Origin of the sequence: Pseudomonas sp. HAR-UPW-AIA-41, assembly GCF_002304225.1 — a bacterium.
Classification (GTDB): domain Bacteria; phylum Pseudomonadota; class Gammaproteobacteria; order Pseudomonadales; family Pseudomonadaceae; genus Aquipseudomonas.
Genome location: NZ_NSLB01000004.1, coordinates 111,925 through 169,595, shown reverse-complemented (window position 1 = coordinate 169,595; position 57,671 = coordinate 111,925). Strand labels below are relative to the sequence as shown.

Here is a 57,671-nt window from a genome sequence, read left to right as displayed (position 1 = left end):
CCCCGAAACGCCTGGAACCTCTGCTTGAAGATGGCTTGATTGACGAGGTGGTGCGCCCGCTGATGAGCGGCAAGGAAGCCTCGGTGTACGTGGTGCGCTGTGGCAAGGAGCTGCGTTGCGCCAAGGTCTACAAGGAAGCCAATAAGCGTGGTTTCCGTCAGGCCGCCGAATATCAGGAAGGCCGCAAGACCCGCAACAGCCGCGACGCGCGGGCCATGGCCAAAGGCAGCAAATACGGGCGCAAGGAACAGGAGGAGGCCTGGCAGAACGCCGAGGTATCGGCCCTGTTCCGTCTGGCCAATGCCGGGGTTCGCGTGCCCAAGCCATACGACTACCAGGACGGCGTGCTGCTCATGGAAATGGTCGACGACGGCTACGGTGATGCTGCGCCGCGCCTCAATGATGTCGACCTGTTGCCCGAGGATGCCCGCGAGTTCCACGCCTTCATGATCCGCGAGATCGTCAAGATGCTCTGCGCCGGCCTGGTCCATGGCGATCTGTCGGAGTTCAACGTACTGCTCGATCCCCACGGCCCGGTGATCATCGACCTGCCCCAGGCGGTGGATGCGGCGGCCAACAACCATGCCTTCAGCATGCTGGAGCGCGACGTGCGCAACATGGCCGAGTACTTCGGCCAGTTCGCCCCGGAACTGCTCAGGACCCGCTACGCCAAGGAAATGTGGGCGCTGTTCGAGGAAGGCAAGCTGACCCCGGACAGCCAGCTGACCGGCGAATTCGAGGAGCCGGAGGAAGAGGCCGACGTCGATGCGGTGATGCGTGAGATCCGCGCCGCGCTCGCCGAGCAGGCCCGCCGCGAGGCCGCCCTGAAGGCCGAGGATGCGCCGAGCGACGAGCCGCCACCGCCGCCCTGGCTGCAGTAAAACCCCGTCTCAGAGTGCCCCGGTCAGGCGCAGTGACCCGCTTCCAGTTCCCTGAGGATCGGGCAGTCCGGCCGGTGATCGCCCTGGCAGCTGCCGGCCAGCTCGCTGAGGGTGTCGCGCAGGCTGGTCAGTTCGGCGATCTTGCGGTCGAGTTGATCGATATGGGCCTGCGCCAGTGCCTTGACCTCGGCACTGGCACGCTGACGGTCCTGCCACAGGCCCAGCAACTTGCCGACCTCCTCCAGTGAAAAGCCCAGATCCCGTGCGCGGCGGATGAAGCCGAGACGGTGCAGGTCCTGCTGGTTGTAGCGGCGGTAGCCGCTGTCGCTGCGACCGGCCGCCGGCAGCAGGTCGATGCTTTCGTAGTAGCGGATCATCTTGGCGGTGAGCCCGCTCTCGCGGGCGGCCTGGCCGATATTCATGGCTTCTCTCCCGGCGTTTGGCTACCCGCGGGCAGGCGTGGTTTCCAGCGGTTGAGCAACAGGGCGTTGGCCAGCACGCTGACGCTGGAAAGCGCCATGGCGGCTCCGGCCAGCACCGGACTGAGCAGGCCGAGAGCGGCCAGCGGAATGCCGATCAGGTTGTAGATAAAGGCCCAGAACAGATTCTGCCGGATCTTGCGCCAGGTGCGCCGGCTGATGTCCAGCGCGGCCGGTACCAGGCGCGGATCGCCGTACATCAGGGTGATACCGGCTGCATGCATGGCCACGTCGGTGCCGCTGCCCATGGCCAGGCCGACGTCGGCGGCAGCCAGGGCCGGGGCGTCGTTGAGACCGTCACCGACCATCGCCACCTGACGCCCGGCGCGCTTGAGTTCGGCCACGCGGGCGGCCTTGTCGGCCGGCAGTACCTCGGCCTGGACTTGATCGATGCCCAGCTGCGCCGCCACCGCATTGGCGCTGCCGCGGTTGTCGCCACTGATCAGGTGGCAGCTCAGTCCCAGCCTGTGCAGCTCGGTCACGGCTTCGGCGGCGCCGCTCTTGAGTTCGTCGCCAAAGGCCAGCAGACCCAGCAGGCGCGGCTTTTCGCCAGTTTCGATCAGCCAGGAGAGGGTGCGGCCCTCGGCCTGCCAGGCATCGGCCTGTGCCTGCAGAGTGCCGGCCTGCGTACCCAGTTCAGCGAGCAGGCGGGTATTGCCCAGTGCCAGTTCGCGACCTTCGACCAGGCCACGGGTACCCCGGCCGGGCAGGCTGCGACTGTTGGTGAGCGCCGGCATTGTCAGGCTGCGCTCGCCGGCAGCGGCCAGCAGGGCCTTGCCCAGCGGGTGCTCGCTGCCCTGCTGGAGGGCGGCGGCCAGGCGCAGCAGCTCGCCTTCGTCCACGCCGGCAGGCTGCAGGTGCAGCAGGCGCGGATGGCCGGAGGTGAGGGTGCCGGTCTTGTCGAAGGCGACATCGGTGACCCGGTGGGCAATCTCCAGCGCTTCGGCATCCTTGATCAGAATGCCGTGACGGGCCGCCACCCCGGTGCCGGCCATGATTGCCGCCGGCGTTGCCAGCCCCAGCGCGCAGGGGCAGGCGATCACCAGCACGGCCACGGCGTTGATCAGTGCGGTTTCCAGTGCGGCACCGGCGAGCAGCCAGCCAGCAAGGGTGGCAAGCGCGATCAGCAGTACCGCGGGCACAAATACCGCGCTGACCCGGTCGACCAGTTTCTGGATCGGAGCCTTGGCGGACTGGGCGTTTTCCACCTGGCGGATGATGCGTGCCAGCACACTCTCGGCACCGAGCGCGGTGACTTCGACCAGCAACTGGCCCTCACCATTGATGGCTCCGCCGGTCACCGCGTCGCCGGGTGCCTTGGGCACCGGCAGGCTTTCGCCACTGATCAGTGCTTCGTCGGCCTGACTTTGCCCCTCAGACACACGGCCGTCGGCCGGGAAGCGTTCGCCGGGGCGAACCCGCAGCAGGTCGCCGATGCGCAGGGCCTCTACCGCGACATCTTCGTCACCTTGCGGCGTGATGCGCAGGGCCCGCTGCGGGCGCAGGGCTTGCAGGGCGCGGATGGCCTCGCCTGTGCGGCGCTTGCCGCGGCTTTCCAGGTATTTGCCCAGCAGCACTAGGGTGATCACCACGGCGGCGCTCTCGAAATACAGATGTGGCATGTGGCCGGGATGGGCCTGCCACCAGAGGTAGAGACTCAGGCCGAAGGCCGCGCTGGTGCCGATGGCCACCAACTGGTCCATGTTGCCGCTGCGGGCTTTCAGCGCCGCCCAGCCGGCACGGTAGAAACGCGCGCCACAGTAAAACTGCACCGGCGTGGCCAGGGTGAACTGCAGCCAGGCCGGCAGCATCCAGTGACCGCCGAACAAGTCAGCCAGCATCGGCACCACCAGAGGCAGGCTGAGAACCGCAGCCAGCAGCAGGAGTCGCTGCTCGTGGCGCAGTCTGTTGGCCTGGCTGTCTGCTTCACCGGGAGCTGCAACCGGGCTGGCCTGGTAGCCGGCCGCCTGCACGGCGGCGATCAGCGCTGCCGGCTCGGTGCCGAAGAGGACCAGCAGGCTGGCGCGTTCGCTGGCCAGATTGACGCTGACCGTGACGACACCGGGCTGTTTGCTGAGTGCGCGCTCGATGCGGCCGGCACAGCTGGCGCAGGTCATTCCGCCCAGCTGCAGTTCCAGCTGTTGCTGCGGCACCTGATAGCCGGCGCTCGTGATGGTCTGAATCAGGCTGGTCAGGCTGCCGGCAGGAGCGCTGACACTGGCGCGTTCGCTGGCCAGATTGACGCTGGCCGTGACGACGCCGGGCTGCTTGCTAAGGGCACGTTCGATGCGTCCGGCACAGCTGGCGCAGGTCATGCCGGCGATGGGCAGGTCGTAGGCTACGGGCAAGGGGGCATTCATGGGCGGGTCTCCTGATCACGCCGACAGGATCAACCCTGACCTTATGGCAAGGTCAAGCGCGTTGCACGCAGATTCTTATAGAGGGCTCATGGAGCGATTTCGCGCAGGCCCAGGCCGTTCTCGAGCAGCATGACCCGGTATCTGTGTATGGCGCCGGCGCGGATCTGCACCTGGTCGCTGCGGATCTGCTCGAAGCTGGGCTGGCAGCCGGTATCGCCCATGATGCCCAGACGAACCGATACTGTGCCCGGTGGCAGGTTGTAGGAGGCCGACTGGCCCTGGAACAGCCGGCTGACCAGCTGATCCTGCAGGTAAACGCCGATATCACAGGCAGTGGCGATTTCCAGGCGCTCACGGGAAATGATCAGCACACCATAGTCGGGCGTGCGACTACTCAGTTCGACGGCGCCGAGCCAGGGACTGAGCAGGCTAGCGCCGTACAGAACAAATATGGGTAGCAAGCGCATGGTGAGCTCCGCAAAGGCTGGTTCACGGAATTATCGGCCAGCTCAGCGATTGCTTGACCAGATCGGGCTTGACCTTGCCTCTGAGGTAAGTCGCAGGCTAGAACCTCTGATCGATACAAGGAGATACGTTATGCGTGTATTTGAGGTTAAGGGTATGAGTTGTGCCCACTGTGTGAAGGCTATTACCCAGGCTCTGCTGGCTGCAGATAACGAAGCGGTGGTCGATGTTGACTTGGCTGCAAGCGAGGTGCGGGTCGGTAGTGCACTCAGCAGTGAGCAGATTATGGCTTTGATTGCGGATGAGGGTTATGAGGTAAAGGCTCGCGCCTGAGCGCTGCGGTGGCGGGGTAGGGGTATTTGCAGCTACAGTGCCGGCAGGACATAAATTGAAAATAATCGGTGCCGAGCGGTTGTCTCGGTGCTGATTGCTGGCAGGAGACCCTTTGTATGCCGCTGGATCGTGGTTTGCCCTTCGCCCTGGCCGTTCTGGCCGCCTTCACCTGTTCTTCCGCCCTGGCCAATCCTGCCGCGCAGGCCATGCCACCGGCCGAAGTGGTTGTTGCTGTCGCCAAGAGCGAGGACGTCAGCTTCTTTCTGGAGTACCCAGGTCGTACCGCAGGCTACCGTGAGGTACAGGTCAGGGCTCAGGTCAGTGGCATCCTGCAGCAGCGTAATTACCAGGAAGGCTCTCAGGTGAAGCAGGGGCAGGTGCTGTTCAGCATTGACCCGCGCACCTACCAAGCGGCCCTGGCTCGTGCCAAAGGCGCTCTGGCCCAGGAGCAGGCACGTTACCGCCAGACCGAACGCGACCTGCGACGTATTCGCGAATTGCAGAAGAAGGGCTTTGCCAGCGAAAGCGAGCTGGATAATGCCATTTCCAACTTTGAGCAGAGCAAGGCCAATATCGAGGCGGCCAAGGCCGAGGTGCAGTCCAAGCAGATTGACCTCGACTACACCACGGTAGAAGCGCCGATTTCCGGTATCACCAGCAAGGAAGCGGTGTCCGAAGGCAGCCTGATCGTCGCCAACGACCCCAATTCCAGCCTGCTGACCCAGATCACCCAGCTCGACCCGATCTACGTCAACTATGCCTACGCCGACCGTGAGGCTGCGCGTCTGCGTGAGGCCGTGCAAAGCGGTGTGGTGCGTTTGCCGGCAGACAACCAACTGACCGCCGAGATCATCTTCGGCGACGGCAGCCTGTATGCCCAGAAGGGCAAGGTCGACTTCACCGACAGCCTGATCGACAAGGGCACCGGCACAGTCAGCGCGCGCGCCATCGTGCCTAACCCCGAGCAGGCTCTGCTGCCAGGACAGTTTGTCCGTATCCGCATCTCCGGCATGGTCCGGCCGAACTCCATCACCGTGCCGGAAAAGGCCCTGGCTCAGGGGCCTGCAGGCAACTTCGTCTATGTGGTGGATGAACAGGGCGTAGCCCGTGCTCGCCCGGTGGATACGGACTACACCCTGAATGGTCGCTGGATCATTCGTTCCGGTCTGAGTTCGGGTGAGCGGGTCATCGTCGATGGACTGATTCGAGTGCGTCCGGATCAGCCGGTCAAGGTTGTCGAGCCCACTGCCGCCACGAAGCCGTAAGGAGTCGCCCCAGTGATCTCACGTTTCTTTATTGATCGGCCGATCTTCGCCACGGTCATCTCAATCGTCATCCTGCTGGCCGGTCTGGCCGCCATTCAGAGCCTCCCGGTGGCGCAGTATCCGCAGATCCTGCCACCTCAGGTGCAGGTCAGCGCCAACTACCCCGGTGCTAGTGCCCAGGTCATTGCTGAAACCGTTGCCGCGCCGTTGGAACAGCAGATCAACGGCGTTGAGGGCATGATCTACCAGCAGTCGACCTCGGCTGGCAGCGGCAGCATGAGCCTTTCGGTCTACTTCGAAGTGGGGCGTGATCCCGATCAGGCCACGATCGACGTCAACAACCGGGTACAGGCTGCTCTGGCCAAACTGCCGGAGGAAGTTCGTCGTCAGGGTGTGACGGTGGTGAAAAAATCGTCGGACATCCTGCAGGTGGTGTCGATGTTTTCCCCGGATGACTCGGAAAATCCGGTAGCCATCAGTAACTATGCGCTGATCAACGTGATCGACGAACTCAAACGTCTGCCCGGTGTGGGCGACGTGACCCAGTTCGGCGCCAAGGACTATTCGATGCGCATCTGGCTGCGCCCGGACAAACTGGCGCAGTACAACCTCACCTCCAGCGATGTGGTCAATGCCATTCGCGAACAGAACTCGCAGTTCGCAGCCGGTAGTTTTGGTCAGGAGCCGCTCAACGAGCCGCAAGCCTTTACCTACACGGTGACGACCCAGGGCCGGTTGGTCGACCCCAAGCAGTTTGAGCAGATCATTCTGCGCAGCGACGCCAGCGGTGCCAGTCTGACTCTGGGTGATGTCGCCCGTGTTGAGCTGGGCGCTCAGGATTACTCGCTGGTGACCTCGCTCAACGGCAAGCGCAACGCGTCCTTCGGCATCTATCTGCAACCGGGTGCCAATGCTCTGGATACTGCTCAGGCTGTGCGTGACACCATGAGCCGTTTGTCTGAGCGTTTCCCTCCGGGCATCGATTACAAGATCCCCTATGACACCACGGTGTTCGTCAAGGTCTCCATCGAGGAGGTGATGCATACCTTCGCAGAGGCTTTGGTGCTGGTGGTGCTGGTGGTCTTTATCTTCCTGCAGAACTGGCGCGCTACCCTGATTCCGGTCCTGGCTATTCCGGTGTCGTTGGTTGGTACCTTCGCCGGGATGTACCTGCTGGGCTTTTCGATCAACCTGCTGACGCTGTTCGGTCTGGTGCTGGCCATCGGTATCGTGGTGGACGACGCCATTGTGGTCATCGAGAACGTCGAACGGGTGATGCGTACCGAGAAGCTCAATGCCCGTGATGCGGCAGTCAAGGCCATGGAGGAGGTGACCGGGCCGATCATCGCCATTGTTCTTGTGCTGTGCGCTGTATTCGTACCGGTTGGCTTCCTGGGCGGCCTGACGGGAGAGATGTACAAGCAGTTCGCGATTACCATCGCGGTGTCTGTGGTGATCTCCGGCGTTGTTGCCCTGACCCTGTCACCGGCACTGTGCGCACTGTTGTTGAAGAATGAACACAAGGAGCCGATTGCGCCGTTCCGTGCGTTCAACCGCGTCTTCGACAAGATGACCGAGGCCTATGGCGCAGGGGTGAGCTTTTTCCTCAAGCGCTCGCTGGTTGGCCTTGTGCTCTTCTGCGGCATGATTGCCTTGACCGTAGGCTTGTTCTCCCGCGTACCGACCGCGTTGGTCCCTGATGAAGATCAGGGGTATGTGCTTAATGCCTATTTCCTGCCACCTGCGGCCTCGCTATCGCGTACTGAGGCTTTGACCAGCGATTTTGACAAGAAATTGATGGCACACCCGGCCACTCGCGATGTGTTGACCTTCGCCGGCATGGACATTCTCTCCAATAGCAACCGCACCAGCTCGGCAGTAACCTTTGTGCCGCTCAAGGACTGGGAAGAGCGCACCACGCCTGAGCTGGATGCCCGCAACCTGACCCGTACCTTCATGGGGATGGGGCTTTCGGAGAAGGATGGTGTGGTGATGTCCTTCAACCCTCCGCCTATCACCGGCATGAGCACCACGGGAGGCTTCGAGGGCTACATTCAGAATCGCGGCGGCGCAAGCATTGCCGATATGGCGGCAAAGGTGCAGGCCTTCCTGGCAGCGGCCAGCAAACGACCGGAACTGGCCGGAATGCAGACCACCTTTAGCGCCAATATTCCCCAGTACTACATGGATCTGGACCGTACCAAGGCCAGGGCCTTGGGGGTGGCGATCAATGATGTGTTCGTGGCTATGCAGTCCACGTTCGGTAGTTACTACGTCAACGATTTCAACCTGTACGGGCGCACCTGGAAGGTCAGCCTGCAGTCCGAGGCCGAGTTCCGTCGCAAGCCACAGGACCTGGCTCAGGTCTATGTGCGTTCCAATACCGGCGAGCTGGTACCGCTTTCCTCGCTGCTCAAGGTTGAGCGTATTCTCGGCCCGGAAACTTTCTCTCGCTTCAACGTGTACCCGGCAGCGAAGATCCTTGGTGGTCCGGCGCCTGGTTACAGCTCCGGTCAGGCCTTGCAGGCGATGCAGGAAGTGGCCGATGAAGTACTGGGTAGCGAGTACAGTCTGGGCTGGGTTGGTTCGGCCTATCAGGAGTTGGCCAGTCAGGGCTCGGGCAGTATTGCCTTCGTCTTCGGTCTGATCATGGTGTTCCTCATCCTGGCTGCCCAGTATGAGCGCTGGAGCCTGCCGCTGGCGGTGGTCACGGCGGTGCCCTTTGCTGTGTTCGGTGCGATTCTGGCCGTTTGGCTGCGCGGTATTCAGAACGATCTGTACTTCCAGGTCGGTCTGATCACCCTGATCGGTCTGGCGGCGAAGAACGCCATCCTGATCATCGAGTTCGCCGTGCTGCTACGCGAGGAAGGCAAGGGCATCTTCGAGTCGGCGCTGGAAGCGGCCAAGCTGCGCTTCCGGCCAATCGTGATGACGTCGCTGGCTTTCATCCTGGGTTGTGTGCCACTGGCCATCAGTACCGGGGCGGGTTCGGCCAGCCGTCACTCCATCGGTACCGGGGTGATCGGCGGCATGCTGGCTGCGACCCTGTTGGCGATCTTCCTGATCCCGATGTTCTACCTGTGGGTCGAAAGCTTCAGCGCCAAGCTGGATAAACTGGGCAAGAAACCGGCAGCGAACGGTGACAGCCCGCATTGAGTCAATAGCGATTTGCCAACAACGCCACCTCCGGGTGGCGTTGTTGTCTGCCGAGAACGCATGACGTGAATCTGCCGATTCTGTTGATACTGGGGGCGCTGAGTGCCTTCGGTCCGCTGGCTATCGATTTCTACCTGCCGAGCTTCCCGACCCTGGCGCGTGAATTCGCCAGTGATGTTGATCATGTGCAGTTGAGCTTGTCGGCCTACTTTGTGGGTGTCGCTCTCGGCCAACTGGTTTACGGGCCGCTGGCCGATCGTTTCGGCCGGCGACAGCCACTTTTGGCTGGCATTGCCTTGTTCACCCTGGCGTCGCTGGCCTGTGCCATGGCCGGTAGTCTCGACCAGTTGATCGCGGCCCGATTTGTTCAGGCCTTAGGCGGTTGTGCTGGTATGGTGATTGCCCGTGCGGTGGTGCGCGACCTGTGCGACCCGCTGGCTTCGGCCAAGGTGTTCTCGCAGCTGATGCTGGTCATGGGGCTGGCGCCGATCCTGGCGCCGCTGGCTGGTGGTTGGTTGCTGGAACATGCCAGCTGGCGCTGGATTTTTATCACCCTAACTCTGCTCAGCGGCCTGTCGGCGCTGGCGGTGACACTTTGGTTGCCGGAAACCCACCGGCCTCAAGCGCCGCATATCCCCCTCCGGCATGCTGGTAAGCAGTATCTGCGGCTGCTGGGCAACCGGTTGTTCGTCAGCTACGCCCTCAGCGGTGGCTTGGTGATGGCCGGTATGTTCGCCTACATCGCCGGTTCGCCCTATGTGTTCATCGAACTCTACGGGGTGCCCCCAGAACATTTTGGCTGGGTCTTTGGTGCCAATGCAGCTGGTTTCATCATTGCTGCTCAGATCAATGCGTGGCTGATGCGTTACGCCGGGCCGCAGGTATGGCTCAGTCGCATCATGATCCTGCATCTGGTGGCTAGCCTTGTGTTGCTCGCCGTATCGGCTTGGCAGCCGCAGCAGCTATGGCCATTACTGGTACCGCTGTTTGTCGCTATTGCCAGCTTGGGGTGTCTGCTGCCCAACGCATCCGCCTGCGCGATGTCGGGGCAGGCGGCGCATGCAGGCAGTGCCTCGGCTTTGTTGGGCTTCATTCAGTTTGCGATTGCCGGAGTCAGCTCCGCACTGGTCGGCGTTCTACACGATGGCAGCGTCTGGCCGATGGCCCTGGTGATCAGCAGCTGCGCCGCAATGGCTCTGGTTAGCAGCCTGTTGGCGCGTTACTGGCAAGCGGGTCGGCCGCTGCGTTGATCAACTGGCCAGGCGTTGGCTCTTTGACTCGCGAGGTAACACGTGAGGTGCCTGCAGGCGAGCTTCCAGAGTGGCAACAAAGGCGCGGGCTTCGGCTTCGCTGCGGAAGGTCACACTGTGCTGATCGAGGCAGACTTGCCAGGCGCGGCCTTGTGGTTTGCTCAGGGCATTCAGCTCTATTCTCATGATGGTCCCTCCGGATAACTGAGGTGACCAGTCTAGGTCTGCAGGCTTCATTCAGGATGATCTGAGTCAAGGCTCGGGCTAGTGGTCGCCTGTAGCTGTCGTGGCGTTTTGTCGCGGGTCTAGGTCGTTGAATAGCAGGATGTACTGCGTCTCTTCGTCCCTTTCGTTAAGGGGGCTGGTGCGGCTGGCGCTGAGCCATAGGCGATATTTCCTGTCTCTGAATTGGGCTTGTATCTCTCCGCTCCAATGACCGTGTTCGTGCAGTTGTTGCCATACATGGCGCAACTGTCGGCGTCCGGCACCATGGCGATCTGGTGGTGGTAAACGGCGGCCGAGCAGTTGCTCCAGAGGAAGCCCTGTGAGACGGGTAAAAGCCGGGTTGGCGGTTACAACCTGACGCTGAGTGTCGATCAGCACCATGGCTTCATGGCTGCTGTGAAACACCGTGGCGGCCAGTTGGAGCTCCTGCTCCTGCTGTTTGCGCCAGCCAATGTCCTGCACGCTGGATATGTAGAATTGCGGCTCGCCCTGAGCGCTGCGATGCAGTGAAACATCAAGCCGGCCCCACAGTAGGCTCCCGTCTTTACGTTTGTAGCGTTTGTCGCGGCTGTAGCGGGAAATCTCACCATCGCGTAGCAGGCGGGTTTGCTGAAGGTCACTGTCGATGTCGGCGGGATAGGTGACCTCCTGGAAGGTCATTTGCAGCAGTTCATCTTCGCTGTAGCCCAGAAGTAAGCACATGTGCTGGTTGACCCTGAGGAAGCGGCCCTGGGTGCTGACCAGTGCCAGGCCGCTTGCGGCCTGCTCGAAGGTTGCCCGGAAAAGCTGCTCGCTATTTTCACGCTCGTCTTCGCGCCGCGATTGCTCAAGGGTAAGCACGATCAGACGGGTAAAGTCGGCTACCAGGCGGATATCGCTGGCGCTGGGTTGAGTTGGCTCGTCGTAATACACGCCAAAGGTGCCCAGTACCTCCCCGCGCTCATTCTTGAAGGGCAATGACCAACAGGCCCGCAGACCAAAGCTGGCAACCAGTTGGCGATAGTTGGCCCAATTGGGATGTTGCTGCAGGTCTGCGGCTATCGTTAGCTCGCCCGTGGCAGTGGCGTGCCCGCAGGAGCCAACGCCGGGAAGAGCTTCGATACCCTCGATGGCTTGAAGATAGGCTTCCGGCAGTGTGGGCGCAGCAGCGGTGTGCAGGCGATTATCGGCATCCTTGAGCATGATCGAGGTGCGCATGCTTGGGTTGATCTGCTCCAGTCGACGGGTGATGTCGAGCAGAATTTCCTGAGGCCTGCGATGGCTGAGCAGTGCATCCAGAGTAGCGTTCCGAGCCTCCTGCAACTGGCGGTTGTGGTGTTGCAACTGGGTGTCGGTGAGGCTGCCACGTAGGCCGCCGTCCAGGGCGTCACGGGCGATCTCAAGGCGCACCCAGTGGGTTTGGTGGTCATTGCTGCGCAGGCGAAGTTCGCGACTCCAGTGCTGCTCCTGACCATTGATAATGGCCGCTGCGCGTTCGCGCAGTAGCGTCGCATCTTCAGGATGGAAAAACTGCCACAGCGGTTGTCCCAGACATTCGGCTTCTGAGCGTTTATGCAGGCGGAGCCAGGCCGGATTGATGAAACGCAGGAATAGTTGGGTGTCGCAGAGGAAGATGGCTTCTCCCAATTGTTCGACCAACTGACGGAAGCGCAGCTCGCTGTTGTGTAGCGCCATGCTGGTCTGCTTGAGCTCGCTCAGGTCAATGTCCAGACAATACATCTCTGGCTGATTTTGCCGGTTTCGCAGCAACAGGTGAGATGAGTAGACCCAGACCAGGCTGCCATCCTTACGTTTTAGCGCCAGTTCGCTGGGCGGGAGAGGAGCGCCGCCATTCATCCAGCGCTGAATATCTCCGATGACCTTGGACTGCATCGGCTCCGGGATGATCAGCTCTTCGAGGTGCCGCCCCAGTGCTTCTGTCAGGCTGTAGCCGTAGAGGCGCTCGCTGGAGCTGTTCCAGAAAATCACCCGGCGCTCTCGGTCATAGGCCTGAACGGCGATGCGTGGGGTCTGCTCAAGCAGTCGGCGAAAGCGCTGCTCGCTTTCGCGCAGGGCTTCCTGGTCGTGGCGCTGGCTGGTGATATCGCGCAGGGTGCCGTGCAACTGGCTGTCTGTGCCACTGCGCTGGGCACAGATTTGCAGCCACTGGCTGGTATGGGGGGTAGGCGCACGATTGAGCTGCAGATTCAGCGTGAAGCCATCCTGTTGCTCGTCCAGGCAGGCGATCAGTGAGCGCTGCAGGCCCCCTCGGTCTGCCGGGCAGATCAGGATCAGCAGTTCCTCCAGTGAGCAATCGGTCGAGCAGCCTAGCAGACGTGTTGCCTGGAGTGACCAGTGGAACTGGCCGTCATAGTGCCAACTTCCTATGTGGCCATGCTCTTCGATTTCATCGCGCTCAGCGGTACGGCGTTGCAGCAGTGTCTCATTGCGCGCCAGTCGTTCACCGAGCGACATGGCCAGCAGACCAATAGCAAGGCTGCTGAGCACGACAAACAGCAGCCCTTTGCTGGTCTGCAGCAGGGCGATCTGCTCAGCATCGCTGAACAGAAAACTCAGCAAACTGTCGCTGAGGAATATCCACAGCATGCTGAAGAACAGATAGGCTGCGGCCAGTTTGCCGGCCAAGGCCATGTAAGGGCGCATGCGAAACCTCTGTCAGCGGGGATTCAACCCTGATCTGACAGAAGTCTAGATTCAATCCACCTGTTTGCCGCTGCCCTGGCTCAATGTCTGCAGTGCCTGTATGGCGCCTTCATGTAATGGAACGCTCAGGCCGCGGCGTGCATTGGCCACCGACAGCTGGGCGCCCTGCACACTGCCCGCCGCCAGCCACTGGTGGTTGCCGGCAAAAAGGCTGGTGACCAGCTGTTTGGCTTCGTTGGTACTCAGGCTGGCGTCACACAGCAGCACGCTGCTGACGGCCAGTGTGGCCAGTGGCTGTTGCTGACGCGGGTAGGTGCCGCTGGGTAGTTGCAGGGCAAAGGTGCCGGGGACTTGCTCCAGCACCTGACGCACGGCATCGGCCTTGAGAGGCAGCAGGCGCAGCTCGAGATCTTCGCTGGCGGCACGGATGGCATCAGCGGGGGCGCCGATGACCTGCACGATGGCATCCACCTCGCCATCGCGCAGAGCCTTCAGGGATTCCGGCAAATCCAGTTCACGGGCCATCGCCAGCTGTTCACGGAGAATGCCGTGAGCGGCCAGTACGGCCAGCGCGGTGCTCTGACTTGCCGAGCCCGCCGGGCCGATATTGACCCGCTTGCCAGCCAGTTCGCTGATGCTCTTGGGGCCACCCTTGAGTACCAGCACATGCAGTGGCTCAGGGTAGAGGCTGGCCAGGGCGCGCAACTGGGTGAACGGCGTGTCCCCAGTAAACGGGCCGCTACCGACCAGTGCCTGGTGGCTTAGGTCGCTCTGCGACAGGGCCAGGGTGGTTTCTCCGTTACGCAACAGCTCCAGATTCTCCAGTCCGCCTTCGGTGGTCAGCGGAGTCATGTTTATGCCCTGCTCGCGAAGCTGGCTGCTGAAAGCCTTGGCAAACCGACTGTATTGGCCACTGGTGCTGCCGCTGGCGATGCCAAAGCCATTTTCCTGACGACTGATGCGCCCCTGGATACTGGCCAGGGTACGAGTCATTTCATCGCGGATGATTTCTATCTGCCGTGGGTTGCTGCCTTGTGGTGCCAGGTTGAGGGCTGTACTGATGGCACTGATCAGCATCTCGCGGCGCTTCTGTGGTGTGTCTTCGCCCAACTCAGGCGCTTTGCTTGGGCTGAATCCCTGGGGTAGCAGTACGTCCCAATCGTCGCCATTACGGCGGTAGATGAGGCTGCCGTGCACGCTGAGTTGATCGCCAAGGGCATTGCCCTGACTGTTGATGCCCTTGATGCCGCGGGGGCCTGCTCCGGTTGCGCTGATCAAGGTGGCAATGCCGGGTGAGTCCCAGGAACTGAAGTTTCGGGCACTGGTCAGCTTGAGCTGGGCATCGAAGTAAACAATACGCTGCACGTTGTTCCCGTCGGCATGGGCGTCGCTGGCAGACCCGCGCCGTTGCAGCTCGCTGATGTTCACGCTGCCGGCCCCGAAGACCTGATCCAGTCGTTCCTGCAGATCACGTTGCAGCCGGTCGCTGTCGGGACCTTGGGAGCAGGCCGCCAGCAGAAGACAGAGGCTCAGTAACAGATAACGCAGCATGATCAGCTCCCCATCCCTGGCAGCGAAAGAAATCCTGTCAACACCAGAGCATTGAGCAGGTCGATGAGGAAGGCACCGACCAGCGGCACCACCACAAAGGCCTGGGGCGAGGGGCCGTAACGCTGGGTGATGGCCTGCATGTTGGCGATGGCCGTGGCGGTAGCGCCCATGGCGAAGCCGCAGAAAGCCGCGGACATCACCGCGCTCTCGTAGTCACGGCCGGTCCAGCGGTAGGTCACCAGCGCGCCGTAAATCAGCACCAGCAGCAACTGGCCAAGCAGAATCAGCATCAGCGGGCCGGCCAGGCTGAACACGCTGGCCAGGCTCAGGGCCATCATGGTGATGGCGAGAAACAGCGACAGGTTGACCGACGACACCAGTTCGATGGCGTCGTCGTTCAGGCGCAGGCCGACGAAGTGGCCGAGGTTGCGGATCAGCACCCCATACAGCAGACACCAGAGGAAACTGGGCAGGGTGATGGTGCCTTCGCCGATCCATTCGGCAGTGGCCTGACCGGCCAGCACGGCCAGCAGGGTGGCGGCCAGTACCGGGACGAAGTTGGCGGCACGAACCGAGTCAGCATCGCCGTCACTGCTGTGCGCCACTTCAGCGGCTTTGCCATCGGCACCGGCGAGCTGGTGGCGCTTGATCAGCCATTGCGCCAGCGGGCCGCCGGCAATGCCGCCGAGGACCAGACCGAGGGTGGCGGCGGTCATCGCCAGCTCCATGATCGACTGGATGTTGTTCACCTCGGCAAAGCGTTCGGCATAAGCCGCGCCGGTGCCGTGACCGCCGACCAGGGTGATGCTGCCGCCGACCAGCCCCATCAGCGGGTGCAGGTCCAGGCCCCAGGCCAGCAGCAGGCCGAGCGTGTTCTGCAGGAAGAGAAAAGGGATCAGCACCAGCACGAACAGCAGCAGGCGCTTGCCGCCCTGGCGCAGCAGGCCAAGATTGGCTGACAGTCCGACGGCGGCGAAGAAGGTCAGTAGCAGTATAGGCTTGAGGGTCACATCGAAGCTGATCTGCCAGCCCAGGCTGGCACCCAGCACGGCCATCATGCTCGCAAACAGCAAGCCTCCGGTAATCGGCTCGGGGATGTTGTAGCGGCCCAGCAGTGGTACCAGACGATTGACGCCGCGCCCCAGCAGCAGAACCAGCAGGGCTGCCAGGAGGGTTTCTACGGGTTGTAGGGTCACTCGTTCACTCCTTGAATGATGGCGGCCAGCGCGCTTCGGGGCTCAGGCTAGCTTAGTCGGCCAACGATGTGAAAACGATTTTGGTACGCGCTTTCAGCCAGTGAGCTCAGACTCCTCCCGACGCTGTAACAGGCTGCGGCCTCGGCTGATATCGCTGAGCAGGCGCTGCAGGGCGTCCAGCTGCGCGGGCGCGACGGCCAGCTCCAGACGCGCGCCCTGGGCATCGTAGGTTTCGTTCAGAAGCAGGGTGGCGCAACTGTCCAGGCGTGCCTTGAACAGCGCCAGTTCGCTGAAGTTGAGGTGGCAACTGACGTTCAGGCGCGGGACATGGGCAATGCGCTCGGCCTGTTGCAGGCACTGGTTGGCACAGCCGCCGTAAGCCCGCGCCAGGCCGCCGGTGCCCAGCTGGATGCCGCCGTACCAGCGGGTGACCACGACAATCAGCTGGTCCATCTCCTGCGCTTCAATAGCGCTGAGAATCGGCCTGCCAGCCGTGCCGCCGGGTTCGCCATCGTCGCTGAAGCGGTACTGGGTGCCGAACTTCCAGGCCCAGCAGTTGTGCGAGGCACCGGCATCACGCAGGCCGGCCAGCAGCTGGCCGGCCTGACTGGCGTCGTTCAGGGGGTGGGCCTGAGCAAGGAAGCGGCTCTTGCGTATTTCCTCGCTGAACTGGGCAGGGCCGCCCAGCAGGAAGCTCATGCGGCCGGCGGGGTGAGGCCAAGGCCCTTGAGGATGATGTGCACCAGCACGTCGCCGGCCTGTTCGAAGTCCGTTTTTAGCAAGCGCGGGCGTTCGGTCAGGTTGCACACTTGCCAGGCAAAGTCGGCGTAATGCTGGGTGCTGCCCCAGAGCAGAAAGATCAGATGCGCCGGGTCGATCGGGTCGATCTTGCCGGCATCCATCCAGGCCTGGAACACGGCGGCGCGGCCCCGGAACCAGTCGCGGTAGTCCTGGTTGAAGTGGTTGGTCAGACAGTCGCCACCGCGGATCACTTCCATGGCGAAGATGCGTGAGGCCAGCGGGTTCTTGCGCGAGAACTCCAGCTTGCTGCGGATGTAGGCGGCGAGGGCTGTGGCCGGGTCGTCGTCCACGCTCAGGTGATTGAAGGTGTCTTCCCACAGATCAAGAATGTTATCCAGCACCGCGACGTACAGGCCCTGCTTATTACCGAAGTAGTAGTGCAGGTTGGCCTTGGGCAGTCCCACGCGCTGGGCGATGGTATTCATGCTGGTGCCTTTGAACCCGTGCAGGGCGAATTCTTCTTCGGCGGCGGCAAGAATCGCTGCTTCGTTCTTCTGACGGACACGGCCTGCTGGCTTGGCGGATTGTTCGGGTGCGGGAGCGAGTTTTTTCATAGGCCTCGGCGCGGAGTGACGGGCGGAGCGTGAATGCGTGTGCACTGATACCCGAATGCGGCGCGTGATACAACCCTGAAAGGCACTGCCAGCGTGCCGTGTCACAGGCAGCAGGCATAAAAAAAACCGGCCATTGCTGGCCGGGGCTTGCGCAAGGTGGGCCGGGGATAGCCGCCCACAGGGAAGTCGGCCAGACGCGCCATTCAATGCCGCGTCTGGCGGGTTGCGACAATCAGGCGCGGGCCACCTGCGCCGCAGCAGGTTGGTAACGTACATTGGCTTGCTGCAGGGCGCTGATGCCGCTTCTGGCGTTGGCCTGCATGGCCAGCAGGCGCTCTTCGTCGGTGGCGTAGCGTTGATCCCAGTCCAGTACCTTGGGCGTCATCAGCTTGTGCCACAGCGGCGGAATCATGGCGACGATGATGGTGGTCAGGTAGCCGCCGATCATCATCGGCGCATCCGGGAAGGGCTTGAGGTCCTGGTAGGGCACTTCGCCCTGAGCGTGGTGGTGCGAGTGACGGGTCAGGTTGAACATGGCCCAGGAGCTGATGCGCTTGTTGGTATTCCACGAGTGGCGCGGCTGCACCGGGGTGGCCGGGTTGCGCACCATGCCGTAGTGCTCCATGTAGTTGACGATCTCCAGCAGGGCCTTGCCCCACAGGGCGCAGGCGGTGAAGAACAGCGCGGTCTGCCAGCCGCCGATGACATAGGCGGCTACCACCAGCAGCACGCTCATCAGATGGCCGCGCAGCACCGCGTTATGCCAGCCGAACAGGCTGTGGCCTTTGCGCTTGAGGCGCTTCTGCTCGATTTTCCAGGCGCTGACGTTGCCCTTGAGGGTCGAGGCCAGGATGTGAAAGTACACATTGCGGCCACGCGGCGCGGTGGCTGGATCTTCCGTGGTCGACACATAGCGGTGGTGGCCGTAGACGTGTTCGATGGAAAAGATGGTGTCGAAGCTGAAGGCCAGCAGCCAGCGTCCGACCAGCATGGAGATCGGGTCCCAGGTTCGGTGGGTCAGCTCGTGGGCCGGGATGGTGCCGACCATGCCGATCATCAGGCCGGTGATCAGTACGGTGGACACGTAATGCCCGGCAAAGGTGGCATCGCGTGCGGCGATCAGGTCATAGCCCGTCAGTTGGGTCAGGGCCGCGCCGAAACCGAGGAAGTCGCCGCTGCTGAAACTCCACAGCGCGGAGAAGACGATGAATGCCAGCAGCGGCAGGGCCAGCCACAGCTGAAAGGTGAGGATGCCGGGGTGCTTGAACTGCGGCGTACTGGTGTCGTCGCCGCAGATGGCGTCACCGACCATGTAGATCACCAGCACCGCGATCAGGCCGAAGGTGATCCAGGCGCCGCCGGCCAGAATGGCGAGCGCTGCCATCAGGCCGACGCCGTGGAACAGGAAGTACTTCAAATAGTGCAGAAGGTTCATGGTGGTTTCTCTTGTTATGGGCAGGTGGTACCGCGTTGATGAGGGCTCAGGCCGACGCCGCGAGGGCGTCCTGCCGGGTGGTGAATCGGTCGGCGTGGATGTGTTCGCGTGGCACGCCGTGGTCGCGCAGAAGGGCTACCGCGCTGTCGATCATGGCGGGCGGGCCGCACAGGTAGGCGTGTGCGCCGGGAGTCACCAGTGCGGGCAGCTGGCTGGTGACCAGGCCGCGCGCGCCGCTCCAGGTGGCATCAGAGCTGGCGTTGGACAACACCGGCAGGAAGCGGAACGGGGCGCGCCACTGCGCGGCAATTGCACTGATGCTGTCCAGGGCATACAGGTCGCGCTCCTCACGGGCGCCGAACAACAGGCTGACCGGGCGCTGCACGCCATGGGCGAGGGCGTCTTCAAGCAGGGCGATGATCGGTGCCAGACCACTGCCACCGGCAATCAGCAGCAGTGGCGCATCAGCCTGTCGCAGGTAAAAATCGCCCAACGGCCCCTGTACCTGAATGCCCTGGCCGAGCAGATCGCGCTGTTGCACGAACGAGGAGAACAGGCCGCCGGGCACGTGGCGGATGAAGAAGCTGACCTTGGCGTCGGCCTGCACGGCACTGGCAAAGGAGTAGCTGCGCTGGATATCGGGCAGCGCATCCAGGCACAGCTCGGCGAACTGCCCGGCCTTGTACGGCAGGCTCTGTTCCAGCTGCACGACCAGACGAGTGATGTCGTGGGTGAGTTTTTCCTGGTCGACGATGCGCCCTTTCACCATGCGGCGTGCTTGCTGCTGGCTGAGGTCGACGCTGACGCGGATATCGCTTTTCGGCACGCTCTGGCAGGCGAGGATGTAACCCTGATCGAGCTCCTCATCCGTGAGCAGGTAGCCGGTTTCGGTCAGTTCCCTGACCTGGCCGGCGACCAGCTGGCATTTGCAGGCGGCACAACCGCCCACGCGGCAGCTGTGAGGGAAGTCGATGCCGGCGCGCAGGGCCGCCTGCAACAGGGTTTCCTTGGGTTCGACGGGGATCGCCTGACCATTGATGGTGGCCGTGGTCGGACCCTTCTTGGCAAACAGTGAAAACATGCGTCCTCCGGTTGTACTTGTTCGCGGGAGAGGCTTGGGACGGTGACAGGCTAAGTCCCTGGCGCCCGGCGCTGGAGGTTCGCGATTGACATTCTATGGGTCATTTATTGACAATTTTCCCGGAGCTGACTTTTCCTCCGGAGGCCCGTGTCGTGCAGGACTTCACCCTTCCCGTGCAATACCTGCGGCAGGTCGCCGAGCAACTGACCGCCATGGGCGCCGATGTTCCGGCCTGGCTGGCGCGTAGCCGGCTGAGCGAGGCGCAGCTCAACGACGCGGCTTTTCAGCCGGACTTCGGCAGCTTCTGTCAGTTGATTCAGGATGCACTGGACAGCACCGGCGAGGGCGCCTTCGGCCTGCTGGTGGGCGAGCGTCTGGTGGTCAATACCCACGGCATCCTCGGCTATGCCGCCATGCAGAGCGGCTCGGTGCGCCAGGCCCTGCAACTGGTGGAGCGCTACTTGGGGCTGCGTACCAGCCTGGTGTCCGTCAGCCTGCGTCAGGATGAAACGTCAGCGCATATCCTTTTCACCCCCAGCTATGCGCTGGGCGATATCCAGCGACCGGTGCTGGAAGCCATCGTGCTGGCGATCAAGAACGTGTTCGATGCCATCACGCTGGGCAGTTATGCGCTCACCCGGGTCAGCTTCCCGTTTGCCCGCCCGGCCTATGCCGAGCTGGCCGAGGAAATGTTCCGCTGCGAGGTGGCCTACGACGCGCAGTGGGCCGGCTTCACCCTGCCGCTCGCGCTGCTCGACCTGCCGCTGAAAATGGCCGACCCGGCCTCGTTCCGCGAGGCCGAGCTGATCTGTCAGCGTGAACTGGACAAGCTGCAGCAGGCCGTGTCGATGAGTGCACGGGTGCGGCGGGTGATGCTGGAGAAGCAGAACGGCTTTCCCAGTCTCAACGTGACGGCGCGCCTGTTCCACCTGACGCCGCGCACCCTGCACAGGCGTCTGCTGGAGGAGGGCACCTCGTTCAAGACGATTCTCGAAGAAGTGCGCCACACCCTGGCGGTAGCGCATCTTCAGGCCGGGCACCTGAGCATCGAAGAGATCGCCTACACCCTCGGCTACACCGATATCGCCAACTTCCGCCGGGCGTTCAAACGCTGGGAAGGCATGCCGCCTGCGCAGTATCGGGAACAGCGGGGAGGCTAAGTTCCACCCTCATTGCCATTGCAGGGTGGCGGTAACCTGATTGCCGACGCCGCCGAATTGCAAGTCTGCGCATAGTTGGCGCAGCAGATATAAGCCACGGCCGTGAAACTGTTCTTCACTCGCCGTCGCTTTGTAGTTCTGGAAGTCGAAACCAGGACCACTGTCGGTAACTGTTACTGATAAACGCTTAATACCCTCCAGGCTCGCTTGTTGGATATCCACCTGCAGTTCTCCGTGCTCCAGTGCTTGCAGGCTGCTCTGACGTAATTGTAGGTAGCGTTCGAACCCGTCAGATAGATGTTTGATGCTGGTATCAAGTCGCAAAAGACCATGCTCGATGGCATTGGCTAGCAACTCTCGCAGTACCAGGCTGAAAATGCCGTGCTGTGCCGGTTCAAGCCCAAGGCTTTGGCAGAAACTGCTGATCAGCGGCTCCAAATCGTGGTTTCGTAGCTGCTCGACATTCAGTTGTAACTGCAGGCTCCAGGGTTTGCACTCGTGAAAGGCTGGGGGCGCCGGCTGCATATCCAGTTTCGCTGGTTCGCAGTAGATGTGCATATACGCAACATCATCGTGAGGTTGTGCTCCTGATGTATGCAGTGCCAGTGCTTCCTGTAGGCGTGCCGCGCGTTGCTCAGGTTTCACGTCATGTAAAACTGCTTCGACTCTGTCCAAGCCAAATTGCATGCCACTGATGGATTCGGCTTCAATCAGTCCATCAGAAAACATGCTGAACTGGCAGCTCTCAGTAATGTGCACGGTTTCGACCTGGCAGCAGAACAGCGGATCGTCCTCATCCAAGATGCCAATCGGAAAATTCAAAGACTCGAACCGCTCCAGTACGCGACCATCGTCGGCCATTAGGAGTGCACCCGGAATACCCCCGTTCCAGATCTGCAAGGTGCCATCAAGCGGGCTATACAAGGCCATCAGCAGAGCGACAAAACGGTTGGCGGGCAGGTACTCGGCACTCTTGCGGTTGAGTTTCCGGGCAATCCCCTCAAGTGAGAATCCCTTGGCTGCCATGTTGTAGAAGGTTTCGCTTACGGGTAGCAGACTCAATGCTGCGGGGAGGTCATGGCCGGTGGCATCGGCCAGTAGAGCGTAGCGATCGCCATTGCTGGCGCGCCAGGCCAGCAGCAGATCTCCAGAAACCTCACTGACTGGTTTTAGAAAATAGTCCAGCTGGCGCCCTTCCAGTTTTGCCGTGCGAGCCAGTCGGCTCATCAGGTAGGCACTGATATTGCGCTCTTCCTTATCACGTTCGCGATATTCGATTAGCTCGCGGTTCTGCCGAGTGATCTGCTCCTGCATCTCGGCAATACGCTGGAATGAGTTGATCTTGGCAGCCAGCATATCCAGGCTCACCGGCTTTGCTACGAAATCATCGCAGCCTGCCTCAAGTGCAGCGATCTGCGCTTCGGTTTCGGCGTTGCCAGAAAGCATCAGGATCGGTCGCCACCCCATGTTCAACTGCAGTTCTCGTAGCAGGCGAGTGGTTTGCTGACCATCTAGGCCTGGCATGCTCTGGTCTACCAGCACTAAATCGAAGGGCTGCTGGGCGTACAACTTCAGAGCCTCATCACCAGATGGCGCATATTGGCATTGATGCCCGACTTTGCTGAGGTAGGACGATAACAACCGGCCAATAGCCGGCTGGTCGTCGATAATCAGAATGCACAGGGCTCTCATGGCTATTCAGTAACTTTGAACAGTTTGAGCATATTGGTGACATGGAGGACGTCGTGTACTACGCCTTGGGGTTTATACAGCTCAACTTCCTTCTGCACTTCGGCTGCTTTCTTGCGCAACGACAACAAAATGCCAATGGCTGCGGAGTCGATGTACTTAACACCGCTCAGATCGATAACCAGAGTGCGTACCTCTTCTTTCGCCAGTTCAGCCTCATAGGCATCGCGAAAAGGGCGGAACGTACTGAAGTCGAAACGCTCGCCAGGACGTATGGTGCTCACATGAGGGGTATTCATGGTATCTCCGGTTGATCATCAGATACTTCGCTCAGTCAGGCATTCGTAGGTGCTGCGATTAGCTGCAACCCTTACAAACCGGCGCCTGCTGATGGGCCAGCAGGGCGTAAGTTACAAGCTTGATTTGTTTCTTCACTCTAGTCGCTGGACCTGAATAAATCCTGACGAGCCAATTACTGGGACGAACCTAGCGAGCGAGGCTTGATGAGGATAGGCGACTGCATCGAACTTACCTGTATTAAGTTAGGCATGCTGGCCTTGCTTAGCAGTGCGTCTGAATCGCCGAGTGGTACTGCTGCCGCTTTTCGGCGCCCAAAGAAAAACCCCTGACTTTCTCAAGGAAAGTCAGGGGTTTATTTGGTGGAGCCGGGGGGATTTGAACCCCCGTCCGCCAGTTCGCCGCTATCGGTTCTACATGCGTAGCCATCTCTATTGAGTTAACTCCGCGCGGCCCGAGTGGCAGGGTGCTTGGAGCGAGCTGCATAAGTTTTAGCCGTTACACCTGCAGCGAGTTTGGCGGCGATCCTGTTCTATCTGACAGACCAAATCTTCGGGTTTACAGGCATCCCCTAGGGTCTGCTGGCGCCCTTAGGCGGCCAGAGCGTAGTTGTCGTCGTTGGCAACTATGAAGTTGTGGCAGCGGATTTACGAGAACTGTCACCTACTCGGCATGCCCCTCAAGTTTTGTTACCGGCGTCGAATCCTAATCGGCCCCAAAACGGTTGGTGCTTGGTATTACGACGCGCAGTGTACGGCAAAGGTTCCGCAGCGTCGACCAGCGGAAGCTCATACACTATGGTCACGTGTTCGGGATGGGCTGCAGGGCTCTGCCAAGGTGGGTGCATGACTGTTAAGCGAAAGCCACTGTTTCGTTGGGTTTGGCGTGCTTTTGTGCAGAGCGCGCTGGTGCCTCTGGTACTGGTGGAGTCGGTGCTGATTGCCGTGTATCTGCTGACCAACGGGGCCATCCGCGATGCTCAGGTTGAGCACCTGCACGAGACGGCTCTGGAGAGCCTGGATGTGGCGGTGCAACGCGAGGCGCGGGTGATCGATGGGCAGTTGCGCGCGTTGATCAGCCACCTGCAGGTATACCGCGATGCGCTGGGTGTTGCGCTGCAGGACCGGCGCTATCAGCCCGATCAGTTGGAGACCGGCCGGCATGCGGTCACGCCTTCCGGGGTGTTTTTCAGTCAGCGCGATGAAGGGCGCGCAGCCTCTTTCTATTCGGCCAGTACGCCTCTGGCGCAGCAGGATCACGCCAAAGCGTTGCGCCTGGCGCAGGTGGACCCGCTGATGGCCTCGATCCGGGCGGCCAATCCTCAGGTGTCGGCGATCTATTTCAATAGCTGGGACAGCTACAACCGGATTCTGCCGTTCTTCATGACGCCCGAGCAGTATCCGCACGACATGGTGATTCCCGAGTACAACTTCTATTACCTGGCTGATGCGCGGCACAACCCGGCACGGCGTGAGGTGTGGACGGATGTCTATCTGGATCCGGCGGGGCAGGGCTGGATGATGTCGGCGATTGCGCCGGTGTATCGCGGTGACTTTCTGGAAGGTGTGGCCGGCCTGGACCTGACCGTGGGCAAGCTGCTGGAGCAGATCAGCCGCCTGAGCGTGCCTTGGTCCGGTTATGCCTTGCTGGTCAGTCGGGAGGGGCGGATTCTGGCGCTGCCGCCGGCTGGGGAGGCGGATTTTGGTCTGCGTGAACTGACGCATTACTCCTATGACGAGGCTGTGCGCCGCGAGCAGCTCAAGCCCGAGGACTTTCGTCTCGATCTCAATCCGGCCTTGCAGCCGCTGGCCCGCAGCGTGGTCAGCAGCACCAGTGGTGTGGATGAGGTGCAGCTTGGTGGCCGGCAGCAACTGGTGGCCTGGAGCGAGATCGAGCAGACCGGTTGGCGCCTGCTGATGGTCATGGATGAAGACCGGGTGTTTGCCCAGACCAACAGTCTGGCTTCGCGTTATCTCAATCTGGGCTACTGGCTGATTGCCGGTCTGGTCGGCTTTTATGTGGTGTTCTTCGGCCTGATGTGGCTGCGGGCGCGGCGATTGAGCCATTTCCTGGCTGATCCGATCAGCGGGGTGATGGCGATGATGCGGCAGATCGGCGAGGGCAATTACCAGCCGCGCATGCAGCACTCGGACATCAGCGAGCTGGAGGATATGGCGCTGGCCGTGGTCCAGACGGGCGCGCATCTGGCCGACAGCGAGCATGAGCGCTGGAAGGCGCAGCAGCATTTGCAGGTGGTGCTGGAGGGTACGACCGAGAGCATCTGGGATGTCGATGTGGTGCAGCAGAGCATGCACATCAGTGGCCGCTTCATTCGCCGCTTTGGTCTGCCGGAAGGACCTTTGCCGTTGCGGCAGTTCAATGAGCGCATCCATCCGCAGGATCGTGAGCGCGTCCGGCAGCTGCGTCAGCGTCTGATGACGGAGGGCGGTGCCTTTGATGCCGAGTATCGCTTTGCCGATGCGCAGGGGCAGTACGCCTGGTTGCTCAGCCGCGGCAAGGTGATCGAGCGCGATGAGCAGGGCCAGGTGCTGCGCATCAGCGGCACGCACATGGATATCTCCAGACTCAAGGCGGTGGAGGAGGAGTTGCGCGAGGCGAGTGTCCAGGCGCAGGCGGCCAGTCAGGCCAAAAGCCGCTTCCTGTCGAGCATGAGTCATGAGCTGCGCACGCCGCTCAATGCCATCAATGGTTTTGCTCAGTTGATCGAGCTGGAATGTGAAAACCGCGACGGGCTGGAGCAGGCGGGTGGTTATGCGCGCGAGATCATCGTGGCCAGTCAGCATCTGACGTCCCTGGTGGATGACATCCTCGACCTGTCGAGTCTGGAGTACGGCCGGCAGCAATTGCAGGTCGAGGCTGTCTGCGTGCTTGAGATGCTGCGCAGTTGTGCGGAGCTGATTCAGCCGGAGGTGCAGTTGCGGCACATGCGGTTGTTGCTGGAGCCGGTGGCTGGTGATCTGTATGTGCAGGCCGACAGCCGCCGCCTGCGTCAGGTGTTGCTCAACCTGCTGTCCAATGCGCTCAAGTACAACGCGGAACGGGGAGAGGTACGTCTGGGTGTCGAGCTGGGGGCGGAGTCCCTGCGTCTGTGGGTGGAGGATCAGGGGCCGGGGCTGACGGCGGCGCAGCAGCAGCAGCTTTTCCAGCCGTTCCAGCGTCTGGGGCGGGAGAACTCCAATACGCCGGGTACCGGTATTGGTCTGGTGCTTTGCCGTGAGCTGGCACTGCTGATGAGCGGGCAGGTTGGGGTGCGCAGTGCGCCGGGCCAGGGCTGTCGTTTCTGGATCGAGTTGCCGCGGGTTGTTGCTCCTGCCGCGTCAGGCGGCGAGGAGCCTGTGCCGCCGCTGGCGGCGGCGCGTCCGCAGTTACTCTGTGTCGAGGATCATCCGGCCAGTCTCAAGGTGGTGCAGGAAGCCTTGCGGGGCATGGCTGATGTGCGTGGGGCAAGCACCTTGCGTCTGGCGCGCGAGTATCTGGCGCAACATCTGCCGGCGTTGTTGCTGCTGGATATCGACTTGCCGGATGGCAGTGGACTGGAGCTGCTTGATGAGCTGCGGGAGCGGCGTGTGCCCGTGCTGGTGATCAGCGCGGTGGCCGACGAGCGTGTGTTCAGCGAGGCGCTGGCGCGGGGTGCGGTGGGGTGTATGGTCAAGCCATTGGACTTGCAGCGCCTGCGTGAGCAGGTGCGCCAGCAGTTGCTCTGAGCCTGCTGGCGTGCCTTAGCGCTGTTCGTGGCGGACGGCGCGCTGGATCTCGCGGTTGGAGTCGCGCTCTCTTTCCACGTCGCGCTTGTCAAATTCCTTCTTGCCCTTGGCCAGAGCAATTTCGCATTTGATCAGGTGCTTCTTCCAGTAGAGCTTCAGGCAGACGCACGCGTAGCCTTTCTGCTGCACGGCGCCAAACAGCTTGCCCAGCTCGCGCTTGTGCAGCAGCAGTTTGCGGGAACGTACCGGGTCGGCGTAGACGTGGGTGCTGGCAGTTGTGAGCGGGGTGATATGACTGCCCAGCAGCCAGGCTTCACCATCCTTGAGCAGGACATAGCTGTCGACCAGCTGTGCCTTGCCGGCCCGCAGGCTTTTCACTTCCCAGCCGGACAGGGCGATGCCCGCTTCGAAGCGGTGCTCGATGAAATAGTCGTGCAGCGCCTTCTTGTTCTGCGCGATGGTGCCTTCGGGGTGTTTCTTTTGCTTAGCCATAGGGGCGGCATTATAAGGACGCCGAGGGTTCTCCGCCATGCTGCCGTGCTTGAGGGGCGGGACGATATCTCCGACAATTCACGTGCATATCCCGCTGCCGGCCCTCCGGGCATGGTGGCGTTCAATCGCAGTCGGAAGAAGTCAGATTATGAGTACCCATATCCAGCGCTCGGCTTTGTTGCCCTTCCCGGCGCCGGCCCTGTATGCGCTGGTCAACGATGTGGCGCGGTATCCGGAGTTTCTTCCCTGGTGTGCCGCCGCCTCGGTGCTGGAAGAAACGCCGGAGCTGATGCGGGCCGGGCTTACGGTGGCCAAGGGCAGCATCAGCCAGCGTTTCGTCACCCGCAATACGCTGACCCCAGGGACCAGTATCGAGATGAATCTCGAAGAAGGTCCGTTCAGCCAGCTGCATGGTATCTGGCAGTTCAAGGCACTGGGCGACAAGGCCTGCAAGATCAGTCTCGACCTGACCTTTGATTACGCCGGGCCTCTGGTCAAGGCTACGCTGGGGCCGCTGTTCACTCAGGCCGCCAATACACTGGTCGATGCATTTTGTCAGAGGGCAAAGCAACTTCATGGATAAGCAGACGCTGGTTGTCGAGGTGGTTTATGCCCTGCCGGACAAGCAGAAGCTACTGAGCCTCAGTGTGCCGCGCGGCACCACGGTGCGTGAGGTGGCGCTGCGCTCGGGGATGGATGCTTTCTTTCCGGGGCTGGATCTGGCGAATGCGCCGCTGGGCATTTTCGGCAAGGCTGTCAGCAAGCCCGATGAGCGGGCGATCGAGGAAGGTGAGCGGGTGGAAATCTACCGTCCGCTGATTGCTGATCCGAAAGAGGTGCGCAAGCAGCGCGCGGCCAAGGCGGCTCAGGCCAAGCAGGCCGACGATGCGGCCGATGCTTGATTAGCATGCACAAAAAAGCCCGGCATTGCCGGGCTTTTTTGTTTGGCCGAATTATTCCGGCATGGGTTCCAGTGGCTCCGGCGTCGGCACCGGGATGGCTTCCACGCTGTCGACTTCCTGCTGGATCTGCTCTTCCAGCGAGCCAGGGGCTGCGCGCTCGATGAGTTCGCTCTGCGGCTTGCTGCTGTCGGAGGGAGTGACACGGGTTTCACCGCCGCTGCCGCGGATTTCGTCGTCACGGGAAACGCCAGGCATAAAGTCGCCCGACAGACCGGCAAGCTGGTCACCATTGAAAACCAGGCTGACGCGTTCCTGTTGGCGCTGACCGCCACCGGGCTGGATGCTGTACAGATAATCCCAGCGATTGGCATGGAAAGTGTCGGTAATCAGCGGGTTGCCCATGATAAACCGCACTTGCCGCCGGGTCATTCCGGGCTTGAGCTGGTCTATCATGTCCTGCGTTACGACGTTGCCCTGCTGGATGTCGATTTTGTACACCCCGGGAAATGAACAGCCGGCAAGTGCGGCGAGCCCGACAAGGGTGAGACTGGTCAGCATGAGCTTGGCTTTTTGCATCAAGGGGCGACTTCCACTATCTTGGGGCCACGAAAAATCCCGATGATACCTGCATTGCGGGGTGCTGCGAAGCACTCCAGCCGAGAAAGCTGACCATGGTAGAAAATAGCGAACTGCGCAAAGCCGGCCTCAAAGTGACCCTGCCACGGGTCAAGATCCTGCAGATGTTGGACTCTGCGGGTCTGCGTCACATGAGCGCTGAAGATGTCTACAAGGCGTTGATGGAGGCGGGCGAGGACGTGGGCCTGGCCACCGTTTATCGCGTACTGACCCAGTTCGAGGCGGCAGGCCTGGTGGTGCGGCACAACTTCGACGGTGGTCATGCCGTGTTCGAACTGGCCGATGGCGGTCATCACGACCACATGGTGTGTGTCGATACCGGCGAAGTGATCGAGTTTATCGACCCGGCAATCGAGAAACGGCAGAAAGAGATCGTGGCCGAGCACGGTTTCGAGCTGGTCGATCACAATCTGGTGCTGTACGTGCGCAAGAAACAGTAACGGTTCTGAGTGTTAGAAAAAACGGCGACCCTGGTCGCCGTTTTTCATTTATAGAGGTTCATCAGGCGCAACTGGCGGCCAGCATCTTGCGGGCGTGGGCAAGGGACTCGTCGGTCAGGTCGAGGCCGCCAAGCATACGAGCGACTTCCTCGATGCGCTGTTCGGCGTCCAGTGTGGCGACGGCGGTGCGGGTTCCCTCGCTGCCACGCTGCTTGTGCACGAACAGGTGCTGATGGCCCTGAGCGGCAACCTGTGGCAGGTGTGTGACGGTCAGTACCTGACCGCGCTCACCGAGTCTGCGCAGCAACTGACCGACCACTTCCGCGGTGGGGCCACCGATGCCCACGTCGACTTCGTCGAACACCAGTGTGGGTACGCGCGAGGTTTGCGCGGTAATGACCTGAATGGCCAGGCTGATGCGGGACAGTTCCCCTCCGGAGGCGACCTTGGCCAGGCCTTTGAGCGGTTGGCCGGGGTTGGCGCTGACCTGAAACTCGATCTGCTCCAGGCCATTGGGCTGCAGATTCTCGCTGTCCTGGGCGATGAGCTGGATATTGAAGCGGCCGCCGGGCATGCCCAGTCGCTGCATCTCAATTTCCACGGCGCTGGCCAGTGTACTGGCTGCAGCCTGGCGCAGCTGGCTCAGTTCGCTCGCCTTTTCCTGATAATGGCGGGCGTAGGCGGCCAGTTCGTCAGTCAGTCGCTCCACGGCTTCATCGTCGGCATTCAGGCTTTCCAGTTCGTCCAGCAGGCGCTGCTGCAGTTGGCCCAGATCGCCCGGTTGCACGCGGTGCTTGCGCGCCAGGCTGTAGATGCTGTCGAGGCGATCCTCCAGTTGCTGCTGACGTTGCGGGTCGGCATCGAAGTGATCGATGAAGCGATTGAGTTCGCCGACGGCTTCCTCCACCTGGATCTGTGCGCTGGCCAGCAGGTTGGTGGCCTCGCTGAGTGCGCCGGGCTGATTGCTGAAAGCGCCAAGCCGGTTGAGGCTGGCGGTCAGTGCGGACAGGACGTTGCCGGCATCGCTCTCGCTGCACAGCTCTAGCACCTGACGACAGGTACTCAGCAGTTGTTCGGCATTGCTCAGGGTCTTGTGTTCCTGCTCCAGTTGCTCCAGCTCGTTGTCGCCGAGGGAGAGGTTTTCCAGCTCCTCCAGTTGATAGCTGAGCAACTGATGGCGGGCGCGCTGCTCATCGCTGCTGCTGGAAAGGCGTTCCAGCTCGCTGCGGGTCTGTTTCCAGCGCTGGGCTGCCAGCTGCACCTGACGGGCCAGATCACTGGCGCCGGCATATTCATCGAGCAGCCGGCGGTGGGTGTCGGGTTTGAGCAGGGACTGGTGTTCGTGCTGGCTGTGAATGTCGATCAGCAGCTCGCCAAGGGCCTTGAGATCGCCCTGTGGGCAGGGGCTGCCATTGATATAGGCGCGTGAGCGGCCCTCGCTGGTGATGACCCGGCGCAGAATGCAGGGGCCTTCAGTGTCCAGGTCGCGCTCGTTCAGCCAACTGCGGGCTTCGGGAATGTCGGCCAGATCGAAGCTGGCGAGAATATCGGCCTTGTCCGCTCCCGGACGAACCACGCCGCTGTCGGCGCGGTCACCGAGCGCCAGGCCGAGGGCGTCCAGCATGATCGACTTGCCGGCGCCGGTTTCCCCGGTAATCACGCTCATGCCGCCCTGCAGTTCGAGGTCGAGGTGTTCGACGATGGCGTAGTTGTGAACGGAGAGGTGCACCAGCATGGCAAGGCTCCTGAAAATGAAGGCTGTTCATTTATACAGTAGTTGTTTTTCTGCTGGCAATCACCTGTTGCCCTTGAAATGGTTAAAACCATCCCCAGATTAGGGGCATGCAAACGAGCGGTGCCTCGTTGTCGATTGAAAGGAGAGGACGATGTCTGACGAACAGATTCTGGATAACCAGGGCCCTGAGACTGCGCAAGCGGCGCCCGATCTGCAGGCGCGTGTCGCCGAGCTGGAAGAGCAGCTGGCTGCTGCTCAGGATCAGTCGCTGCGTGTGGCGGCCGATCTGCAAAACATCCGTCGGCGTGCCGAGCAGGACGTCGAGAAGGCGCACAAGTTTGCCCTGGAGAAGTTCGCATCTGATCTGCTGCCGGTTGTCGACAGCCTGGAGCGCGGTCTGGAGCTTTCCAGCCCGGACGACGAGGCGATCAAGGCTGTGCGCGAAGGCATGGAACTGACCCTCAAGCTGTTCCACGACACCCTCAAGCGCTATCAGGTCGATGCGGTCGACCCGCATGGCGCGCCGTTCAATCCGGAGCACCACCAGGCCATGGCCATGCAGGAAAGCCACCACGTTGAGCCGAACAGCGTGCTCAAGGTGTTCCAGAAGGGCTATCTGCTCAATGGCCGCCTGCTGCGCCCCGCCATGGTGGTGGTCAGCAAGGCGCCGGCTGAACCTGCGCCGTCGATTGATGAGCAGGCTTGAAATCCTTCAGGCCGACCCCATCTGTTAGATCAAGCGAATTAAGTGCCGAGGCGCGGACCAAATCATCGGTCGCCAGCGCCGCCAACGTTAAAGACATAGTTTCCGGAGAGTGAAAATGGGCAAGATTATTGGTATCGACCTGGGCACCACCAACTCCTGCGTGGCGATCCTGGAAAACGGCAACGTCAAAGTTATCGAGAACGCCGAAGGCGCGCGTACCACGCCTTCGATCATCGCCTACAGCAACGATGGCGAGACTCTGGTTGGTCAGAGCGCCAAGCGTCAGGCCGTCACCAACCCGCAGAACACCCTGTACGCGGTCAAGCGTCTGATCGGTCGTCGTTTCGAAGAAGATGTCGTGCAGAAAGACATCAAGATGGTGCCTTACAAGATCGCCAAGGCCGACAACGGTGACGCCTGGGTGGAAGTGAAGGGCCAGAAGATGGCGCCGCCGCAGATTTCTGCCGAAGTGCTGAAGAAGATGAAGAAGACCGCCGAAGACTACCTCGGCGAGGCCGTGACCGAAGCGGTGATCACCGTGCCGGCCTACTTCAACGACAGCCAGCGTCAGGCCACCAAGGACGCCGGCCGCATCGCCGGTCTGGACGTCAAGCGCATCATCAACGAGCCGACCGCGGCTGCGCTGGCCTATGGCATGGACAAGGCCAAGGGCGACTCCACCGTGATCGTCTATGACCTGGGCGGTGGTACCTTCGACGTGTCGGTGATCGAGATTGCTGAGGTTGACGGTGAGCACCAGTTCGAAGTGCTGGCCACCAACGGTGACACCTTCCTCGGTGGTGAAGACTTCGACATCCGTCTGATCGACTACCTCGTAGACGAGTTCAAGAAAGAAAGCGGCATGGACCTCAAGGGCGATCCGCTGGCCATGCAGCGCCTGAAAGAAGCCGCTGAAAAGGCCAAGATCGAGCTGTCTTCCAGCACTCAGACCGACGTCAACCTGCCGTACATCACTGCAGATCAGACCGGTCCGAAGCACCTCAATGTGAAGATTTCCCGCGCCAAGCTGGAAGCGCTGGTTGAGGATCTGGTTGCCCGTACCATCGAGCCTTGCCGCACTGCGCTGAAGGACGCCGGTATCGACGTTTCCGAGATCAATGAAGTGATCCTGGTGGGCGGTCAGACCCGCATGCCGATGGTGCAGCAGAAGGTTGCCGAGTTCTTCGGCAAGGAAGCGCGCAAGGACGTCAACCCGGATGAAGCCGTTGCCATCGGTGCGGCCATTCAGGGCGCGGTGCTCTCGGGCGACGTGAAAGACGTACTGCTGCTCGACGTATCTCCGCTGACCCTGGGTATCGAAACCATGGGCGGCGTGATGACTGCGCTGATCGAGAAGAACACCACCATCCCGACCAAGAAATCGCAGGTGTTCTCGACTGCTGACGACAACCAGAGCGCCGTGACCATTCACGTGCTGCAGGGTGAGCGCAAGCAGGCCAGCAGCAACAAGTCGCTGGGCAAGTTCGATCTGGCCGAGATTCCGCCGGCTCCGCGTGGCGTGCCGCAGATCGAAGTGACCTTCGATATCGATGCCAACGGCATCCTGCACGTGTCCGCCAAGGACAAGGCTACCGGTAAGCAGCAGTCCATCGTGATCAAGGCCAACTCCGGTCTGTCCGAGGAAGAAATCCAGCAGATGGTGCGCGATGCCGAGGCCAACGCCGAGGAAGACCGCAAGTTCGAAGAGCTGGCCACTGCGCGCAACCAGGGCGATCAGCTGGTGCATGCCACCCGCAAGATGATCACCGAGGCGGGCGACAAGGCGACTGCCGAGGAAAAAGCGGCCATCGAGAAGGCTGTCGAAGAGCTGGACGCCGCCGTCAAGGGCGACGACAAGGCGGCTATCGAAGCCAAGATGGCGGCGCTGTCCGAAGTCACCGCTCCGCTGGCGCAGAAGATGTATGCCGAGCAGGCTCAGGCAGCTGATGCCGGTGCGGCGGGCGACGCCAAAGGCGCGGCAGACGACGTGGTCGATGCCGAGTTCGAAGAAGTGAAAGACAACAAGTAAGCGTCACGCTCCCCTCCGGCTCACCTGCGGGTGAGCATGATCTGCCGCGCGGGAGCTTGCTCCCGCGTCGGCGTATCTGGACGGTACGAATTGAAGGTGCAGGAAAGTTATGGCCAAGCGTGACTATTACGAAGTGCTCGGAGTCGAGCGCGGTGCCAGTGAGGCGGAGCTGAAAAAGGCTTATCGCCGCCTGGCGATGAAGTATCACCCGGATCGCAATCCGGACAACAAAGAAGCCGAGGAGAAGTTCAAGGAGGCCAACGAGGCCTACGAAGTGCTCTCCGATGCTGCCAAGCGCTCGGCCTACGACCAGTACGGCCACGCTGGCGTCGACCCGCAGATGGGCGGCGGCGGTTTTGGTGGCGGCGGTGGCGCGAGCTTCTCCGACATCTTCGGCGATGTGTTCAGCGATTTCTTCGGCGGCGGTGGCGGTCGTGGCGGTCGCGGCGGGGCTCAGCGTGGTGCTGACCTGCGCTATACCCTGGACCTTGATCTGGAAGAGGCGGTGCGCGGCACCACCGTGACCATCAAGGTGCCGACTCTAGTGGGTTGCAAGACCTGCGATGGCTCCGGGGCCAAGAAGGGCACCAGTCCTGTGACCTGTACCACCTGTGGTGGCGCCGGTCAGGTGCGCATGCAGCAGGGCTTCTTCTCGGTGCAGCAGACCTGTCCGCGCTGCCATGGCAGCGGCAAGATGATCACCGATCCCTGTGGCAGCTGCCATGGTCAGGGGCGCGTGGAAGAACACAAGACGCTGTCGGTCAAAGTGCCGGCGGGTGTCGATACCGGTGACCGCATTCGCCTGTCGGGCGAGGGTGAAGCCGGGACACAGGGTGGTCCGGCGGGCGATCTGTACGTGGTGGTCAGTGTGCGCGAGCACTCGATCTTCCAGCGCGATGGCAAACATCTGTACTGTGAGGTGCCGATCAGCTTCGCCGATGCGGCGCTGGGCGGCGAGCTGGAAGTGCCGACTCTGGATGGCCGGGTCAAACTGAAGATCCCGGAAGGCACTCAGACCGGCAAACTGTTCCGCCTGCGTGGCAAGGGCGTGGCTCCGGTGCGCGGTGGCGATGCCGGCGACCTGATGTGCCGGGTGGCGGTGGAAACGCCGGTCAACCTGAGCAAGCGTCAGCGTGAGCTGCTGGAAGAGTTCCGTGGCTCGCTGGAAGGCGACAGCTCGCACTCGCCGAAAGCCAGTGGCTGGTTCGAGGGTGTGAAGCGCTTTTTTGGCGACCTCTGATTAATAACGCTGCAGCCTGGAGCTGAGTGATGCGACGAATTGCTGTGATGGGCGCCGCCGGGCGCATGGGCAAGAATCTGATCGAAGCGGTCAATCAGGCGGTCGGTGCACAACTGACTGCTGCCATTGATCGTCCGGATAGCAGCCTGATCGGCGCGGATGCGGGCGAGCTGGCGGGCATCGGCCGCAATGGTGTGGTGTTGGGAGGCGATCTGGCGGCTGTGCTGGATCAGTTTGATGTGGTGATCGATTTCACCCATCCCAGCGTGACCCTGAAAAACCTGGAAATCTGCCGTCAGGCCGGCAAGGCCATGATCATTGGTACCACCGGTTTCACGGTAGAGGAGAAACAGCTGCTGTCTGAGGCGGCCAAGCAGATTCCGATCGTGTTTGCCGCCAACTACAGCGTGGGCGTCAATCTGTGTCTGAAGCTGCTCGACACGGCGGCGCGTGTGCTGGGCGATGATGTCGATATCGAGGTCATCGAAGCTCACCACCGCCACAAGGTCGATGCGCCGTCCGGCACAGCGCTGCGCATGGGCGAGGTGGTGGCCAATGCACTGGGGCGAGATCTGGAAAAGGTCGCCGTCTATGGGCGTGAAGGCCAGACCGGCGCCCGTGAACGCGAAACCATCGGTTTTGCCACGGTGCGCGCCGGCGATGTGGTGGGTGATCACACGGTGCTGTTCGCTGCCGATGGCGAGCGCGTGGAGATCACACACAAGGCGTCCAGTCGCATGACCTTTGCCAATGGTGCCGTCCGCGCTGCGTTGTGGCTGGAAAAGCAGCCGGCAGGCCTGTACGACATGCAGGATGTGCTCGGTTTACGCTGAGTGGGACAAATCGACCCAGTCTTGCGGTGGACCAAAATGACGCATTCCTGTAAAATGCAGCTTTAGTGTGTTCATTAAAAGTTACGCAGAATGGTTCAGATAAAAAAGCGGGGTGACGGTCAACACGTCATCCCGCTTTTTTACAACCTGCGTTTGCGCAAGCCTAGATCTACGGGAGGTCTTCTTGACTAAGCCAGCCATACTCGCCCTTGCTGACGGCAGCATTTTTCGCGGCGATTCCATTGGAGCCGATGGTCATACCATTGGTGAGGTCGTGTTCAATACGGCCATGACCGGCTATCAGGAAATCCTCACCGATCCTTCCTATGCCCAGCAGATCGTTACCCTGACCTACCCGCACATCGGTAACACCGGCACCACGCCGGAAGACGCCGAAGCCAACCGCGTGTGGGCTGCCGGTCTGATCATTCGTGACCTGCCGCTGCTGTCTTCGTGCTGGCGCGACAAGCAGCCGCTGGATGCCTATCTCAAAGAGAACGGCACCGTGGCCATCGCCGGTATCGATACTCGCCGCCTGACGCGCATCCTGCGTGAGAAAGGCTCGCAGAATGGCTGCATTCTGGTGGGCGACGACGCTACTGAAGAGAAAGCACTGGAACTGGCGCGCAGCTTCCCGGGCCTCAAGGGCATGGACCTGGCCAAGGAAGTTACCACTGCCGAGCGTTATGAGTGGCGCTCCAGTGTGTGGCAGCTCAAGGGCGACTTCCACCCGGAAATCGCTGCGTCCGAACTGCCTTATCACGTGGTGGCCTATGACTTCGGCGTCAAACTGAACATCCTGCGCATGCTGGTTGCGCGCGGTTGCCGCGTCACCGTGGTGCCCGCCAAGACCCCGGCCAGCGAAGTGCTGGCTCTGAATCCGGATGGCGTGTTCCTCTCCAACGGCCCTGGCGATCCCGAGCCGTGCGACTATGCCATTCAGGCCATCAAAGAAGTGCTGGAAACCGAGATTCCGGTATTCGGCATCTGCTTGGGCCACCAGTTGCTGGCCCTGGCTTCCGGTGCCAAGACCGTGAAGATGGGCCACGGCCACCACGGTGCCAACCACCCGGTGCAGGACCTGAAAACCGGCGTGGTGATGATCACCAGCCAGAACCACGGCTTTGCCGTGGAAGAAAGCAGCCTGCCGGCCAACCTGCGTGCCACCCACAAGTCGCTGTTCGACGGCACCCTGCAGGGTATCGAGCGCACCGACAAGGAAGCCTTCAGCTTCCAGGGGCACCCGGAAGCGAGCCCGGGCCCGCATGATGTGGCCCCGCTGTTCGACCGCTTCATCGAAGCCATGGCCAAGCGCCGTTAAGCCTGCCGACTGACCCAAGGATTCGAGTAAGAAACATGCCAAAACGTACAGATATCAAAAGCATCCTGATCCTCGGCGCCGGCCCCATCGTCATTGGCCAGGCCTGTGAGTTCGACTACTCCGGCGCTCAGGCGTGCAAGGCCCTGAAGGAAGAAGGTTTCCGCGTCATTCTGGTGAACTCCAACCCAGCCACCATCATGACCGACCCGGCCATGGCCGACGCCACCTACATCGAGCCGATCAAATGGCAGACCGTGGCCAAGATCATCGAGAAGGAGCGTCCGGACGCTCTGTTGCCGACCATGGGTGGCCAGACCGCGCTGAACTGTGCGCTGGATCTGGAACGTCATGGCGTGCTGGAAAAGTTCGGCGTCGAGATGATCGGAGCCAATGCCGACACCATCGACAAGGCTGAAGACCGCTCGCGCTTCGACAAGGCGATGAAAGACATCGGTCTGGCCTGCCCGGTTTCCGGCATCGCGCACAGCATGGAAGAGGCCTACGGCGTTCTGGAAAAGGTCGGCTTCCCCTGCATCATCCGTCCGTCGTTCACCATGGGTGGCACCGGCGGTGGTATCGCCTACAACCGCGAAGAGTTCGAAGAAATCTGCGCCCGCGGCCTAGATCTGTCGCCGACCAGCGAGCTGCTGATCGACGAATCGCTGATCGGCTGGAAGGAATACGAGATGGAGGTGGTCCGCGACAAGAAGGACAACTGCATCATCGTCTGCTCCATCGAAAACTTCGACCCGATGGGCGTGCACACTGGCGACTCCATCACCGTGGCTCCGGCGCAGACCCTGACCGACAAGGAATACCAGATCATGCGCAACGCCTCCCTGGCGGTGCTGCGCGAGATCGGCGTTGAAACCGGCGGCTCCAACGTACAGTTCGGTATCTGCCCGAATACCGGCCGCATGGTCGTGATCGAGATGAACCCGCGCGTGTCGCGTTCCTCGGCGCTGGCCTCCAAGGCCACTGGTTTCCCGATCGCCAAGATCGCGGCCAAGCTGGCTGTCGGCTATACCCTTGACGAGCTGCAGAACGACATCACCGGTGGCCGCACTCCGGCTTCGTTCGAGCCGGCCATCGACTACGTCGTCACCAAGATTCCGCGTTTCGCCTTCGAGAAGTTCCCCAAGGCCGATGCCCGCCTGACCACCCAGATGAAATCCGTGGGTGAAGTCATGGCCATCGGTCGTACCTTCCAGGAATCCGTGCAGAAAGCCCTGCGCGGCCTGGAAGTGGGCGTGGCCGGCTTTGATCCGAAACTCGATCTCAACGATCCGGAAGCCGAGAGCACCCTGCGCCGCGAGCTGACCGTGCCGAGTGCCGACCGTATCTGGTACGTGGCTGACGCCTTCCGCGCCGGCAAGACCGTTGATGAGGTCTTCCAGCTGACCAACATCGACGAATGGTTCCTGGTGCAGATCGAGGATCTGATCAAGGACGAGGAGAAGGTCAAGACCCTCGGCCTGTCCTCCATCGACTACGACCTGATGTTCAAGCTCAAGCGCAAGGGCTTCTCCGACGCGCGTCTGGCCAAGCTGCTCGGCGTTTCCGAGAAGAGCCTGCGTGCTCATCGTCACAAGCTAAAAGTGCTGCCGGTGTACAAACGCGTCGACACCTGTGCCGCCGAGTTCGCCACCGATACCGCCTACATGTATTCGACCTACGAGGAAGAGTGCGAGGCCAATCCGAGCGGCCGCGACAAGATCATGATTCTCGGCGGCGGTCCCAACCGCATCGGCCAGGGCATCGAGTTCGACTATTGCTGCGTACATGCCGCGCTGGCCATGCGTGAAGACGGTTACGAGACCATCATGGTCAACTGCAACCCGGAAACCGTCTCCACCGACTACGACACCTCCGATCGCCTGTACTTTGAGCCGGTGACCCTGGAAGACGTGCTGGAAATCGTTCGCGTCGAGCAGCCCAAGGGCGTGATCGTGCAGTACGGCGGCCAGACTCCGCTGAAGATCTGCCGTGCTCTGGAAGAAGCCGGAGTGCCGATCATCGGCACCAGCCCCGAGGCCATCGACCGCGCCGAAGACCGCGAGCGCTTCCAGCAGATGGTCCAGCGCCTCGGTCTGCGCCAGCCGGCCAACGCCACCGCGCGCAGCGAAGACGAGGCCCTGGCCCTATCCAAGGGCATCGGTTACCCGATGGTCGTGCGTCCGTCCTATGTACTGGGCGGTCGGGCGATGGAAATCGTCTATCAGGAAGAAGAGCTCAAGCGCTACATGCGCGAAGCGGTGAAAGTGTCCAACGACAGCCCGGTGCTGCTTGATCGCTTCCTCAACTGCGCCATTGAAGTGGACGTGGATGCGGTGTGCGACGGCGAGACCGTGGTTATCGGCGCGATCATGCAGCACATCGAACAGGCCGGCGTGCACTCCGGTGACTCCGCCTGCTCGCTGCCGCCGTACTCGCTACCGGCACACATCCAGGACGAGATCCGCGAGCAGGTCAAGAAGATGGCCCTGGAGCTCGGCGTGGTCGGTCTGATGAATGTGCAGATGGCCGTGCAGGGTGAAGACATTTATGTCATCGAAGTGAACCCACGCGCCTCGCGTACCGTGCCGTTCGTCTCCAAGTGCGTTGGTGAGTCGCTGGCCAAGGTCGCGGCCCGCGTCATGGCCGGCAAGAGCCTGGCCGAGGTGGGCTACACCCAGGAAATCATCCCGCCGTTCTTCAGCGTCAAGGAAGCGGTATTCCCCTTCGCCAAGTTCCCGGGTGTCGACCCGATCCTAGGCCCGGAAATGAAGTCCACCGGTGAGGTCATGGGCGTTGGTGACAGCTTCGGCGAAGCCTTCGCCAAGGCCCAGCTGGGCGCCAGCGAAATCCTGCCGAACTCCGGCTGTGCTTTCATCAGCGTGCGCGAGGATGACAAGCCGGAGGCCGTACAGGTCGCGCGTGACCTGGTGGCGCTGGGCTTCGAGGTGGTGGCCACTGCAGGCACCGCCAAGGTGATTGAGGCGGCCGGCCTGCCGGTGCGTCGTGTGAACAAGGTGACTGAAGGTCGTCCGCATGTCGTCGACATGATCAAGAACGACGAAGTCACCCTGATCATCAACACCACCGAAGGTCGTCAGTCCATCGCTGACTCGTATTCGATCCGTCGTAACGCTCTGCAGCACAAGATCTACTGCACCACCACCATCGCGGCGGGGCAGGCGGTCTGCGAAGCGCTGAAGTTCGGTCCCGAGAAGACCGTGCGCCGGCTGCAGGATCTGCATGCAGGAATCAAGGCATGAACAAGTACCCCATGACCGTTCAGGGCGCTCGCGCCCTGGAAGAGGAGCTGGCGCACCTGACCAAGGTGCGTCGTCCCGCACTCAGTCAGGCGATTGCCGAGGCTCGCGAGCTGGGTGACCTTAAGGAAAACGCCGAATACCATGCCGCGCGTGAAGAGCAGGGCATGGTTGAGGCGCGTGTGCGTGATATCGAAGGTCGTCTGCAGAATGCGGTGATCATCGATGTGACCACCATTGCGCATACCGGCAAGGTGATCTTCGGCACTACCGTGGAAATCGCCAACGTTGAAACCGACGAGAGCGTGACCTACCAGATCGTTGGTGAAGACGAAGCCGACATCAAGCAGGGCAAGATTTCCGTTGGCTCGCCCATCGCCCGTGCCCTGGTCGGCAAGGAAGAGGGTGATGTGGTGACGGTGCAGACCCCCAGTGGCTTGATCGAGTACGAGATTGTCGAAGTCCGCCATCTCTGACGCCATTCCGCTCTCGGCGGGCGTCATTACCTGGCGCCTGGCCCTGACCTGCTGGGTGGGCGGTATGTGGATGTTCCACTTCGTTCTGTTGCCCATGCTGGAACAGGCGGGGATGGCCAGCTTGCTGGTGGAGGGCGTGGCCGACAGGTTGCGTCCGGCGCTGGTAGGCTTCGCCGCTTTCTGTGCACTGTTGCAGCTGTGGGTGTTGTGGCTGGCAGAGGGGCGTCGCGCCGTTCTGGGCTTGCGCGGTCAGCTGTTGTTCGCGGTGCTGGGCTTGGCGCTGCTGTTCTTCCTGGCTCGGCACTGGTGGTCGGCGGAATTGTTCTGGCAGCTGCTGGGCTATCTCGGCCAGGCTTTTTGCGGACTGTTGCTGGTATTGCAGGCGGGGCCGGCCATTGAATCGGTGCGCAACGCCTGAGGCGCTGCGCACTGTCATGCTCAGAGTGCGCTGAAGCGGCTGATGTTGGACAGGTTTTTGTTCGGCTTGGGGTTTCTGCGATAGAGCAGTGCCATCTTGCCGATCACCTGCACCAGTTCGCAGCGGCCGACACGGCTGATCTCATCGATGAGAGCGCGGCGATCTTCGCGCTCGGTGATGCGAAACTGCACTTTGATCAGTTCGTGGTCGTTCAGGGCGCGTTCCAGCTCAGCAACAACCCCTTCGCTCAAACCGTTTTCCGCCACGATCAACACTGGTTTGAGGTGGTGGCCGATGGATTTGAACTGCTTCTTCTGCTCTTGAGTGAGCGCCATAATTTGACCTCTAGGTCTGAACTCTTTGGAAACGGTCGCTAGTTTAACCGAGCGAGCGATGGCAGCCCAGCCAAACCCAAGTATCAGCGGTAATTGCTCGGTTACTCTTGTGATTATTGAAATAGCCCCAATATCTTTTGTGTTGCGCCTATCTGTGCTGAATGTAGGTGGCAGGCGTCTGTCGCTGAGTAGTCGTGTGCATGAGCAAAATCCGCTCGCTCGTGGCTTTCGCGGAGCCTAGACTGGTTTCAGGTAGTAAAGCGTTACAGAGCGTGCCTGCGGGGCGAGGGGCTTTGGTGTAAGTTAAGGCGGGTAATCAACCAGCCGTGATACGGAGTGGCGCCTCGGGATGGGGCGAGCTTCAGAGGGTAGTGAATTGAACGATATGGCAAAGAACCTGATCCTGTGGCTGATCATCGCAGCCGTCCTGGTGACGGTGATGAACAACTTCTCCAGCCCTACTGAAGCCAGCAAGCTGAACTATTCCGAGTTCATCCAGCAGGTGCAGCAGGGTGCAGTCACCGAGGTGACGGTCAACGGCTATATCATCAGCGGCAAGCGAGCGGACGGCACCAAGTTCGATACCGTGCGTCCTGCTATAGAAGATCGTGGGCTGATCAAGGATCTGCTCGACAACAACGTCAAGATCATTGGTGAGCAGCCTGAGCGTCAGAGCATCTGGACCCAGTTGCTGGTCGCCAGCTTCCCGATTCTGGTCATCATTGCCGTTTTCATGTTCTTCATGCGCCAGATGCAAGGCGGCGCTGGCGGCAAGGGTGGGCCGATGAGCTTTGGCAAGAGCAAGGCTCGGCTGCTTTCGGAAGATCAGGTCAAAACCACTCTGGCTGACGTCGCCGGTTGCGATGAGGCCAAGGAAGAAGTCGGTGAGCTGGTCGAGTTTCTGCGTGATCCGGGCAAGTTCCAGCGTCTGGGTGGCCGAATTCCCCGTGGCGTGCTGATGGTTGGCCCGCCTGGTACCGGTAAGACCCTGTTGGCCAAGGCTATCGCGGGTGAAGCCAAGGTGCCGTTCTTCACCATCTCCGGTTCCGACTTCGTCGAGATGTTTGTTGGTGTCGGTGCCAGTCGCGTGCGTGACATGTTCGAACAGGCCAAGAAGCATGCGCCCTGCATCATCTTTATCGATGAAATCGACGCAGTAGGTCGTCATCGTGGCGCTGGTCTGGGTGGCGGTCACGATGAGCGCGAGCAGACCCTGAACCAACTCCTGGTGGAAATGGATGGCTTTGAAATGAACGATGGCATCATCGTCATTGCGGCCACCAACCGTCCCGACGTGCTGGATCCGGCGCTGCTGCGTCCAGGTCGCTTTGACCGTCAGGTGGTGGTCGGTCTGCCGGATATCCGTGGTCGTGAGCAGATTCTCAAGGTCCACATGCGCAAGGTGCCAATGGGCGATAACGTCGATGCGGCCGTTATTGCGCGTGGCACGCCGGGCTTCTCCGGTGCGGATTTGGCCAACCTGGTGAATGAGGCCTCCTTGTTTGCTGCTCGGGCCAACAAACGACTGGTAGAAATGAAGGAGTTCGAGCTGGCCAAGGACAAGATCATGATGGGTGCCGAGCGCAAATCCATGGTCATGTCCGACAAGGAGAAGCTCAACACGGCCTACCACGAAGCGGGGCACGCCATCGTCGGTCGTTTGGTGCCTGAGCACGATCCTGTCTACAAGGTATCGATCATTCCGCGCGGGCGTGCTTTGGGTGTGACCATGTTCCTGCCCGAGGAAGATCGTTACAGCCTGTCCAAGCGTGCGCTGGAGAGTCAGATCTGTTCGCTCTTCGGTGGGCGTATCGCTGAGGAGATGACCCTGGGTTTCGATGGTGTGACCACGGGTGCGTCCAATGACATCATGCGCGCTACCCAGATTGCACGAAACATGGTGACCAAGTGGGGCTTGTCGGAAAAGCTCGGTCCGCTGATGTATGCCGAAGAGGAGGGTGAAGTCTTCCTGGGGCGCAGTGCGGGCAGTCAACACACCAATGTGTCGGGTGATACCGCCAAGCTGATTGATCAGGAAGTTCGCCGCATCATTGATGACAGTTACGGTCGTGCGCGGCGCCTGCTCGAAGAAAATCGAGACAAGCTGGATGTGATGGCCGAGGCGTTGATGAAGTACGAAACCATTGATGCCGAGCAGATCAGTGACATCATGGACGGCCGCCCGCCTCGCGAGCCGCGTGACTGGCAGGGCGGTTCGGGTAGTACTGCGACGCCAGATGCTCCGGTAGATGCGCCGCAGTCACCAATCGGTGGTCCGGCCGGCGAGCACTAAGGCTTTCGATGACCAGTCAGCCTTCTCTGACCCGGCTGCCGTGTGGTAGCCGGGTTCTTGATTTGGCCCATCCGCACGTGATGGGTATTCTCAATGTCACCCCCGACTCTTTTTCTGATGGCGGCCGTTACAGTGCTCTGGATGCGGCGCTTTTCCATGCGCAAGCGATGGTCAGGGCTGGGGCTTCCTTGATCGATGTCGGCGGCGAGTCGACTCGTCCGGGTGCTCACCCCGTTTCTCCAGTTGAGGAGATGGAGCGCGTTGCGCCTGTGGTCGAGCGTATCGTGGCGGAGTTGGATGTTGTGGTGTCGGTGGATACGTCGACACCTGCGCTGATGCGTGAGTGCGGTCGGCTGGGGGCTGGCTTGATCAATGATGTGCGTTCATTGCAGCGGGAAGGGGCTCTCCAGGCTGCAGCAGAGAGTGGTATGGCAGTTTGTCTCATGCATATGCATGGTGAGCCGCAGACCATGCAGGACAATCCGCTCTATGACGACGTGCTGCTTGATGTGATGGGTTTTCTGCGTGAGCGCCAGTTGGCCTGCGTGCAGGCCGGTATTGCTAGGGATAAGCTGCTGGTGGATCCGGGGTTTGGATTTGCCAAAACGCTGGCGCACAACCTCAGTCTGTTTCGTCAGATGGAGCGGCTGCATGAGCTGGGTAGTCCTTTGCTGGTTGGTGTGTCGCGTAAAAGCATGATCGGCAAGGTGCTGGGGCGCGATGTGGAAGACCGTCTGCCCGGTAGTTTGGCTTTGGCGGCCTTGGCGGTTGCCAAAGGTGCTCATATCATTCGCGTCCATGATGTGGCTGATACTGTCGATGTCGTGCGCATGATCGATGCGGTGCGATGCGCTGAATAAAAAGGATGTAGTACTAATGGGCAGAAAGTATTTCGGAACCGACGGTATTCGTGGTCATGTCGGGCAGTATCCAATCACTCCCGAGTTCATGCTCAAGCTCGGCTGGGCGGCGGGCATGGCTTTCCGCAAGCACGGCAAGTGCCGCATCCTGATTGGCAAGGACACGCGCATTTCTGGCTATATGTTCGAGTCTGCTCTTGAGGCTGGGTTGGCTGCTGCCGGCGCCGATGTGCAGCTTCTGGGGCCTATGCCAACTCCGGCAGTGGCCTACCTGACCCGCACTTTTCAGGCGGAGGCGGGCATTGTCATCAGTGCCTCGCACAATCCGCATGACGATAATGGCATCAAGTTCTTTTCCAGTCAGGGCACCAAGTTGCCAGATGAAGTGGAATTGATGATCGAGGAGTTGCTGGATCAGCCAATGACGGTGGTTGAGTCGGCGCAGATTGGCAAGGCGTCTCGCATCAATGATGCTGCAGGGCGTTATATCGAGTTCTGCAAGAGCAGTGTGCCGACCAGTACCAACCTTGCTGGGCTGAAGGTAGTGCTCGATTGTGCTCATGGCGCAACTTACAAGGTGGCGCCGAGTGTATTCCGCGAGTTGGGAGCTGATGTTTCGGTAATTGCTGCTCAGCCCAATGGCTTGAACATCAATGATCACTGTGGCTCGACTCATGTCGAGGCTTTGCAGGCAGCGGTTGTATCGCAGGGTGCAGATATTGGGATCGCCTTTGATGGCGATGGCGACCGGGTATTGATGGTCGATCATGCGGGCGTTGTGGTGGATGGTGATGAGCTGCTATTCCTCATTGCTCGGGATCTGCATGAGCGTGGGCGTCTCGAGGGCGGGGTTGTCGGTACGCTCATGAGTAATCTTGGGATGGAGTTGGCTCTGCAGGAGTTGGGTATTCCCTTTGTGCGTGCGAAGGTCGGCGATCGGTATGTGATTGCTGAACTGCTTGAGCGTGGTTGGGTTCTGGGTGGAGAGGGCTCGGGTCACCTGGTGTGCTTCCAGCATACAACCACGGGGGACGCGATCATTGCGGCACTGCAGGTTGTGATGGCCTTGCGGCGCTCCGGTCAGAGTCTGGCGGAGGCGCGTCAGGCGATGCGCAAGTGTCCGCAGGTGCTGATCAATGTCCGCTACCAGGCTGGTGCCAATGATCCTGTTGCTGATGACCGGGTTCAGGCAGCGTGTGCGGAAGTTACTGCTGCCATGGCTGGGAAGGGGCGCGTGTTGTTGCGCAAGTCGGGAACCGAGCCGCTGGTGCGGGTCATGGTCGAAGGTGAGGATGAGCAGGTGGTTCGCGCGCATGCGGAGTCGCTGGCTGCTCTGGTGGCTGAGGTATGTGCCTGATTTTTCTTGCCTCTTCATTTTCGCTTGGGTAACATCTGCGCCCACTTTGATCGACGAGGTAGAGCATGCGTCGCCCCTTGGTAGCTGGTAACTGGAAAATGCACGGTACCCGCGCCAGCGTCGCAGAGCTGATCAAAGGGCTCCGTCAGTTGGCGTTGCCAGCAGGTGTGGACGTAGCGGTTCTTCCGCCCTGTCTGTACCTGCAGCAGGTTGTTCATGAGCTGCGTGGCAAGTCGATTGCGGTCGGTGCTCAGAACTGCTCGGTTGAGCCGATGCAGGGGGCGTTGACTGGTGAGGTTGCCGCAAGTCAGTTGCATGACGCTGAATGTGCCTTTGTTCTGGTTGGGCATTCCGAGCGCCGCATGGTGCTGGGTGAGACCGATCAGCAGGTTGCGCGGAAGTTCGAAGCGGCGCAATCATGTGGTTTGCAGCCCGTTCTCTGTGTTGGGGAGACCCTGCAGGAGCGTGAGGCGGGTGATACCTTGTCGGTTGTTGCGCGCCAGTTGGGTGCGGTGATTGAAGAGTTGGGTGTTGGTGCCTTTGCCCGAGCTGTTGTGGCGTATGAGCCGGTATGGGCGATTGGTACAGGGCTGACGGCAACGCCTCAGCAGGCCCAGGAAGTGCATGCGGCAATACGTGCTCAGGTTGCTGCAGAGAATGCTGAAGTGGCGCGTGGTTTGCGCGTTCTTTATGGTGGCAGTGTGAAGGCCGCTAATGCTGTCGAGTTGTTCGGCATGCCGGATATTGATGGGGGGCTTATTGGTGGCGCCTCACTTAATGCAGATGAGTTTGGTGCGATTTGTCGCGCCGCAGGAAACTGAGAATGCTTGAGACTGTCGTAGTCGTGATTCATCTGCTGATGGCGCTGGGCCTTGTGGTTCTGGTGCTGTTGCAGCAGGGTAAAGGTGCGGATGCTGGTGCGTCCTTTGGTGCGGGTGCTTCGGCAACTGTATTCGGAAGCCAAGGTTCTGCTACCTTTCTGAGTCGGTTTACTGCTATACTCGCTGCCGTATTTTTCATTACCAGCTTGGGCTTAGCGTTCTTTGCTAAAGAGAAAGCTGACGAGCTGAGTGGTGCAGGTCTGCCGGATCCGGCAGTGCTTGAGCAGAAGCAAGAAGTTCCGGCAGCATCTGATGTGCCGGTTCTGGAAGAGCAAAAGCCTGAGGCTGGCGCTGCTTCCGATGTTCCTCCCGCAGAGGGGCAGTAAGACGGTTTTGCCGAGGTGGTGGAATTGGTAGACACGCTACCTTGAGGTGGTAGTGGCCATAGGCTGTAGGGGTTCGAGTCCCCTCCTCGGTACCATATAAGACAACGCCCGCTTCATGCGGGCGTTGTCGTTACTGGTCGCAAGGTTGACCGAAAGGGTTATGGAGCTGTATCCTTTCGTATCAGCTTTGTTGCGGTGCAGGGTTGCTCCATTTTCGGAGGCCAGGCTCGCGCACCAGTGGTCGCGAAGCCCCTTTTTAGGGGCTTTTTGCTAGCTGGACAGTTTTGGTCGTCATGCGGCGGCACATGGGATGGGCGTTTCGCCCATTTTTTATTTTCACGGCATGCACGAGAGGTTCACGTGTCGAGCAAGCTGGAACAGTTGCAGGCCATGTTGGCTCCGGTCGTTGAGGCGCTGGGTTATGAGTGCTGGGGGATTGAGTTCATTTCCCAGGGGCGACACTCGTTACTGCGTGTCTATATCGATCATGCCAATGGCATTCAGGTGGATGACTGCGAAAAGGTCAGTCGTCAGGTCAGTGGTGTGCTGGATGTTGAAGATCCCATCAGCTCCGAGTACACCCTCGAGGTTTCGTCGCCAGGCATGGATCGGCCGCTGTTCACGCTTGAGCAGTTTGCCAAACATGCCGGCGAGCAAGTGAAGATCAAGCTGCGTTCGCCATTTGAGGGACGTCGCAACTTTCAGGGTCTGCTGAAGGGTGTCGAGGAGCAGGATGTGATTGTCCAGGCGGACGAGCATGAATACCTGCTACCGGTCGATTCCATTGAAAAGGCCAACATCATTCCCCGGTTTGATTGAAGCGCGGCTCCGCAGCTGGCGCTGAACACGCATAGAGCGCGGATTCCGCGGGTCCAACGGATTGAGATAGGCGAGGCGTACGATGAGTAAAGAAGTACTGCTGGTTGTAGAGTCGGTGTCCAATGAAAAGGGCGTGCCGGCCAGTGTGATTTTCGAAGCGCTGGAGCTGGCGCTTGCGACTGCCACCAAGAAACGTTACGACGACGAAGTCGAAGTGCGGGTTGAAATCAATCGTCACAGTGGCAACTACGAGAGTTTCCGTTGCTGGACTGTTGTTGATGAAGATGACCTTGAGAATCCGGCAGCTCAGCTGACCGTGGAGCAGGCTCAAGAGATCAAGGCGGGCGCCAAGATTGGTGACGTTGTCGAAGAGAAAATCGACTCCATCGAGTTTGGTCGTATCGCGGCGCAAACTGCCAAGCAGGTTATCGTGCAGAAAGTGCGTGAGGCCGAGCGTGCTCAGGTAGTTGAAGCCTATCGCGAGCGCGTTGGCGACATCATCTCCGGCACCGTTAAGAAAGTGACTCGTGACAACGTAATCGTTGATCTGGGCAACAATGCCGAAGCTCTGCTGGCTCGTGAAGACATCATTCCGCGTGAAACCTTCCGTGTTGGTGCCCGCCTGCGTGCGTTGCTCAAGGAAATCCGCAGCGAGAACCGCGGTCCGCAACTGATTCTGTCGCGTACTGCACCGCAGATGCTTATCGAGCTGTTCCGCATCGAAGTGCCGGAAATTGCCGAGCAACTGATCGACGTAATGGCAGCTGCCCGTGACCCGGGTTCGCGCGCCAAGATCGCCGTGCGCTCCAAAGACAAGCGAATCGATCCGCAGGGTGCCTGCATCGGTATGCGCGGTTCGCGCGTCCAGGCCGTTTCCGGTGAGCTGGGTGGCGAGCGCGTGGATATCGTGCTGTGGGATGACAACCCGGCGCAGTTCGTGATCAATGCCATGGCGCCTGCCGAAGTGGCGGCCATCATCGTTGACGAAGATGCCCACGCGATGGATATCGCCGTTGCCGAGGACAACCTGGCCCAGGCCATCGGTCGTGGCGGCCAGAACGTGCGTCTGGCCAGTCAGCTGACTGGCTGGACCCTGAATGTCATGACCGAAGCGGACATCCAGGCCAAGCAGCAGGAAGAAACTGGTGACATCCTCCAGCAGTTCATTGATGAACTGGAAGTGGATGAAGAGTTGGCGCAGGTGCTGGTCGAAGAGGGCTTCACCAGCCTGGAAGAAATCGCCTATGTGCCGATGGAAGAAATGCTCAATATCGACGGTTTCGATGAAGATATCGTCAATGAGCTGCGCGCCCGCGCGAAGGATCGTTTGCTGACCAAGGCGATCGCCACAGAGGAAAAACTGGCGGATGCCCATCCTGCCGAAGATCTCGTCAACCTGGACGGTATGACCCGCGAACTGGCTGCAGAGCTGGCCATGCGCGGTGTGATTACCCGTGAGGATCTGGCGGAGCAGTCGATTGATGACCTGCTCGAGATCGACGGTATGGATGAAGCGCGTGCCGGCAAGCTGATCATGGCAGCCCGCGCTCACTGGTTTGAGTAAGCGGTCGCTGTCCGAGGAGAGAAGTGCATGACGCAAGTCACGGTGAAAGAACTGGCCAAAGTGGTCGATACGCCGGTAGAGCGCCTGCTGCAGCAGATGCGTGAGGCCGGTCTGTCGCATTCCAGCGCCGACCAGGTTGTGACCGATAACGAAAAGCAGGCTCTGCTGGCCTACCTGAAGGGTAGTCACGGCGAGAAGGTTGAAGAGCCGCGCAAGATTACCCTGCAGCGCAAAACCACCACGACCCTGAAGGTCGCGGGCAGCAAGACGGTCAGCGTTGAAGTGCGCAAGAAGAAAACCTACGTCAAGCGCAGCCCGGAAGAGCTGGAGGCGGAGCGTCTGCGCGAGCTCGCTGAGCAGCAGGCTGCCGAGGAAGCGGCCCGCCAGAAGGCGGTCGAAGAAGCCAAGAAGCAGGCTGCCGAGGCAGCAAGTCGTCAGGCTCAGGCTGCAGCACCGGTTGCCGCTGAAGTGGCTCCAGTTGTCGAAGCTGTTGCTGCCGCTCCGCAGGAAGAGCGCAAGAAGGACGAAGTCCGTCGTGTGCCGGATCGTCCGGCTCCGACTCGTGATGACGATGAGCGTCGCGACCGCAAACACTCGGCACACCGTCCTTCGGTCAAAGAGAAAGAGAAGGTTCCTGCGCCGCGTGTGGCACCGCGCAGCACCGACGAGGAGACCGATGGTTTCCGCCGTGGTGGCCGTGGTGGCAAGTCCAAGCTGAAGAAGCGCAACCAACATGGGTTCCAGAGCCCAGCGGGGCCGATCGTGCGTGATGTGAACATTGGCGAAACCATTACCGTGGCCGAACTGGCATCGCAGATGGCGATCAAGGGCGCGGAAATCGTCAAGTTCATGTTCAAACTGGGCACCCCGGTGACCATCAACCAGGTGCTGGATCAGGAAACTGCCCAACTGGTAGCTGAAGAGTTTGGTCACAAGGTCAAGCTGGTCAGCGAGAACGCTCTGGAAGAACAACTGGCCGAGTCTCTGAAGTTCGAAGGTGAAGCCGTATCCCGTGCGCCGGTTGTGACCGTGATGGGTCACGTTGACCACGGTAAGACCTCGTTGCTCGACTACATCCGTCGTGCCAAGGTGGCCGCCGGCGAGGCCGGTGGCATTACTCAGCACATTGGTGCCTACCACGTCGAAACCGACCGCGGCATGGTCACCTTCCTCGACACCCCGGGTCACGCTGCGTTTACCCAGATGCGTGCCCGCGGTGCCAAGGCGACCGACATCGTCATTCTGGTGGTGGCGGCTGACGACGGCGTGATGCCGCAGACTCAGGAAGCCGTGCAGCACGCGAAAGCGGCCGGCGTGCCGATCGTCGTTGCGGTCAACAAGATCGACAAGCCGGACGCCAATCCGGACAACATCAAGAACGGCCTGGCCGCTCTGGACGTTATCCCGGAAGAGTGGGGCGGCGATGCGCCGTTCGTTCACGTCTCCGCGAAGATGGGTACCGGTGTCGACGAGCTGCTCGAAGCCGTGCTGTTGCAGGCTGAAGTGCTTGAACTCAAAGCCACTCCGTCGGCTCCGGGCCGTGGCGTGGTCGTCGAGTCCCGTCTGGACAAGGGCCGTGGCCCGGTAGCTACCGTGCTGGTTCAGGACGGTACCCTGCGTCAGGGCGACATGGTGCTGGTCGGCGTCAACTATGGCCGCGTGCGCGCCATGCTTGATGAGAACGGCAAGTCGATCAAGGAAGCCGGTCCGTCGATTCCGGTCGAGATTCTCGGTCTGGATGGCACGCCGGAAGCTGGCGACGACATGACCGTGGTTGCCGACGAGAAGAAGGCCCGTGAAGTCGCGCTGTTCCGTCAAGGCAAGTTCCGTGAGGTGAAACTGGCCCGTGCCCATGCCGGCAAGCTGGAGAACATCTTCGAGAACATGGGCCAGGAAGAGAAGAAGACGCTCAACATCGTCCTCAAATCCGACGTCCGTGGCTCGCTGGAAGCGCTGCAGGGTTCGCTCAGCGGTCTGGGCAACGACGAAGTGCAGGTGCGTGTGGTCGGTGGCGGCGTCGGTGGTATCACCGAGTCCGATGCCAACCTGGCACTGGCCTCCAACGCGGTACTGTTCGGCTTCAACGTGCGTGCCGACGCCGGTGCGCGCAAGATCGTCGAGGCCGAAGGCCTGGACATGCGTTATTACAATGTGATCTACGACATCATCGAAGACGTCAAGAAGGCCCTGACCGGCATGCTTGGCAGCGATGTACGCGAGAACATCCTGGGTATCGCCGAAGTGCGTGACGTGTTCCGCTCGCCGAAGTTCGGCGCGGTCGCCGGCTGCATGGTGGTCGAGGGTGTTGTGTACCGTAATCGTCCGATCCGTGTGCTGCGTGACGACGTGGTGATCTTCGAAGGCGAACTGGAATCCCTGCGCCGCTTCAAGGACGACATGTCCGAGGTGCGTAACGGCATGGAGTGCGGTATCGCGGTGAAGAGCTACAACGACGTCAAGGTCGGCGACAAGATCGAGGTGTTCGAGAAAGTCCAGGTGGCGCGCAGCCTGTAAGGTTGCCCGTTCGCCCTGCAGCGCCCGGCTCCGCTCTGTTTGCGGGGCCGGGCGTTTGCCGCTTATGAGGTAAAGGAAAATGGCAAAAGATTACAGTCGCACCCAGCGCATCGGCGACCAGATGCAGAAAGAGCTGGCCGTCATGATCCCGCGTGAAGTGAGAGATCCGCGTCTGGGCTTCGTCACCATCACGGCTGTCGAGGTCAGTCGCGATCTGGGCCACGCCAAGGTGTTCATCACCCTGATGGGCGACACCGATGCGGACAAGGTGCGTGCCAATCTGCATATCCTCAACGATGCGTCCGGTTATCTGCGCATGCTGTTGGGCAAGGTGATGAAACTGCGCAGTGTGCCGCAGCTGCATTTCCACTATGACGAGAGCATCTCCCGTGGTGCGCATCTGTCCGCCCTGATCGATCAGGCGCTGGCTGAAGATCGTCGCAAGCAGCAGGGCGAGGATTGAGCGTGGCCCAGGTCAAGCGTGTTCGCCGTGCAGTCAACGGCATTCTGGTGTTCGACAAACCACTGGGCATGAGCTCCAACCAGGCGCTGCAAAAGGTGCGCTGGCTGCTCAATGCGGAGAAGGCCGGTCATACCGGTAGCCTTGATCCGCTAGCCACGGGGGTTCTGCCGCTCTGCTTCGGTGAGGCGACCAAGTACTCCCAGTACCTGCTGGATGCCGACAAGGGTTACCGCACCGTGGCGCAGCTGGGGGTGACCACCGCCACCGGGGATGCCGAAGGTGATGTCCTTGAGCGCCGCGAGGTGACCGTTGGTCGCTCCGAACTGGAGCAGGCACTGGCGGGTTTTCGTGGTGATATCAAGCAGATACCGCCCATGTACTCGGCGTTGAAGAAGGATGGTCAGCCGTTGTACAAATTGGCCCGGGCAGGAGAGGTAGTGGAGCGCGAGGCGCGATCTGTTACTATATCGCGCCTTGAGGTGGAGGCCTTCGAGTCGCCACTGGCGACGCTCGATGTAGCCTGCAGTAAAGGCACCTATATTCGCACCCTGGTCGAGGATCTTGGTCAGGTGCTTGGCTGTGGTGCCCATGTAGCGCAACTGCGCCGGACGCAGGCTGGGCCTTTTGTGCTGGACCAGGCTGTGAGTCTGGAAACGCTGGAAAAAGCTCATGCTGAGGGCGGCCCGGAAGCGCTGGATGTGTTTCTCCTGCCGGCGGATGCGGGTTTGCAGCACTGGCCGCTGGTGCAGCTCTCGGAACACAGCGCGTACTACTGGTTGCATGGGCAGCCGGTTCGCGCACCGGAGGCACCGAAGTTCGGCATGCTGCGGGTACAGGATCACGAAGGACGCTTCATCGGTATCGGTGAGGTGACGGACGACGGGCGAATTGCTCCGCGTCGATTGATTCGGTCGGTCTGACCGAAACCGCTGGCGGGTTTATCTGCCAGGGGACCGAGGGTGGCTGTTAACAGGCATGGTCATTCCTCATTTTAAAACACAGGGTTAAAGCCCTGGCCTGTTCACTCAGAGGAGCCCTAACCATGGCACTGAGCGCTCAAGAAAAAGCCCAGATCGTAAACGACTACAAGCGCGCTGAAGGCGACACCGGTTCTCCGGAAGTGCAGGTTGCCCTGCTGTCCGCCAACATCAACAAGCTGCAGGGTCACTTCAAGGACAACGCCAAGGATCACCACTCCCGTCGTGGTCTGATCCGCATGGTTAACCAGCGCCGCAAGCTGCTGGACTACCTGAAGAACGTTGACACTGCTCGTTACAGCGCCCTGATCGGTCGCCTGGGTCTGCGTCGCTAATTTAGCGTTGCAGATTTGGAGCGGAAGCCTGGAGCCGGAAGTGGGGGAAACCCTGCTTTCGGCTTCTGGCTTTCCGTCTTCCGCGTTTTGGACGGTACCGGGTCCGATTCCCGTAGCTGCCCGCGATTTCCCCAAGAGCAACAAATAGAGAAGGTAAAGACACCGTGAACCCGGTCATCAAGCAATTCCAGTTCGGTCAGTCGACCGTCACCCTCGAAACCGGCCGCATGGCCCGTCAGGCCAGCGGTGCTGTACTGGTCACCATGGACGACGTTACCGTGCTGGTGACTGTGGTCGGCGCCAAGCAGGCCGATCCGGGCAAGGGCTTCTTCCCGCTGTCCGTCCACTACCAAGAGAAAACCTATGCCGCTGGCCGTATCCCCGGCGGTTTCTTCAAGCGTGAAGGCCGTCCTTCCGAGAAGGAAACCCTGACCTCGCGTCTGATCGATCGCCCGATCCGTCCGCTGTTCCCGGAAGGCTTCATGAACGAAGTGCAGGTTGTCTGCACGGTGGTGTCGACCAACAAGAAGTCCGATCCGGACATCGCTGCCATGATCGGTACCTCCGCCGCTCTGGCCATCTCCGGCATTCCGTTCAGCGGTCCGATTGGTGCTGCCCGCGTTGGTTTCCACCCGGAAATCGGCTACATCCTCAACCCGACCTACGAGCAGCTGCAGAGCTCCAGCCTGGACATGGTCGTGGCCGGTACCGACACCGCCGTACTGATGGTGGAGTCGGAAGCCGAAGAGCTGACCGAAGACCAGATGCTGGGTGCTGTGCTGTTCGCCCATGAAGAGTTCCAGTCCGTGATCAAGGCGGTCAAGGAACTGGCGGCCGAAGCCGGCAAGCCAGCTTGGAACTGGAGCGCTCCGGCCGAGAACACCGTGCTGGTCAATGCCATCAAGGCCGAGTTCGGTGCTGCCATCTCCCAGGCCTACACCATCACCATCAAGCAGGATCGCTACAACCGTCTGGACGAGCTGCGTGAGCAGGTGGTGGCCAAGTTCGCCGGTGAAGGCGAAGGTCAGTTCTCCGCTGGCGAAGTAAAGGATGTGTTCGGTCTGCTGGAATACCGCACCGTGCGCGAGAACATCGTCAACGGTCTGCCGCGCATCGACGGCCGCGATACCCGCACTGTGCGTCCGCTGAAGATCGAAGTCGGCGTACTGGGCAAAACCCACGGTTCGGCACTGTTCACCCGTGGCGAGACCCAGGCGCTGGTAGTTGCTACCCTCGGTACCGCGCGCGACGCTCAACTGCTCGATACCCTGGAAGGCGAGCGCAAGGACAGCTTCATGCTGCACTACAACTTCCCGCCGTTCTCGGTTGGTGAGTGTGGTCGCATGGGCGGTGCCGGCCGTCGTGAAATCGGTCACGGCCGCCTTGCCCGTCGTGGCGTTCAGGCCATGCTGCCGAGCCAGGAGGAGTTCCCCTACACCATCCGCGTGGTCTCGGAAATCACCGAATCCAACGGCTCCAGCTCCATGGCGTCGGTTTGCGGTGCTTCCCTCGCTCTGATGGATGCCGGTGTGCCGGTCAAGGCGCCGGTAGCAGGTATCGCCATGGGTCTGGTCAAGGAAGGCGACAAGTTTGCCGTACTGACCGACATCCTCGGTGACGAAGACCACCTGGGCGACATGGACTTCAAAGTAGCCGGTACCGCCAAGGGCATCACTGCTCTGCAGATGGATATCAAGATCAACGGCATCACCGAAGAGATCATGGAAAAAGCCCTGGAGCAGGCGCTGGAAGCGCGTCTGAACATCCTCGGCCAGATGAATCAGGTGATCGGTACTGCACGTGCCGAGCTGTCGGAAAACGCTCCGACCATGATTCAGATGAAGATCGATTCGGACAAGATCCGTGACGTCATCGGCAAGGGCGGCGCGACCATCCGTGCCATCTGCGAAGAGACCAAGGCTTCCATCGACATCGAAGACGATGGCAGCGTGAAGATCTACGGCGAAACCAAGGATGCCGCTGAAGCTGCTCGTCAGCGCGTGCTGGGCATTACCGCCGAAGCCGAAATCGGCAAGATCTACGAAGGCAAGGTGGAGCGCATCGTCGATTTCGGCGCGTTCATCAGCATCCTGCCGGGCAAGGATGGCCTGCTGCACATCTCGCAGATCAGCGACAAGCGCATCGACAAGGTCACCGACGTTCTGCAGGAAGGCCAGCAGGTCAAAGTCCTGGTGCTCGACGTCGACAACCGCGGCCGCATCAAGCTGTCCATGAAGGACGTTGAAGCTGCCGAGGCCTCTGGCGTCTAAGCCAGCGACCGCTAAGAAGAAAGGGGGCCTTGCAGGCCCCCTTTTTTTGCCCGGAGAATGGGCGCCTATCGATCAGGGATGTCACACGGATGGACAAGACGTACTGTCACTATCACCCCGCACAGCCGGCTACCTGGCACTGTGCCCCTTGCACGCGGCATTTTGGCGACTGCTGCATGCCGCGCAACGCCGATGCGCCCGACGAGCTGCCGCGTTGCCCTTTGTGTGGAGGGGCGTTGACCTACCTGGGCGCAGCCAATCGCGCGCAGCCCTTCTGGGAGCGTATCCCGCGTTTCTTCCTCTATGGCCTGCAGGCCGCTCCGCTGCAGCTGGCGGCGTTGGTGGCGCTGGTCAGCCTGTTCATGCCCTCTGGCTTTATGGCCACGATGGCGCTGCTGGTGGTGTTGATCAGCCTGACCAGCAAATACCTGGAGGCGGTTATCGAGCATGCCAGCCTGGCACTGGCTGAGGCCCCCAGCCTCAGCGCAGCCTTTGGCTCGGGACGTTTCAGTCTGTTCTTCCAGTTGCTGGGGCTGGTGCTGTTGAGTGCCGGGCTGATGTGGCTGGCGGCGGACTTTCACAGCGAGGCGATCTTCATGATCACTGCGCTGCTGATTCAACTGGTGTTGCCGGCCATCATCATCCGCCTGGTGCTGGACAAGAGTCTGTTGGCAGCCCTGAATCCGGATGCGATTGGTGCGGTGATCAAGGCCATGGGCTGGCGCTACCTGATTCTCTGGGTGTTCTGCTTCATGCTATGGAGCCTGCCGGACTCGGTGGTATATCTGCTCGCCCATGGCCTGCCGCGGGTTGTGCTGATGCCGGTGGCGACCTTCCTGTTTGTCTACAGCTTGGTGGTGATGAGTGCCATGCTTGGCTATGCGGTGTTCCAGTATCAGGGCGCCTTGGGTTTTGCTGCGGCGGCAGAGGATGAGCATGCCGGTTTTCCCGAATCGGAATACCGCAAGCGCCGCGCACTGGCCGAAGCGGAAATTCGTCTGAAGGAAGGTCAGGCTGGCCAGGCGCTGGAAGTCCTCGGCAAGGCGCTGGATCGCGATGCCAACGATCTGCGTCTGAATGAGCGTTATCACCAGTTGCTGTTCGCCATGCAGTCCCGTGAGCGCTGCCTGCGCCACCTGGCGCATTACCTGCCGCTGGCTGCCCGGCAGAACCCCGCGCAAGCAGCCACGGCCATGCTCAATGCGCGGCAATTGCAGGGTGACTATCTGCCCGAGGATGCACTGGTCTGCGAAAAGGTGGCTGAAGCGCTGCTGGCACGGCACAAGACCCGCGAAGGGCTGAGCCTGCTGCGCAACTTCCACCAGCGCTTCCCCGACTACCCGCATGTGCCACGGGCATACCTGCTGGCGGCACGTGGCTTTGCCGAGGGGCTGGGGCAGCTGGAGCCGGCGCAGAAACTGCTGGGTTTTATCCGCAGTCGCTACCCCGGCTCACCCTTGCTGGATGAAGTGGACGCGCTGGAAGCAGTGATCAGCCGTCTGGCTGCCAACTGATCAGCGCGCCAGGTGAGCCTGCAACAGGTTCACCTGGCGGGTTTGCTCGGCCTCGGGAAACTGTTCGCGGAGCAGGCGTGCGACATCGGCCAGGCTGTGGCGATCACCGCGCTGGCCAAGCAGTTTGCTCAGTTG

General features: G+C 60.9%; 49 protein-coding genes, 1 tRNA gene and 1 other RNA gene (2 of these 51 only partly in view). 32 read left to right on the top strand and 19 right to left on the bottom strand.

Annotated features, from left to right (window positions below):
- A protein-coding gene (locus CK486_RS10000; protein ID WP_095940153.1) for a PA4780 family RIO1-like protein kinase crosses the window boundary here: on the top strand, positions 1–881 show its 3' portion. It extends 7 nt beyond the left edge of the window; only the last 881 of its 888 coding nucleotides appear in the window; its start codon lies off the left edge, out of view; the stop codon is at positions 879–881.
- Positions 882–904: 23 nt separating this feature from the next.
- Here CK486_RS10000 and cueR read toward each other — a convergent pair whose 3' ends face one another.
- From cueR to CK486_RS09985, 3 genes are all read right to left on the bottom strand, one after another.
- A complete protein-coding gene (gene cueR / locus CK486_RS09995; protein WP_095940152.1) occupies positions 905–1,303 on the bottom strand; it encodes a Cu(I)-responsive transcriptional regulator in 399 nt (132 codons plus the stop codon).
- On the bottom strand, positions 1,300–3,720 hold the full coding sequence (locus tag CK486_RS09990; RefSeq protein ID WP_095940151.1) for a heavy metal translocating P-type ATPase: 2,421 nt from the start codon (positions 3,718–3,720) through the stop codon (positions 1,300–1,302). The genes cueR and CK486_RS09990 overlap by 4 nt, the downstream gene beginning before the upstream one ends.
- A gap of 86 nt (positions 3,721–3,806) precedes the next feature.
- On the bottom strand, positions 3,807–4,187 hold the full coding sequence (locus CK486_RS09985) for a hypothetical protein (RefSeq protein WP_176481686.1): 381 nt from the start codon (positions 4,185–4,187) through the stop codon (positions 3,807–3,809).
- A gap of 130 nt (positions 4,188–4,317) precedes the next feature.
- On the opposite strand from CK486_RS09985, the gene CK486_RS09980 reads away from it, so the two are divergent.
- From CK486_RS09980 to CK486_RS09965, 4 genes are all read left to right on the top strand, one after another.
- Positions 4,318–4,518 (top strand): heavy-metal-associated domain-containing protein, encoded by a 201-nt coding sequence (locus tag CK486_RS09980; RefSeq protein ID WP_095940150.1) that lies wholly within the window; start codon positions 4,318–4,320, stop codon positions 4,516–4,518.
- Positions 4,519–4,634: 116 nt separating this feature from the next.
- The gene (locus CK486_RS09975) at positions 4,635–5,783 is read left to right on the top strand and encodes an efflux RND transporter periplasmic adaptor subunit (protein WP_095940149.1); all 1,149 of its coding nucleotides are present in this window, start codon (positions 4,635–4,637) and stop codon (positions 5,781–5,783) included.
- A gap of 12 nt (positions 5,784–5,795) precedes the next feature.
- The gene (locus CK486_RS09970) at positions 5,796–8,939 is read left to right on the top strand and encodes an efflux RND transporter permease subunit (protein WP_095940148.1); all 3,144 of its coding nucleotides are present in this window, start codon (positions 5,796–5,798) and stop codon (positions 8,937–8,939) included.
- 65 nt (positions 8,940–9,004) lie between these two features.
- Positions 9,005–10,189 (top strand): multidrug effflux MFS transporter, encoded by a 1,185-nt coding sequence (locus CK486_RS09965; RefSeq protein ID WP_095940147.1) that lies wholly within the window; start codon positions 9,005–9,007, stop codon positions 10,187–10,189.
- Here the strand turns inward: CK486_RS09965 and CK486_RS09960 are convergent, their stop codons facing one another.
- The 8 genes from CK486_RS09960 to CK486_RS09925 form a co-directional block, all read right to left on the bottom strand.
- On the bottom strand, positions 10,190–10,375 hold the full coding sequence (locus tag CK486_RS09960) for a hypothetical protein (RefSeq protein ID WP_095940146.1): 186 nt from the start codon (positions 10,373–10,375) through the stop codon (positions 10,190–10,192).
- A 78-nt stretch (positions 10,376–10,453) separates the two neighbouring features.
- Positions 10,454–13,057 carry a PAS domain S-box protein gene (locus CK486_RS09955; RefSeq protein ID WP_095940145.1) on the bottom strand — a complete coding sequence of 868 codons (2,604 nt, stop codon included), beginning with the start codon at positions 13,055–13,057 and terminating at the stop codon, positions 10,454–10,456.
- Between the two features lie 51 nt (positions 13,058–13,108).
- Positions 13,109–14,608, bottom strand: a complete 1,500-nt coding sequence (locus CK486_RS09950; protein WP_095940144.1) for a TAXI family TRAP transporter solute-binding subunit — start codon at positions 14,606–14,608, stop codon at positions 13,109–13,111.
- Positions 14,609–14,610: 2 nt separating this feature from the next.
- Positions 14,611–15,804, bottom strand: a complete 1,194-nt coding sequence (gene gltS / locus CK486_RS09945; protein ID WP_095940143.1) for a sodium/glutamate symporter — start codon at positions 15,802–15,804, stop codon at positions 14,611–14,613.
- Between the two features lie 93 nt (positions 15,805–15,897).
- Positions 15,898–16,503, bottom strand: coding sequence for a YigZ family protein (locus CK486_RS09940; RefSeq protein ID WP_095940142.1), 606 nt, complete (start codon positions 16,501–16,503; stop codon positions 15,898–15,900).
- Positions 16,500–17,159 carry a TetR/AcrR family transcriptional regulator gene (locus tag CK486_RS09935; RefSeq protein ID WP_095940141.1) on the bottom strand — a complete coding sequence of 220 codons (660 nt, stop codon included), beginning with the start codon at positions 17,157–17,159 and terminating at the stop codon, positions 16,500–16,502. The genes CK486_RS09940 and CK486_RS09935 overlap by 4 nt, the downstream gene beginning before the upstream one ends.
- 232 nt (positions 17,160–17,391) lie before the next feature.
- Entirely contained in the window at positions 17,392–18,594 is a 1,203-nt protein-coding gene (locus tag CK486_RS09930; protein ID WP_095940140.1) for an alkane 1-monooxygenase, read from the bottom strand.
- Positions 18,595–18,640: 46 nt separating this feature from the next.
- Positions 18,641–19,675, bottom strand: a complete 1,035-nt coding sequence (locus CK486_RS09925; protein WP_095940139.1) for a 2Fe-2S iron-sulfur cluster binding domain-containing protein — start codon at positions 19,673–19,675, stop codon at positions 18,641–18,643.
- 152 nt (positions 19,676–19,827) lie between these two features.
- On the opposite strand from CK486_RS09925, the gene CK486_RS09920 reads away from it, so the two are divergent.
- Positions 19,828–20,835, top strand: coding sequence for an AraC family transcriptional regulator (locus CK486_RS09920; protein ID WP_176481685.1), 1,008 nt, complete (start codon positions 19,828–19,830; stop codon positions 20,833–20,835).
- 9 nt (positions 20,836–20,844) lie between these two features.
- On the opposite strand, the gene CK486_RS09915 is transcribed toward CK486_RS09920, so the two are convergent.
- The 3 genes from CK486_RS09915 to ssrA form a co-directional block, all read right to left on the bottom strand.
- The gene (locus CK486_RS09915) at positions 20,845–22,527 is read right to left on the bottom strand and encodes a fused response regulator/phosphatase (protein ID WP_095940137.1); all 1,683 of its coding nucleotides are present in this window, start codon (positions 22,525–22,527) and stop codon (positions 20,845–20,847) included.
- A gap of 2 nt (positions 22,528–22,529) precedes the next feature.
- Positions 22,530–22,823 (bottom strand): STAS domain-containing protein, encoded by a 294-nt coding sequence (locus CK486_RS09910; RefSeq protein WP_095940136.1) that lies wholly within the window; start codon positions 22,821–22,823, stop codon positions 22,530–22,532.
- Between the two features lie 358 nt (positions 22,824–23,181).
- Positions 23,182–23,538: a transfer-messenger RNA gene (gene ssrA / locus CK486_RS09905) on the bottom strand.
- Positions 23,539–23,666: 128 nt separating this feature from the next.
- Here ssrA and CK486_RS09900 point away from each other — a divergent pair.
- Positions 23,667–26,546 carry an ATP-binding protein gene (locus CK486_RS09900; RefSeq protein ID WP_095940135.1) on the top strand — a complete coding sequence of 960 codons (2,880 nt, stop codon included), beginning with the start codon at positions 23,667–23,669 and terminating at the stop codon, positions 26,544–26,546.
- Positions 26,547–26,561: 15 nt separating this feature from the next.
- On the opposite strand, the gene smpB is transcribed toward CK486_RS09900, so the two are convergent.
- Positions 26,562–27,038 (bottom strand): SsrA-binding protein SmpB, encoded by a 477-nt coding sequence (gene smpB / locus CK486_RS09895; protein ID WP_095940134.1) that lies wholly within the window; start codon positions 27,036–27,038, stop codon positions 26,562–26,564.
- Between the two features lie 148 nt (positions 27,039–27,186).
- On the opposite strand from smpB, the gene CK486_RS09890 reads away from it, so the two are divergent.
- Positions 27,187–27,621, top strand: coding sequence for a type II toxin-antitoxin system RatA family toxin (locus tag CK486_RS09890; protein ID WP_095940133.1), 435 nt, complete (start codon positions 27,187–27,189; stop codon positions 27,619–27,621).
- Positions 27,614–27,940 (top strand): RnfH family protein, encoded by a 327-nt coding sequence (locus tag CK486_RS09885; protein ID WP_095940132.1) that lies wholly within the window; start codon positions 27,614–27,616, stop codon positions 27,938–27,940. Before CK486_RS09890 ends, CK486_RS09885 begins: the two co-directional genes overlap by 8 nt.
- Positions 27,941–27,991: 51 nt before the next feature.
- Here CK486_RS09885 and CK486_RS09880 read toward each other — a convergent pair whose 3' ends face one another.
- The gene (locus CK486_RS09880) at positions 27,992–28,516 is read right to left on the bottom strand and encodes an outer membrane protein assembly factor BamE (RefSeq protein WP_095940131.1); all 525 of its coding nucleotides are present in this window, start codon (positions 28,514–28,516) and stop codon (positions 27,992–27,994) included.
- A 95-nt stretch (positions 28,517–28,611) separates the two neighbouring features.
- Here CK486_RS09880 and fur point away from each other — a divergent pair, with 95 nt between their 5' ends.
- A complete protein-coding gene (gene fur / locus CK486_RS09875) occupies positions 28,612–29,016 on the top strand; it encodes a ferric iron uptake transcriptional regulator (RefSeq protein WP_095940130.1) in 405 nt (134 codons plus the stop codon).
- Between the two features lie 61 nt (positions 29,017–29,077).
- Here the strand turns inward: fur and recN are convergent, their stop codons facing one another.
- The gene (gene recN / locus CK486_RS09870; RefSeq protein WP_095940129.1) at positions 29,078–30,751 is read right to left on the bottom strand and encodes a DNA repair protein RecN; all 1,674 of its coding nucleotides are present in this window, start codon (positions 30,749–30,751) and stop codon (positions 29,078–29,080) included.
- Positions 30,752–30,902: 151 nt separating this feature from the next.
- On the opposite strand from recN, the gene grpE reads away from it, so the two are divergent.
- The 8 genes from grpE to CK486_RS09830 all read left to right on the top strand — a co-directional run bounded on the left by grpE (position 30,903) and on the right by CK486_RS09830 (position 41,028).
- Positions 30,903–31,457 carry a nucleotide exchange factor GrpE gene (gene grpE / locus CK486_RS09865; RefSeq protein WP_095940128.1) on the top strand — a complete coding sequence of 185 codons (555 nt, stop codon included), beginning with the start codon at positions 30,903–30,905 and terminating at the stop codon, positions 31,455–31,457.
- Positions 31,458–31,572: 115 nt separating this feature from the next.
- Positions 31,573–33,486 carry a molecular chaperone DnaK gene (gene dnaK / locus CK486_RS09860; RefSeq protein ID WP_095940127.1) on the top strand — a complete coding sequence of 638 codons (1,914 nt, stop codon included), beginning with the start codon at positions 31,573–31,575 and terminating at the stop codon, positions 33,484–33,486.
- A gap of 109 nt (positions 33,487–33,595) precedes the next feature.
- Entirely contained in the window at positions 33,596–34,726 is a 1,131-nt protein-coding gene (gene dnaJ / locus CK486_RS09855; RefSeq protein WP_095940126.1) for a molecular chaperone DnaJ, read from the top strand.
- Positions 34,727–34,755: 29 nt separating this feature from the next.
- Positions 34,756–35,559 (top strand): 4-hydroxy-tetrahydrodipicolinate reductase, encoded by an 804-nt coding sequence (gene dapB, locus CK486_RS09850; RefSeq protein ID WP_095940125.1) that lies wholly within the window; start codon positions 34,756–34,758, stop codon positions 35,557–35,559.
- Between the two features lie 184 nt (positions 35,560–35,743).
- Entirely contained in the window at positions 35,744–36,880 is a 1,137-nt protein-coding gene (gene carA, locus CK486_RS09845) for a glutamine-hydrolyzing carbamoyl-phosphate synthase small subunit (protein WP_095940124.1), read from the top strand.
- A gap of 35 nt (positions 36,881–36,915) precedes the next feature.
- Entirely contained in the window at positions 36,916–40,137 is a 3,222-nt protein-coding gene (carB, locus tag CK486_RS09840; RefSeq protein WP_095940123.1) for a carbamoyl-phosphate synthase large subunit, read from the top strand.
- Positions 40,134–40,610, top strand: a complete 477-nt coding sequence (greA, locus tag CK486_RS09835; protein ID WP_095940122.1) for a transcription elongation factor GreA — start codon at positions 40,134–40,136, stop codon at positions 40,608–40,610. Before carB ends, greA begins: the two co-directional genes overlap by 4 nt.
- Complete coding sequence (locus CK486_RS09830; protein ID WP_176481684.1) at positions 40,588–41,028, top strand: DUF4149 domain-containing protein; 441 nt, start codon at positions 40,588–40,590, stop codon at positions 41,026–41,028. Before greA ends, CK486_RS09830 begins: the two co-directional genes overlap by 23 nt.
- Before the next feature lie 20 nt (positions 41,029–41,048).
- On the opposite strand, the gene yhbY is transcribed toward CK486_RS09830, so the two are convergent.
- Positions 41,049–41,363: a ribosome assembly RNA-binding protein YhbY gene (gene yhbY / locus CK486_RS09825; protein WP_095940121.1), complete on the bottom strand. Its 315-nt coding sequence runs from the start codon at positions 41,361–41,363 to the stop codon at positions 41,049–41,051.
- 385 nt (positions 41,364–41,748) lie between these two features.
- Between yhbY and ftsH the strand changes: the two genes are divergently transcribed.
- The 14 genes from ftsH (at position 41,749) to CK486_RS09755 (ending at position 57,536) form a co-directional block, all read left to right on the top strand.
- The gene (ftsH, locus tag CK486_RS09820; protein WP_095940120.1) at positions 41,749–43,656 is read left to right on the top strand and encodes an ATP-dependent zinc metalloprotease FtsH; all 1,908 of its coding nucleotides are present in this window, start codon (positions 41,749–41,751) and stop codon (positions 43,654–43,656) included.
- Between the two features lie 8 nt (positions 43,657–43,664).
- On the top strand, positions 43,665–44,516 hold the full coding sequence (gene folP, locus CK486_RS09815; protein ID WP_095940119.1) for a dihydropteroate synthase: 852 nt from the start codon (positions 43,665–43,667) through the stop codon (positions 44,514–44,516).
- A 16-nt stretch (positions 44,517–44,532) separates the two neighbouring features.
- Positions 44,533–45,873 (top strand): phosphoglucosamine mutase, encoded by a 1,341-nt coding sequence (gene glmM, locus CK486_RS09810; RefSeq protein ID WP_095940118.1) that lies wholly within the window; start codon positions 44,533–44,535, stop codon positions 45,871–45,873.
- A 65-nt stretch (positions 45,874–45,938) separates the two neighbouring features.
- Complete coding sequence (gene tpiA, locus CK486_RS09805; RefSeq protein ID WP_095940117.1) at positions 45,939–46,694, top strand: triose-phosphate isomerase; 756 nt, start codon at positions 45,939–45,941, stop codon at positions 46,692–46,694.
- Positions 46,695–46,696: 2 nt separating this feature from the next.
- Positions 46,697–47,080 carry a preprotein translocase subunit SecG gene (gene secG, locus CK486_RS09800; protein ID WP_095940116.1) on the top strand — a complete coding sequence of 128 codons (384 nt, stop codon included), beginning with the start codon at positions 46,697–46,699 and terminating at the stop codon, positions 47,078–47,080.
- Between the two features lie 9 nt (positions 47,081–47,089).
- Positions 47,090–47,175 (top strand) — tRNA-Leu (locus tag CK486_RS09795).
- 265 nt (positions 47,176–47,440) lie between these two features.
- A complete protein-coding gene (rimP, locus tag CK486_RS09790) occupies positions 47,441–47,899 on the top strand; it encodes a ribosome maturation factor RimP (protein ID WP_095940115.1) in 459 nt (152 codons plus the stop codon).
- 82 nt (positions 47,900–47,981) lie between these two features.
- Positions 47,982–49,463: a transcription termination factor NusA gene (gene nusA / locus CK486_RS09785; protein ID WP_095940114.1), complete on the top strand. Its 1,482-nt coding sequence runs from the start codon at positions 47,982–47,984 to the stop codon at positions 49,461–49,463.
- Between the two features lie 27 nt (positions 49,464–49,490).
- A complete protein-coding gene (gene infB, locus CK486_RS09780; RefSeq protein WP_095940113.1) occupies positions 49,491–51,977 on the top strand; it encodes a translation initiation factor IF-2 in 2,487 nt (828 codons plus the stop codon).
- 79 nt (positions 51,978–52,056) lie between these two features.
- Complete coding sequence (gene rbfA, locus CK486_RS09775) at positions 52,057–52,440, top strand: 30S ribosome-binding factor RbfA (RefSeq protein ID WP_095940112.1); 384 nt, start codon at positions 52,057–52,059, stop codon at positions 52,438–52,440.
- A gap of 2 nt (positions 52,441–52,442) precedes the next feature.
- Positions 52,443–53,360 carry a tRNA pseudouridine(55) synthase TruB gene (gene truB / locus CK486_RS09770; protein WP_095940346.1) on the top strand — a complete coding sequence of 306 codons (918 nt, stop codon included), beginning with the start codon at positions 52,443–52,445 and terminating at the stop codon, positions 53,358–53,360.
- A 122-nt stretch (positions 53,361–53,482) separates the two neighbouring features.
- Complete coding sequence (gene rpsO / locus CK486_RS09765) at positions 53,483–53,752, top strand: 30S ribosomal protein S15 (protein WP_095940111.1); 270 nt, start codon at positions 53,483–53,485, stop codon at positions 53,750–53,752.
- A 164-nt stretch (positions 53,753–53,916) separates the two neighbouring features.
- Positions 53,917–56,022, top strand: a complete 2,106-nt coding sequence (gene pnp, locus CK486_RS09760) for a polyribonucleotide nucleotidyltransferase (protein WP_095940110.1) — start codon at positions 53,917–53,919, stop codon at positions 56,020–56,022.
- 176 nt (positions 56,023–56,198) lie between these two features.
- A complete protein-coding gene (locus CK486_RS09755) occupies positions 56,199–57,536 on the top strand; it encodes a hypothetical protein (RefSeq protein WP_371915493.1) in 1,338 nt (445 codons plus the stop codon).
- On the opposite strand, the gene CK486_RS09750 is transcribed toward CK486_RS09755, so the two are convergent.
- Positions 57,537–57,671, bottom strand: the end of a protein-coding gene (locus CK486_RS09750) for a rhomboid family intramembrane serine protease (RefSeq protein WP_095940108.1). It continues 1,320 nt past the right edge of the window; only the last 135 of its 1,455 coding nucleotides appear in the window; its start codon lies off the right edge, out of view; it ends in the stop codon at positions 57,537–57,539.

Coding starts and splice junctions, on each gene's coding strand:
- cueR (WP_095940152.1), bottom strand. CDS start 1,303: ATGAATATCGGCCAGGCCGCCCGCGAGAGCGGGCTCACCGCCAAGATG.
- CK486_RS09990 (WP_095940151.1), bottom strand. CDS start 3,720: ATGAATGCCCCCTTGCCCGTAGCCTACGACCTGCCCATCGCCGGCATG.
- CK486_RS09985 (WP_176481686.1), bottom strand. CDS start 4,187: ATGCGCTTGCTACCCATATTTGTTCTGTACGGCGCTAGCCTGCTCAGT.
- CK486_RS09980 (WP_095940150.1), top strand. CDS start 4,318: ATGCGTGTATTTGAGGTTAAGGGTATGAGTTGTGCCCACTGTGTGAAG.
- CK486_RS09975 (WP_095940149.1), top strand. CDS start 4,635: ATGCCGCTGGATCGTGGTTTGCCCTTCGCCCTGGCCGTTCTGGCCGCC.
- CK486_RS09960 (WP_095940146.1), bottom strand. CDS start 10,375: ATGAGAATAGAGCTGAATGCCCTGAGCAAACCACAAGGCCGCGCCTGG.
- CK486_RS09955 (WP_095940145.1), bottom strand. CDS start 13,057: ATGCGCCCTTACATGGCCTTGGCCGGCAAACTGGCCGCAGCCTATCTG.
- CK486_RS09950 (WP_095940144.1), bottom strand. CDS start 14,608: ATGCTGCGTTATCTGTTACTGAGCCTCTGTCTTCTGCTGGCGGCCTGC.
- CK486_RS09940 (WP_095940142.1), bottom strand. CDS start 16,503: ATGAGCTTCCTGCTGGGCGGCCCTGCCCAGTTCAGCGAGGAAATACGC.
- CK486_RS09935 (WP_095940141.1), bottom strand. CDS start 17,159: ATGAAAAAACTCGCTCCCGCACCCGAACAATCCGCCAAGCCAGCAGGC.
- CK486_RS09930 (WP_095940140.1), bottom strand. CDS start 18,594: ATGAACCTTCTGCACTATTTGAAGTACTTCCTGTTCCACGGCGTCGGC.
- CK486_RS09925 (WP_095940139.1), bottom strand. CDS start 19,675: ATGTTTTCACTGTTTGCCAAGAAGGGTCCGACCACGGCCACCATCAAT.
- CK486_RS09915 (WP_095940137.1), bottom strand. CDS start 22,527: ATGAGAGCCCTGTGCATTCTGATTATCGACGACCAGCCGGCTATTGGC.
- CK486_RS09910 (WP_095940136.1), bottom strand. CDS start 22,823: ATGAATACCCCTCATGTGAGCACCATACGTCCTGGCGAGCGTTTCGAC.
- CK486_RS09900 (WP_095940135.1), top strand. CDS start 23,667: ATGACTGTTAAGCGAAAGCCACTGTTTCGTTGGGTTTGGCGTGCTTTT.
- smpB (WP_095940134.1), bottom strand. CDS start 27,038: ATGGCTAAGCAAAAGAAACACCCCGAAGGCACCATCGCGCAGAACAAG.
- CK486_RS09890 (WP_095940133.1), top strand. CDS start 27,187: ATGAGTACCCATATCCAGCGCTCGGCTTTGTTGCCCTTCCCGGCGCCG.
- CK486_RS09885 (WP_095940132.1), top strand. CDS start 27,614: ATGGATAAGCAGACGCTGGTTGTCGAGGTGGTTTATGCCCTGCCGGAC.
- CK486_RS09880 (WP_095940131.1), bottom strand. CDS start 28,516: ATGCAAAAAGCCAAGCTCATGCTGACCAGTCTCACCCTTGTCGGGCTC.
- fur (WP_095940130.1), top strand. CDS start 28,612: ATGGTAGAAAATAGCGAACTGCGCAAAGCCGGCCTCAAAGTGACCCTG.
- recN (WP_095940129.1), bottom strand. CDS start 30,751: ATGCTGGTGCACCTCTCCGTTCACAACTACGCCATCGTCGAACACCTC.
- grpE (WP_095940128.1), top strand. CDS start 30,903: ATGTCTGACGAACAGATTCTGGATAACCAGGGCCCTGAGACTGCGCAA.
- dnaK (WP_095940127.1), top strand. CDS start 31,573: ATGGGCAAGATTATTGGTATCGACCTGGGCACCACCAACTCCTGCGTG.
- dnaJ (WP_095940126.1), top strand. CDS start 33,596: ATGGCCAAGCGTGACTATTACGAAGTGCTCGGAGTCGAGCGCGGTGCC.
- dapB (WP_095940125.1), top strand. CDS start 34,756: ATGCGACGAATTGCTGTGATGGGCGCCGCCGGGCGCATGGGCAAGAAT.
- carB (WP_095940123.1), top strand. CDS start 36,916: ATGCCAAAACGTACAGATATCAAAAGCATCCTGATCCTCGGCGCCGGC.
- greA (WP_095940122.1), top strand. CDS start 40,134: ATGAACAAGTACCCCATGACCGTTCAGGGCGCTCGCGCCCTGGAAGAG.
- yhbY (WP_095940121.1), bottom strand. CDS start 41,363: ATGGCGCTCACTCAAGAGCAGAAGAAGCAGTTCAAATCCATCGGCCAC.
- ftsH (WP_095940120.1), top strand. CDS start 41,749: ATGGCAAAGAACCTGATCCTGTGGCTGATCATCGCAGCCGTCCTGGTG.
- folP (WP_095940119.1), top strand. CDS start 43,665: ATGACCAGTCAGCCTTCTCTGACCCGGCTGCCGTGTGGTAGCCGGGTT.
- glmM (WP_095940118.1), top strand. CDS start 44,533: ATGGGCAGAAAGTATTTCGGAACCGACGGTATTCGTGGTCATGTCGGG.
- tpiA (WP_095940117.1), top strand. CDS start 45,939: ATGCGTCGCCCCTTGGTAGCTGGTAACTGGAAAATGCACGGTACCCGC.
- secG (WP_095940116.1), top strand. CDS start 46,697: ATGCTTGAGACTGTCGTAGTCGTGATTCATCTGCTGATGGCGCTGGGC.
- nusA (WP_095940114.1), top strand. CDS start 47,982: ATGAGTAAAGAAGTACTGCTGGTTGTAGAGTCGGTGTCCAATGAAAAG.
- infB (WP_095940113.1), top strand. CDS start 49,491: ATGACGCAAGTCACGGTGAAAGAACTGGCCAAAGTGGTCGATACGCCG.
- rbfA (WP_095940112.1), top strand. CDS start 52,057: ATGGCAAAAGATTACAGTCGCACCCAGCGCATCGGCGACCAGATGCAG.
- rpsO (WP_095940111.1), top strand. CDS start 53,483: ATGGCACTGAGCGCTCAAGAAAAAGCCCAGATCGTAAACGACTACAAG.
- CK486_RS09755 (WP_371915493.1), top strand. CDS start 56,199: ATGCCGCGCAACGCCGATGCGCCCGACGAGCTGCCGCGTTGCCCTTTG.